Annotated in this window: 64 protein-coding genes and 2 pseudogenes (1 of these 66 only partly in view); 42 read left to right on the top strand and 24 right to left on the bottom strand. The window is 69.9% G+C overall.

Features of this window, described 5'->3' with window-relative positions:
• Together ACWC24_RS36350 and ACWC24_RS36345 are read left to right on the top strand one after the other, a co-directional pair.
• Window positions 1-322, top strand: the 3' portion of a protein-coding gene (locus ACWC24_RS36350; RefSeq protein WP_450667183.1) for a toxin Doc. Its footprint begins 59 nt before the window's first position; the window shows 322 of its 381 coding nt (coding positions 60-381); its start codon lies beyond the left edge, outside the window; its stop codon occupies window positions 320-322.
• A 262-nt stretch (window positions 323-584) separates the two neighbouring features.
• A protein-coding gene (locus ACWC24_RS36345; RefSeq protein WP_450667182.1) for an IS630 family transposase occupies window positions 585-1660 on the top strand; the annotation gives its coding sequence in 2 pieces (ribosomal slippage) (window positions 585-1028 and window positions 1031-1660; 1074 coding nt in all).
• Between the two features lie 10 nt (window positions 1661-1670).
• Here the strand turns inward: ACWC24_RS36345 and ACWC24_RS36340 are convergent.
• Entirely contained in the window at window positions 1671-1868 is a 198-nt protein-coding gene (locus tag ACWC24_RS36340) for a hypothetical protein (RefSeq protein WP_450667181.1), read from the bottom strand.
• A gap of 54 nt (window positions 1869-1922) precedes the next feature.
• The gene (locus ACWC24_RS36335) at window positions 1923-2117 is read right to left on the bottom strand and encodes a hypothetical protein (protein ID WP_450667180.1); all 195 of its coding nucleotides are present in this window, start codon (window positions 2115-2117) and stop codon (window positions 1923-1925) included.
• 120 nt (window positions 2118-2237) lie between these two features.
• On the opposite strand from ACWC24_RS36335, the gene ACWC24_RS36330 reads away from it, so the two are divergent.
• Window positions 2238-4994, top strand: coding sequence for a tetratricopeptide repeat protein (locus ACWC24_RS36330; RefSeq protein WP_450667179.1), 2757 nt, complete (start codon window positions 2238-2240; stop codon window positions 4992-4994).
• Between the two features lie 36 nt (window positions 4995-5030).
• Here ACWC24_RS36330 and ACWC24_RS36325 read toward each other — a convergent pair whose 3' ends face one another.
• Both ACWC24_RS36325 and ACWC24_RS36320 read right to left on the bottom strand, forming a co-directional pair.
• Entirely contained in the window at window positions 5031-5318 is a 288-nt protein-coding gene (locus ACWC24_RS36325; protein WP_450667178.1) for a hypothetical protein, read from the bottom strand.
• Between the two features lie 63 nt (window positions 5319-5381).
• The gene (locus ACWC24_RS36320) at window positions 5382-5597 is read right to left on the bottom strand and encodes a hypothetical protein (RefSeq protein WP_450667177.1); all 216 of its coding nucleotides are present in this window, start codon (window positions 5595-5597) and stop codon (window positions 5382-5384) included.
• A 327-nt stretch (window positions 5598-5924) separates the two neighbouring features.
• On the opposite strand from ACWC24_RS36320, the gene ACWC24_RS36315 reads away from it, so the two are divergent.
• Window positions 5925-6620, top strand: a complete 696-nt coding sequence (locus tag ACWC24_RS36315) for an HNH endonuclease family protein (protein ID WP_450667176.1) — start codon at window positions 5925-5927, stop codon at window positions 6618-6620.
• A gap of 46 nt (window positions 6621-6666) precedes the next feature.
• Here the strand turns inward: ACWC24_RS36315 and ACWC24_RS36310 are convergent, their stop codons facing one another.
• Window positions 6667-7122 (bottom strand): hypothetical protein, encoded by a 456-nt coding sequence (locus ACWC24_RS36310; RefSeq protein ID WP_450667175.1) that lies wholly within the window; start codon window positions 7120-7122, stop codon window positions 6667-6669.
• 31 nt (window positions 7123-7153) lie between these two features.
• Complete coding sequence (locus ACWC24_RS36305) at window positions 7154-8134, bottom strand: DNA polymerase Y family protein (protein WP_450667174.1); 981 nt, start codon at window positions 8132-8134, stop codon at window positions 7154-7156.
• Between the two features lie 89 nt (window positions 8135-8223).
• Between ACWC24_RS36305 and ACWC24_RS36300 the strand changes: the two are divergent.
• Window positions 8224-8520 (top strand): annotated as a pseudogene (locus tag ACWC24_RS36300) (DUF6233 domain-containing protein); the annotation flags it as partial.
• A gap of 98 nt (window positions 8521-8618) precedes the next feature.
• Here ACWC24_RS36300 and ACWC24_RS36295 read toward each other — a convergent pair.
• Window positions 8619-8825 carry a DUF6417 family protein gene (locus tag ACWC24_RS36295; protein WP_450667173.1) on the bottom strand — a complete coding sequence of 69 codons (207 nt, stop codon included), beginning with the start codon at window positions 8823-8825 and terminating at the stop codon, window positions 8619-8621.
• A gap of 337 nt (window positions 8826-9162) precedes the next feature.
• Here ACWC24_RS36295 and ACWC24_RS36290 point away from each other — a divergent pair, with 337 nt between their 5' ends.
• The 3 genes and pseudogenes from ACWC24_RS36290 to ACWC24_RS36280 form a co-directional block, all read left to right on the top strand.
• On the top strand, window positions 9163-9849 hold the full coding sequence (locus tag ACWC24_RS36290; RefSeq protein WP_450667172.1) for a hypothetical protein: 687 nt from the start codon (window positions 9163-9165) through the stop codon (window positions 9847-9849).
• A gap of 97 nt (window positions 9850-9946) precedes the next feature.
• Complete coding sequence (locus tag ACWC24_RS36285; protein ID WP_450667171.1) at window positions 9947-10930, top strand: phosphotransferase family protein; 984 nt, start codon at window positions 9947-9949, stop codon at window positions 10928-10930.
• A 332-nt stretch (window positions 10931-11262) separates the two neighbouring features.
• Window positions 11263-11553 (top strand): annotated as a pseudogene (locus ACWC24_RS36280) (hypothetical protein); the annotation flags it as partial.
• 56 nt (window positions 11554-11609) lie between these two features.
• Here ACWC24_RS36280 and ACWC24_RS36275 read toward each other — a convergent pair.
• The 6 genes from ACWC24_RS36275 to ACWC24_RS36250 form a co-directional block, all read right to left on the bottom strand.
• Window positions 11610-12314, bottom strand: coding sequence for a TIGR02391 family protein (locus ACWC24_RS36275; protein ID WP_450667170.1), 705 nt, complete (start codon window positions 12312-12314; stop codon window positions 11610-11612).
• 235 nt (window positions 12315-12549) lie between these two features.
• A complete protein-coding gene (locus ACWC24_RS36270; protein WP_450667192.1) occupies window positions 12550-13791 on the bottom strand; it encodes an ATP-grasp domain-containing protein in 1242 nt (413 codons plus the stop codon).
• A 2-nt stretch (window positions 13792-13793) separates the two neighbouring features.
• Entirely contained in the window at window positions 13794-14936 is a 1143-nt protein-coding gene (locus ACWC24_RS36265) for a glycine amidinotransferase (RefSeq protein WP_450667169.1), read from the bottom strand.
• Between the two features lie 13 nt (window positions 14937-14949).
• A complete protein-coding gene (locus ACWC24_RS36260) occupies window positions 14950-15927 on the bottom strand; it encodes an aspartyl/asparaginyl beta-hydroxylase domain-containing protein (RefSeq protein WP_450667168.1) in 978 nt (325 codons plus the stop codon).
• A 15-nt stretch (window positions 15928-15942) separates the two neighbouring features.
• Window positions 15943-17313 carry a preATP grasp domain-containing protein gene (locus ACWC24_RS36255; RefSeq protein WP_450667167.1) on the bottom strand — a complete coding sequence of 457 codons (1371 nt, stop codon included), beginning with the start codon at window positions 17311-17313 and terminating at the stop codon, window positions 15943-15945.
• Between the two features lie 31 nt (window positions 17314-17344).
• On the bottom strand, window positions 17345-18514 hold the full coding sequence (locus ACWC24_RS36250; RefSeq protein WP_450667166.1) for a cytochrome P450: 1170 nt from the start codon (window positions 18512-18514) through the stop codon (window positions 17345-17347).
• Between the two features lie 331 nt (window positions 18515-18845).
• Between ACWC24_RS36250 and ACWC24_RS36245 the strand changes: the two genes are divergently transcribed.
• Window positions 18846-20273, top strand: coding sequence for a Twin-arginine translocation pathway signal (locus ACWC24_RS36245; protein ID WP_450667165.1), 1428 nt, complete (start codon window positions 18846-18848; stop codon window positions 20271-20273).
• A 107-nt stretch (window positions 20274-20380) separates the two neighbouring features.
• Here ACWC24_RS36245 and ACWC24_RS36240 read toward each other — a convergent pair whose 3' ends face one another.
• Entirely contained in the window at window positions 20381-20809 is a 429-nt protein-coding gene (locus ACWC24_RS36240) for a hypothetical protein (protein WP_450667164.1), read from the bottom strand.
• Window positions 20810-21215: 406 nt separating this feature from the next.
• On the opposite strand from ACWC24_RS36240, the gene ACWC24_RS36235 reads away from it, so the two are divergent.
• Complete coding sequence (locus ACWC24_RS36235; protein WP_450667163.1) at window positions 21216-21902, top strand: hypothetical protein; 687 nt, start codon at window positions 21216-21218, stop codon at window positions 21900-21902.
• Between the two features lie 325 nt (window positions 21903-22227).
• On the opposite strand, the gene ACWC24_RS36230 is transcribed toward ACWC24_RS36235, so the two are convergent.
• Entirely contained in the window at window positions 22228-23724 is a 1497-nt protein-coding gene (locus tag ACWC24_RS36230) for a hypothetical protein (RefSeq protein ID WP_450667162.1), read from the bottom strand.
• Between the two features lie 676 nt (window positions 23725-24400).
• Between ACWC24_RS36230 and ACWC24_RS36225 the strand changes: the two genes are divergently transcribed.
• Window positions 24401-24688 (top strand): hypothetical protein, encoded by a 288-nt coding sequence (locus tag ACWC24_RS36225; protein WP_450667161.1) that lies wholly within the window; start codon window positions 24401-24403, stop codon window positions 24686-24688.
• 304 nt (window positions 24689-24992) lie between these two features.
• On the opposite strand, the gene ACWC24_RS36220 is transcribed toward ACWC24_RS36225, so the two are convergent.
• From ACWC24_RS36220 to ACWC24_RS36190, 7 genes are all read right to left on the bottom strand, one after another.
• A complete protein-coding gene (locus ACWC24_RS36220) occupies window positions 24993-25139 on the bottom strand; it encodes a hypothetical protein (protein WP_450667160.1) in 147 nt (48 codons plus the stop codon).
• Window positions 25140-25341: 202 nt separating this feature from the next.
• Window positions 25342-26150, bottom strand: a protein-coding gene (locus tag ACWC24_RS36215; RefSeq protein ID WP_450667159.1) for an IS5 family transposase whose coding sequence is annotated in 2 segments (ribosomal slippage) — window positions 25342-25800 and window positions 25803-26150 — 807 coding nt in all. Because the reading frame shifts where the segments join, the coding sequence is not laid out codon by codon here.
• Window positions 26151-26350: 200 nt separating this feature from the next.
• Window positions 26351-27226 (bottom strand): DciA family protein, encoded by an 876-nt coding sequence (locus ACWC24_RS36210; protein WP_450667158.1) that lies wholly within the window; start codon window positions 27224-27226, stop codon window positions 26351-26353.
• A gap of 11 nt (window positions 27227-27237) precedes the next feature.
• The gene (locus tag ACWC24_RS36205) at window positions 27238-28749 is read right to left on the bottom strand and encodes a transcriptional regulator (protein WP_450667157.1); all 1512 of its coding nucleotides are present in this window, start codon (window positions 28747-28749) and stop codon (window positions 27238-27240) included.
• Between the two features lie 913 nt (window positions 28750-29662).
• Complete coding sequence (locus ACWC24_RS36200) at window positions 29663-30466, bottom strand: inositol monophosphatase family protein (protein WP_450667156.1); 804 nt, start codon at window positions 30464-30466, stop codon at window positions 29663-29665.
• Window positions 30463-31317, bottom strand: a complete 855-nt coding sequence (locus ACWC24_RS36195) for a DUF5919 domain-containing protein (RefSeq protein WP_450667155.1) — start codon at window positions 31315-31317, stop codon at window positions 30463-30465. The genes ACWC24_RS36200 and ACWC24_RS36195 overlap by 4 nt, the downstream gene beginning before the upstream one ends.
• Before the next feature lie 17 nt (window positions 31318-31334).
• Window positions 31335-31919, bottom strand: a complete 585-nt coding sequence (locus tag ACWC24_RS36190) for a GntR family transcriptional regulator (protein ID WP_450667154.1) — start codon at window positions 31917-31919, stop codon at window positions 31335-31337.
• Window positions 31920-32035: 116 nt separating this feature from the next.
• Here ACWC24_RS36190 and ACWC24_RS36185 point away from each other — a divergent pair, with 116 nt between their 5' ends.
• The 19 genes from ACWC24_RS36185 (at window position 32036) to ACWC24_RS36095 (ending at window position 45652) form a co-directional block, all read left to right on the top strand.
• Complete coding sequence (locus tag ACWC24_RS36185) at window positions 32036-32344, top strand: hypothetical protein (protein ID WP_450667153.1); 309 nt, start codon at window positions 32036-32038, stop codon at window positions 32342-32344.
• Window positions 32345-32650: 306 nt separating this feature from the next.
• Window positions 32651-33475 carry a hypothetical protein gene (locus tag ACWC24_RS36180; protein ID WP_450667152.1) on the top strand — a complete coding sequence of 275 codons (825 nt, stop codon included), beginning with the start codon at window positions 32651-32653 and terminating at the stop codon, window positions 33473-33475.
• A gap of 164 nt (window positions 33476-33639) precedes the next feature.
• Window positions 33640-33960 carry a hypothetical protein gene (locus ACWC24_RS36175; RefSeq protein ID WP_450667151.1) on the top strand — a complete coding sequence of 107 codons (321 nt, stop codon included), beginning with the start codon at window positions 33640-33642 and terminating at the stop codon, window positions 33958-33960.
• Window positions 33960-34214, top strand: a complete 255-nt coding sequence (locus tag ACWC24_RS36170; RefSeq protein ID WP_450667150.1) for a WhiB family transcriptional regulator — start codon at window positions 33960-33962, stop codon at window positions 34212-34214. The genes ACWC24_RS36175 and ACWC24_RS36170 overlap by 1 nt, the downstream gene beginning before the upstream one ends.
• Window positions 34215-34378: 164 nt before the next feature.
• Window positions 34379-34753, top strand: coding sequence for a hypothetical protein (locus tag ACWC24_RS36165; RefSeq protein WP_450667191.1), 375 nt, complete (start codon window positions 34379-34381; stop codon window positions 34751-34753).
• Window positions 34750-34935, top strand: a complete 186-nt coding sequence (locus ACWC24_RS36160; protein WP_450667149.1) for a hypothetical protein — start codon at window positions 34750-34752, stop codon at window positions 34933-34935. Before ACWC24_RS36165 ends, ACWC24_RS36160 begins: the two co-directional genes overlap by 4 nt.
• Before the next feature lie 68 nt (window positions 34936-35003).
• Complete coding sequence (locus ACWC24_RS36155) at window positions 35004-35135, top strand: hypothetical protein (RefSeq protein ID WP_450667148.1); 132 nt, start codon at window positions 35004-35006, stop codon at window positions 35133-35135.
• A gap of 184 nt (window positions 35136-35319) precedes the next feature.
• A complete protein-coding gene (locus ACWC24_RS36150) occupies window positions 35320-36918 on the top strand; it encodes a DUF2637 domain-containing protein (RefSeq protein WP_450667147.1) in 1599 nt (532 codons plus the stop codon).
• Window positions 36919-36951: 33 nt separating this feature from the next.
• Window positions 36952-37116: a hypothetical protein gene (locus ACWC24_RS36145; protein ID WP_450667146.1), complete on the top strand. Its 165-nt coding sequence runs from the start codon at window positions 36952-36954 to the stop codon at window positions 37114-37116.
• 135 nt (window positions 37117-37251) lie between these two features.
• Window positions 37252-37521, top strand: coding sequence for a hypothetical protein (locus ACWC24_RS36140; RefSeq protein WP_450667145.1), 270 nt, complete (start codon window positions 37252-37254; stop codon window positions 37519-37521).
• A 182-nt stretch (window positions 37522-37703) separates the two neighbouring features.
• Window positions 37704-38171: a hypothetical protein gene (locus ACWC24_RS36135; protein ID WP_450667144.1), complete on the top strand. Its 468-nt coding sequence runs from the start codon at window positions 37704-37706 to the stop codon at window positions 38169-38171.
• Window positions 38172-38190: 19 nt separating this feature from the next.
• Entirely contained in the window at window positions 38191-39486 is a 1296-nt protein-coding gene (locus ACWC24_RS36130) for a hypothetical protein (protein WP_450667143.1), read from the top strand.
• Window positions 39483-40211: a hypothetical protein gene (locus tag ACWC24_RS36125; RefSeq protein ID WP_450667142.1), complete on the top strand. Its 729-nt coding sequence runs from the start codon at window positions 39483-39485 to the stop codon at window positions 40209-40211. Before ACWC24_RS36130 ends, ACWC24_RS36125 begins: the two co-directional genes overlap by 4 nt.
• 176 nt (window positions 40212-40387) lie before the next feature.
• Window positions 40388-42451, top strand: a complete 2064-nt coding sequence (locus tag ACWC24_RS36120) for a hypothetical protein (protein ID WP_450667141.1) — start codon at window positions 40388-40390, stop codon at window positions 42449-42451.
• A gap of 24 nt (window positions 42452-42475) precedes the next feature.
• Window positions 42476-42763, top strand: coding sequence for a hypothetical protein (locus ACWC24_RS36115; protein WP_450667140.1), 288 nt, complete (start codon window positions 42476-42478; stop codon window positions 42761-42763).
• Window positions 42764-42849: 86 nt separating this feature from the next.
• Window positions 42850-43482, top strand: coding sequence for a hypothetical protein (locus ACWC24_RS36110; RefSeq protein WP_450667139.1), 633 nt, complete (start codon window positions 42850-42852; stop codon window positions 43480-43482).
• A gap of 443 nt (window positions 43483-43925) precedes the next feature.
• Complete coding sequence (locus tag ACWC24_RS36105) at window positions 43926-44456, top strand: hypothetical protein (protein ID WP_450667138.1); 531 nt, start codon at window positions 43926-43928, stop codon at window positions 44454-44456.
• Window positions 44449-44802, top strand: coding sequence for a hypothetical protein (locus tag ACWC24_RS36100; protein WP_450667137.1), 354 nt, complete (start codon window positions 44449-44451; stop codon window positions 44800-44802). The genes ACWC24_RS36105 and ACWC24_RS36100 overlap by 8 nt, the downstream gene beginning before the upstream one ends.
• A gap of 124 nt (window positions 44803-44926) precedes the next feature.
• Window positions 44927-45652: a hypothetical protein gene (locus tag ACWC24_RS36095; protein WP_450667136.1), complete on the top strand. Its 726-nt coding sequence runs from the start codon at window positions 44927-44929 to the stop codon at window positions 45650-45652.
• A 131-nt stretch (window positions 45653-45783) separates the two neighbouring features.
• Here the strand turns inward: ACWC24_RS36095 and ACWC24_RS36090 are convergent, their stop codons facing one another.
• Both ACWC24_RS36090 and ACWC24_RS36085 read right to left on the bottom strand, forming a co-directional pair.
• On the bottom strand, window positions 45784-46125 hold the full coding sequence (locus tag ACWC24_RS36090; protein ID WP_450667135.1) for a GIY-YIG nuclease family protein: 342 nt from the start codon (window positions 46123-46125) through the stop codon (window positions 45784-45786).
• Window positions 46126-46162: 37 nt separating this feature from the next.
• Entirely contained in the window at window positions 46163-46393 is a 231-nt protein-coding gene (locus ACWC24_RS36085) for a hypothetical protein (RefSeq protein ID WP_450667134.1), read from the bottom strand.
• Between the two features lie 94 nt (window positions 46394-46487).
• Here ACWC24_RS36085 and ACWC24_RS36080 point away from each other — a divergent pair, with 94 nt between their 5' ends.
• From ACWC24_RS36080 to ACWC24_RS36025, 12 genes are all read left to right on the top strand, one after another.
• The gene (locus tag ACWC24_RS36080; protein ID WP_450667133.1) at window positions 46488-46937 is read left to right on the top strand and encodes an RRQRL motif-containing zinc-binding protein; all 450 of its coding nucleotides are present in this window, start codon (window positions 46488-46490) and stop codon (window positions 46935-46937) included.
• Window positions 46938-46978: 41 nt separating this feature from the next.
• Window positions 46979-48154 (top strand): DUF4097 family beta strand repeat-containing protein, encoded by a 1176-nt coding sequence (locus ACWC24_RS36075; RefSeq protein WP_450667132.1) that lies wholly within the window; start codon window positions 46979-46981, stop codon window positions 48152-48154.
• Window positions 48155-48319: 165 nt separating this feature from the next.
• Window positions 48320-49234: a DUF6919 domain-containing protein gene (locus ACWC24_RS36070; protein ID WP_450667131.1), complete on the top strand. Its 915-nt coding sequence runs from the start codon at window positions 48320-48322 to the stop codon at window positions 49232-49234.
• 17 nt (window positions 49235-49251) lie between these two features.
• Window positions 49252-49647, top strand: a complete 396-nt coding sequence (locus ACWC24_RS36065; RefSeq protein WP_450667130.1) for a RapZ C-terminal domain-containing protein — start codon at window positions 49252-49254, stop codon at window positions 49645-49647.
• 99 nt (window positions 49648-49746) lie between these two features.
• Window positions 49747-50535: a hypothetical protein gene (locus ACWC24_RS36060; protein WP_450667129.1), complete on the top strand. Its 789-nt coding sequence runs from the start codon at window positions 49747-49749 to the stop codon at window positions 50533-50535.
• Window positions 50536-50635: 100 nt separating this feature from the next.
• A complete protein-coding gene (locus ACWC24_RS36055) occupies window positions 50636-51517 on the top strand; it encodes a hypothetical protein (protein ID WP_450667128.1) in 882 nt (293 codons plus the stop codon).
• Between the two features lie 282 nt (window positions 51518-51799).
• Window positions 51800-52375, top strand: coding sequence for a hypothetical protein (locus tag ACWC24_RS36050; RefSeq protein ID WP_450667127.1), 576 nt, complete (start codon window positions 51800-51802; stop codon window positions 52373-52375).
• 103 nt (window positions 52376-52478) lie between these two features.
• A complete protein-coding gene (locus ACWC24_RS36045) occupies window positions 52479-52967 on the top strand; it encodes a hypothetical protein (protein WP_450667126.1) in 489 nt (162 codons plus the stop codon).
• Window positions 52968-53063: 96 nt separating this feature from the next.
• Window positions 53064-53519, top strand: a complete 456-nt coding sequence (locus ACWC24_RS36040; RefSeq protein ID WP_450667125.1) for a transcriptional regulator — start codon at window positions 53064-53066, stop codon at window positions 53517-53519.
• Window positions 53520-53557: 38 nt separating this feature from the next.
• Entirely contained in the window at window positions 53558-54580 is a 1023-nt protein-coding gene (locus tag ACWC24_RS36035) for an AAA family ATPase (protein ID WP_450667124.1), read from the top strand.
• Window positions 54577-54963 carry a hypothetical protein gene (locus ACWC24_RS36030; protein ID WP_450667123.1) on the top strand — a complete coding sequence of 129 codons (387 nt, stop codon included), beginning with the start codon at window positions 54577-54579 and terminating at the stop codon, window positions 54961-54963. The genes ACWC24_RS36035 and ACWC24_RS36030 overlap by 4 nt, the downstream gene beginning before the upstream one ends.
• Window positions 54960-55259: a hypothetical protein gene (locus ACWC24_RS36025; protein ID WP_450667122.1), complete on the top strand. Its 300-nt coding sequence runs from the start codon at window positions 54960-54962 to the stop codon at window positions 55257-55259. The genes ACWC24_RS36030 and ACWC24_RS36025 overlap by 4 nt, the downstream gene beginning before the upstream one ends.
• Window positions 55260-55323 lie beyond the last annotated feature (64 nt).

Raw genomic sequence — 55323 nt, 5'->3', positions numbered from 1 at the left:
GGAACTCGGGGTTCGGGACTACTCGGGCCTGGTGGCCGCCGTCGCCCGGCACCGAGTGAACACACCACAGTTGGACATGGGCGAGCCCGACGCCTACTGGCGGGCTGCCGCCCTGCTCGAGCAGCTGGTCTTGCTGCGCCCGCTGCCGGCCCGCAACGCGTACTTCGCGTATGGCGTGGCGGTGGCCTACCTCCGGGCCTCCGGGGAGGACATCGACGACTCATTCGAGCCGTGGCGAGACCTGATCACTGATATTCGCGCGCTGCGGCTCACGGTTTACGACATCGCCGACCGTCTGCGCTCCTTGCGCAGCAACCGGTGAACCGTACGGGAGGGGTAACCGAGGACGGCTGGCGCCCAATCTCGAGGCACCCGGTGCGATAACGGCCACCGAACCATCGTGAACACAGAGATGCGAGGCCCGGCCTGTACAGCTCAGGCCGGGCCTCGCATGTCTCGCACCGTACGGAGCCGACTCGGGCTGACCTTCTCCTCGGCATCGGGCAGATCGCTTGTCGGTTACTGAGCTTTTCGGGTTGCCTTCGGGTGGTGACGTGGGGTGATCCCTGCGGTATGCCGGTGTCATGCGGTACGCGGATGGTGGGGGCCTGACCGCCGAGCGGCGGGCTGCGCGGGAACGGATCCGGATGGAAGCCGGCCGCAGGTTCGAGCAGGGTGACAGAACATCGGACATTGCCAAGGACCTGCGGGTGAGTGAGCGTTCGGTCGAGCAATGGCGCCGGAACTGGCGTGAGGGCGGTCTGGCAGGTCTGAAGTCGAAGGGGCCCGCGAAGCTGCCGAAGCTGTCGGACGAGCGGTTCGCTCTGCTGGAGGCGGAGCTGGCGAAAGGGCCGGCGGCGCATGGCTGGGAGGACCAGCGATGGACGCTGGAACGCGTCAAAACCCTGATCGGCCGCCGGTTCCATGTCAGTTGCTCGATCGCGGGAGTCTGGCGGCTGCTGCACCGCCACGGCTGGTCGTGGCAGAGCCCGTCCCGTCGCGCGCTCGAACGTGACGAGCAAGCGGTCGGGCTGTGGAAGAAGGACGTGTGGCCGCAGGTGGAAGCACCGCGGCGGCGCTCGGGGCCTGGATCGTCTTCGAGGACGAGGCCGGGTTCGCGATGACGCCGCCACGCGCCCGCACCTGGGGCCGGCGCGGCCACACGCCCGTGGTCCGGGTGCGCGGACGGTCCCGGCGGCGGATCTCGGTCGCCGCACTGTGCTGCTACCGGCCCGGCGAGCGGTCCCGGCTGATCTACCGGCCCCGCTTCCACTCGCTGCTGAAGGGTGCGCGCAAGAGTTTCTCCTGGCAGGACTACCGCGACCTCCTGGTCCGCGCGCACCTGCAGCTCGGCGCCCCGATCATCGTCGTCTGGGACAATTTGAACACCCATCGCACCGCGGGACTGCGTGAGTACGCCGCGGGCCACGACTGGCTCACGATCGTCCAGCTTCCCTCCTACAGCCCGGACCTGAATCCGGTGGAAGGCGTCTGGTCCCTGTTACGGCGAGGACCGATGGCCAACACCGCCTTCGCTGATCCCGACCACCTCACCCGCACGCTCCGCCGAGGCCTCGCCCACATCCAGCGCCACCCCGAACTCATCGACGGCTGCCTCACCGAAACCGGCCTGACCCTCAACCCCAGCAGCCGAAGCTAACCCGACAAGGTCAGTAGTTTGTCGGGCCGGGGCCGGGGCCGAGTTGGCGCCGTCGGCCGAGCGGCGCCTGGTGGTGGTGTTCGGGGGCGACGGGTGGCGCCTGGAGGGCAGCCTGCTCGGCAGCGGTGCCCGGCCGCGGGATGGCCGCCTCCGGCGCGGGGTGGCTGGGCTGGGGACCGGTGGCCAGGGGGCGGCGGATGGTGCTCATCGCGCCATCCTGGCAGGTCGGAGCGGTGATGCGCTGCGGGGGTGCTGTGCGCGTTCAGTGGAGTGCGGCGAGGGCCGCCGTGACGGTGGTGGCAAGGGTGATGACCGTGGCGAAGGCGGTGGCGGCGCGGGTGAGGGCGACGGGGTAGGTGGCGCCGTCCATGCGGGCGAGCGTGCCCGCGCCGGCCGCAGCCAGCAGCGCAATGACGACCACGAGGCCGATGGCGAGGAGAACGACGGCGACAGACACGGCAGGCTCCCGGTACACGAGGGGACGTTGACGTGGTCGAAGGTGGCGGAAGTGGTGTGCGCCGGGGTTCGCCGGGACGAAGATGAACACCGGCGAACACACCACGGCCCGGGGGAGCACGTGCGCGAGGAACGACTGGGCGGCGAACAGCGCGGGGAGCCGGACAGTGATCCGCTTGCGGTGCTGCGCCAGAGGTTGGCCGACGCTCTGGCCCTCTCCCGGCTGGCGGGCAAGAAGCAGCTTGCCGACCTGGCCGGCTTGGGGCGCACGACCGTACATGAAGCTCTCAGCGACGAGGGCCTGGTGCCCTCGGAACATACGGTGGCGGCCCTGGCCCGCGTACTGAAGCTGCCAGCCGGGGAGCTGCTGGAACTGCGCCGGGACGCGGTCAAGCACGGGTCCCACAAGCGTGGACACCTGCAGGGTCCGGGCCGCCCTATCGGGGAGTGGGAACCGCATGATCTGGAGGTTCATCCGGCCGGTCCCGGCAGGCCTGCTCCGGGCTTTGCTCACCCTGCGGCGCAGACGCTACCTGGGTACGTGCGGCGGGAGCATGACCGGGTACTGGACGATGCGGTCCGGGACGCGATGGCCGGCCGCAGCCGGATCCTGGTTCTGGTAGGCGGTTCGTCGACAGGGAAGACCCGGACGTGCTGGGAGGCCGTGCAACCCCTTGCCGAGAAGGGATGGCGGCTGTGGCATCCCTTCGACCCAACCCGCGCCGAGGCCGCACTGGCGGATCTGCACCGTGTCCAGCCGCGCACCGTGGTGTGGCTGAACGAGGCGCAGCACTACCTCGGGAACCGGGCGGCCGGTGAGCGGGTTGCGGCGGCCGTGCACCAACTGCTGGTCAGTCCGGAGCGCGGGCCCGTCCTCGTGCTGGGCACGCTCTGGCCCGAGTACGCCCACCAGTACAAGTCCCTTCCCGACCCGGGTGAGGAAGATCCGCACAGCCGTGTGCGGGAGCTGCTCGCGCGCCACACCCTGACCGTCCCCGACGCCTTCGACGCCGATGCCCTGAGTGCTGCGGCCGCTTTCGCCAAGGGCGGCGACCTGCTGCTGGCCGACGCCCTCACCCGCGCCCGCACCGACGGACGCATCACTCAGGACCTGGCTGGCGCCCCCGAACTCCTCCACCGCTACCAGCAGGCCAGCCCTGCCGCCAAAGCACTGCTGGAAGCCGCGATGGACGCACGCCGTCTCGGCGTCGGCCTCCACCTTCCCCAGGCCTTCCTCACCGACGCCGCCACCGACTACCTCACCGACACCGACTACGACCAGCTCACCGACGACTGGGCGGAGCAGGCATTCGCCCAACTCGCCCAACTGGTCCACGGCAAACAGGCCCCCCTGCGCCGCACAACCCCCCGAGCTCCACGGCGCCCCTCGATCCCCTCCCCCGTTGCCGGAACACCTGTCACACCGCCTTCGGGGCAGGTGTTCCGGCTTGCCGACTACCTCGAACAACACGGCCGCACCACCCGCGCACACCTGTGCCCACCCGCCTCCTTCTGGCACGCCGCCCACACCCACCTCACCCACCCTGACGACCTGGGCAATCTCACCCAAGCAGCCGAGGGACGCCACCGTTGGCAATGGGCCCACCACCTTCGCCAACGCGCCGCCGACCACGGCAACTCCCGTGCTCTGTACGACCTGGCTGTGATGCGGGATAGGGCCGGCGACCGGGAGGGTGCCGACACCTTGCTCCGCCAGGCCGCTGACCACGGCAACACCCGTGCTCTGTACGACCTGGCTGTGATGCGGGAGGAGGCCGGGGACCGGGAGGGTGCCGAAACCTTGGCCCGCCACGCCGCCGACCACGGAGACACCGACGCCCTGCACTACCTCGCCGTGATGCGGGAGGAGGCCGGGGACCGGGAGGGTGCCGAAACGCTGGCCCGCCAGGCCGCCAACCAAGGCCACACCGATGCCCTGAACAACTTGACCGAGATGCGGGAACGAACTGGGGACCGGGAGGGTGCCGAAACCCTGGCCCGCCAGGCCGCTGACCACGGCCACACTGACGCCCTGCACTACCTCGCCGACATGCGGGAGGAGGCCGGGAATCGAGGGGGTGCCGACACCCTGCTCCGCCAGGCCGCTGACCACGGCGACACCCACGCCCTGTATCGCTTGGCCGAGATGCGGGAGGAGGCCGGGGATCAGGAGGGTACCGAAACCCTGCTCCGCGAGGCCGCCGACTACGGCGACACCGACGCCTTGTATCGCTTGGCTGTGATGCGGGATAGGGCCGGGGACCGGGAGGGTGCCGACACCTTGCTCCGCCAGGCCGCTGACCACGGCGACACCCACGCCCTGTATCGCTTGGCCGAGATGCGGGAGGCCGTCGGGGACCGGGAGGGCGCCGAAACGCTGGCCCGCCGCGCCGCCGACCGCGGCCATACTTCTGTCCTGTATCGCTTGGCTGTGGTGCGGGAGGAGGCCGGGGACCGGGAGGGTGCCGAAACCTTGGCCCGCCAGGCCGCTGACTACGGCGACACCCACGCCCTGCACTACCTCGCCGATATGCGGGAGGAGGCCGGGGACCGGGAGGGTGCCGAAACCTTGGCCCGCCACGCCGCTGACCACGGCAACACCCGTGCTCTGTACGACCTGGCTGTGATGCGGGAGGAGGCCGGAGACCGGGAGGGTGCCGAAACCTTGGCCCGGCGGGCCGCCGACCACGGCCACACCGACGCCTTCGTCAACCGCTCCATGATGCGGGCAGTGCTCAACAGGCTCTGGCCGTACGGTCTGGACCCGGACGGCATGCCGACATCCGCATGGCATCCGCCTGGGTCTTCCCTGCCCGACTGGTACCTACTGCCAGACACCTCGGGGACACCGCCGTTTGCATCCGGTAATGGCTTCTGAACGCTGGAGCAGAAGTACCGGCCGGGTGAGACGTGCTTACGCTGCAGCCGGCTCCGGCTGTGGATGCCAGGCCTTGGTCCGTACGGCGGCCTCGATGTCGAAGCGCGGCTTGTCCTGCTCCCGGGCATGGTGGGTGACGGCGGCCTGGACCGTGCCGGCCAGGTCCCGCCAGTGCTGCCAGGCCGTCTGATATTCCTCGGTCTGCTGCGCCGACCAGGGCGTCGCGGTGGGACGGCCGTAGGTGTCTCGCAGTTCCAGGACCCGGCTGTGCGCCTCGTCCGCTGCCTTCTGCATCTCCACCAGTTCATCGAATGTGTGTGCCACGTCGACGGATCCTACGTCGCCTGCAACGCGGAGCACGGGAGCGCCATGGCCGCTGCCCGCGTCCTACAGGGCGGTTTCGCCCTGGGCCGTCCAGCTGCGCAGCACCCGCTCGCGGCTGTCTGTCCTCGCGATGAGGCGGACCGTGACCTGCGGATCTTTGCTGTAGAGCCCGACCCACTCCGTGTACCGGTCCTGAGCCGGCTTCAGCCGAGCCCACTCGCCCTCCACGAGCGGGCCGTCGGTCCGGAACTGCAGTCGGGCGAGGAACCTGGTGCCCATGGTGTGGTGCCCTCCCTGCGGTCCCCAAAGTGGATCGCTGCGTACCCCATTGGCTACGGGCGCCGTGTCCGCCGAGGGGGCATCTGCTTCGGCGTCCACTGGGGCGGGCCACCGCACGCTCTGCCGACCGCAGAGCCACAGGCCATCACGGCTTGCCGGGCCTGGCAACTGCCTGCCGCAGGGTGCTGCCGTCTGTGGCTACCTGATGGAGTCGTTCTGTGTGACTTAAGGCCCGTGGGGGTGAGGGGCGTACGGATCGGGGGTCTGTGTGCGCAGCGGTCCTCTCGAAGATCACAAACCATTCGTGATCTTCGAGAGGACTGCTTCGTGCACGTCGCCCGGATCGCATGCGCGGCAGCCGCCGTGCTGTCCGTGCTCGCCGCTCCGTCCGCCGCCCGCGCTGTCTCCCCCGTCTCGCTTTCCGCACCGCAGCGGCATACTCCGGGTGACACGATCACCCTGCCGGTCCGGGACGCGCTGGCTGCGCTCGTTGTCCAGGAGGAAAGCCGGGCCGGCTACAGCCGCGACAAGTTCAGGCACTGGATCGATGCCGACAAGGACGGGTGCAATACCCGCGCCGAGGTCCTGCTCGACGAGGCCGTCACAGCCCCCGAGCTGGGTGCGGGCTGCGCGCTCACCGGCGGCATCTGGTACTCGCCGTACGACGACCAGTACTTCGATGCTGCCCGCAGACTCGATGTCGACCATGTCGTCCCGCTCGCTGAGGCCTGGGACTCGGGCGCGTCCGCGTGGACGGCGAAGGAACGCGAGTACTACGCCAACGACCTCGACGACGCCCGCGCCCTCATCGCGGTCTCCGCCGCATCGAACCGGTCCAAGGCGGACAAGGACCCGACCGAGTGGCTACCGCCGTACGCCGGCTACTGGTGCCAGTACGTCACCGACTGGGTCGCCGACAAGACCCGCTACCGCCTCACCGTCGACCCCGCCGAGCAGTCTGCGCTCGCCGAACGCCTTGCCGCCTGTCCCGACCAGTCCATCACCGTCACCCTCGCCCGCTGAACCGGAACACCGCGTTGCACTGCACGGCGTCTGCGGGCCGGCAGGGTCAGCGGACGGTGGACCGACGGAAAGCGGTGATTGCCGCCCGGGCTTTCGCCGCGCGGTCCCATTCGGCGCCGTACTCGCCGTGCGGCCGGCGCCAGGCACGCACCAGCCGGTCGGCCGCCTCGGCAATGTCCTCGGGTGCGGCAAAGACCCGGCTCAGCGCGCCGACCTGGCGGGACGGGCCGGCGGCCTGGGCGCCGGCGCGCAGCAGGACGTATGCCCAGCCGGTCTCGTCGCTCCAGTGCAGGCGGATGCCGCCGGGTCCGGCGGTGCGGCTGACGTCCCAGGTGAGCACGATGCACATCCGCTCTCCGTGCTCACGCCCGGTGTAGTAGGCCCGTACCGTGCCGGGGGGAATACCGCGGCAGGTGAGGGCCTCGTCGACAGCCTGGACATAGGGCCAGTGCGGGAGTGCCTGCGCCCATCCCGAAACCAGCCCTGGCGGATCTAGCAGCACAGGTCTCACCTCCACGTGTGAGCCAGAAGGGTCAGGAAGCGCGGCGGACGATGGCGGCGGGGCCAATCGCGCCGGGGCCGAACCGGGCCCGGATACGGTCCATGGCCGCTTCGGCCACCAGCCGTGTCTCCCGGACTGCGTCGAGGCTGATCTGGTCGGCGACCCGGCCGGCGTCGCAGCAGTCCTCGCCCCTGAGGGTGAGTCCGGTCAGGCGGCCGCGCTGCAGGCCGGCCGCGTCCATCAGCTGGTACGCCAGCGCGCGTACGTCGTCGTCATGCCCGGAGGGCGCTGGCAGACGGCGCGTCTTCTCCCACGAAGCGCCACCTGCAAACTTCAGCGTGAGCGTGAGGGCCCGGGCTGCCTGCCCTCGCCGGCGCAGCAGCTGTCCGAGCTCGACGACGAGGCTGAGCAGGGCGGAGCGGACCTCGCTGCCGTCCAGGACGTGGCGGGGGAAGCTGCAGCTGACGCTGATGGAGGCGGGCAGGGCGCGGGGGGCGACGGGGCGCGGGTCGATACCGCGGGCCCTGTCGGTGGCCAGGCGTCCGGCGCGGCCGCCCAGCAGCCGCTGGATGGTGGCCGGCGCGGCGGCGGCCAGCAGGCCGACCCGGTCGATGCCGTAGTCGCGCAGGGCTGCGGTCTGCCGGGGGCCGATGCCGTGCAGGGCCTCGACCGGCAGCGGGTCCAGCCATGCGGCGACCTGGTCGGGCGCGATAGCCAGGACGCCGCCGGGCTCAGGGATCTGGGCGGATGCGGTGGCTGCGACGGTGATCGACGGGCCGATTCCGACCCTGACGTCAACTCCGAACCGTGAGAGGGCGCGCACCCTGAGGATCTCGCCCAGCCGGCGCACGCCGGCACCGTGGTAGCGGACGGCCCCCTTCAGCTCCACCAGAGCTGCGGACGGCGGCAGTGCCTGCACCACCGGCGACAGCTGCGCGAGCTGCTCCAGCACCTGCCGGTAGGTCTCCTCCGGCAGCCGGTCCGGGCAGCGTACATGCATCACCGTCGACATCCCGGCCTCCCCTCTTGCTCCCGCAGTCATCACCGGCCACCTCCACTCTCACGGTATCGAACAAAAAATCGAACACGCGAGAGCGCGGCATGTTGATCACTGTGCATAGAATCAAAAATATGTTCGATGACCTGCCGCCTGACCTGGAACGCCTGCAGACCTTGCGGATCTGGCACGTCCTGTGGCTTCAGCGCATCGACGCGAAAATCCTGGCGCTCCAGCAGCGCCAGGCCGAAGAAGAGCACGGCCGCCGCACCCGACCCCGGCCACCGGAATGGATCGTCGAACTCGGCATCGGAACCGGCCGCCCGCCCGTCCAGGTCCACGCCGGTGACTGCCACATGGTCGGCAAGCGCCAACGCCCCATCGGCCGCGACGAAGCCCGCCGACTGCTCAGCGCCGGGCTGCCCGCCTGCGGCCACTGCCAGCCCGACATAGCGCTGGGCATCATCGGCTTATCCGCCGGGCCGGCGCACAGAGTGCGTCAGTTCTGCGACGGGATGCGCGCGGCGATCTCCCGCGCCAGCCGGTCGGCTTCCGCCGACATGGTCCCGCTCTCCTGCGCAACCACCAGCAGCAGTGCGAGCAGGTCGTGCGCCTCCTCCAGCGTCAGCAGCGCCAGGCGTTCGGCCGTGTACGCGACCGGCGCGAAGGCGTCGGCGTCCAGGTCGAGGTGCTCGTAGTCGTCCACGGTCTGGGCAACGCACTCCCCAATCTCAAGGTCACGGGCCAGGACCGGCTGCGTATGCCCCTGAGCCGGCGGGGCGCCGCCCAGTGATCCGGGTCCAAGCCGGGGAGCGCACCGCGCAGCCGACCGCGCGGCGCGAGGCTCCGTGAGGGCGGGCCTCCGTGTCGGCTCGGGGACACGGCGCGAAGGCCCGCTTGCTGATTGTCGGCTCTGGCGCCCGGGGCCGCTTCCCCACTTGCCGCGTACGAGCGGCAGGACAGAGCGGCGACGGTGCTTCTACTGGGTGCCCAGGCGACAAGTAAACTTGTCACTGAAGGCAGCGACAAGTATTGTTGTCGCTATGGAATCCAACCTGAACGACTTCTGGCGCGACGTCATGACCCTGCATGAGCCGCCGTATCGGGAGCCTGTCGACGACGAGGTTGTGCACCTCCAAGACCAGGTGGCAGAAGCCGCCCGCGATCTGGCCCGTGCGATCTCCACGCGGGAGTCCGCGTACCGGGCCGACGGCCAGGAAGTCCCCAACGGCATCGCGCTCGCGCCGGACTGGCAACTTGCGTACCTGTACGCCCTTCACGAGATCGAGGGCATCGCCAGACGGCTCGCCGACAATGCGGCACGCACGGCTGGCGGCACCGGAGCAAACTACGCCCAGCTGGGGACGGCCTGGGGGATCACCAAGCAGGCAGCGAGGCTGCGCTGGCCCGGCGCCGTGCGCAAGCACGACGACACCAGCGGCGAAGGCGAACCGTTCGAGTTGCAGCTCGGCGGGGGCCTCGCCGAGATCATCCAACTCCCCAACGAGGGAGGGTTCACATGGGAGGCCACCGCAGGCAACGGCACCAGCGGTCAGTCGCAGGAACCGTACGGAAGCCGGACCGAGGCCGCAGCCCACGCCGGAGCCTTCCTCGCCCGGCACGCGGCCCCGGGCGACGAGACGGAAGATCCCGACGCGATGCACGCCGACTGCATCGAACCCCACCCCGGCCCCGAGGACTACGTCGACTGCGACGGCACACCCCTCTGAATCCGCGCGGCACGACACTCGCGGAAACCACTGCCGACCTGGCGCAAAGCGCGCATGCGGACCGAACCGGCCCCCGACAGGCCGTATAAGGAGCGTCATGGACTTCCGCCCTATCCCCCGCGCCCCCGAAGCCTTCCAGCAGCCCGTCACAGCCGAGGACATCGAAGCGATCGCCCTGCGAGCATTCGGTCGCGGCGTCCGCGTCACCTCGGCTGTCGAGCTGGGAGGAGGCATGTACAACAACACCTACCGGCTTGCCGCGGACGGCCTCGCCGGGCCGGTCATCCTGCGTATCGCCCCTGCTCCGCAGCGGCAGTTCGCCAGCGAGCACGAGCTGATGCGCAACGAGTACGCCACCGTCCCTTTCCTCGCTCCCCTCGCCGACCTCGTGCCGCGGGTCCTGGCCGCCGACTGGTCGCACGAGATCACCGGCCGGGACTGGATGCTGCAGAGCCACCTCGACGGTGCGCCCGCCCCCGACCGCCTCGGCGACTACCCCCGCGACCTCTGGCCGGGTTTCTTCGCCCAGCTCGGTCAGATCACGGCGCGTGTTCACGCCGTCCGCGGCCCGCACTTCGGTTCCATCGCAGGCCCAGGACACCACACCTGGGGTGCGGCCGTGATCGCCTCCCTCAAGGCCATCGCTGACGACCTGGGCCGCCTCGGCCTGGACGCGGCGGATGTAAGCAAGGTCGCCGATCTCGCTGACGAACACCGCAACGTCCTGGACGAGGTCACCGAGCCCCGGCTACTCACCGGCGACTTGTGGACGGTCAACACGATGCTCGCTCCCGCCCCCACTCCAGTAATCAGCGGAATCCTCGACCTGGACCGCACCCTGTGGGGTGATCCAGCCGCGGACTGGACGATCCGCATGGCCAGCGCGAAGTCCGATGAGCGCACCGCGTTCTGGGACACCTACGGTCCCCGCGACACCACCCCGGCCGCCACCTGGCGCTCCCTGGTCTACGAAGCCCGCCACCTGGGGGCCATCCGCCTGGAGCGGCACCGCCTGCACAAGGACGAGGGCGTACGCGACACCTACACCTCCATGGCCGGCGTCCTGGCTCAACTGACCTGACCACCCTGCCGAGGTCCGGTCCCGGCAGAACAAAATCGTCATTCCGTGACGGCGCCGCAGCTGTACAGACGATCATGTGAGTGGTTGCGAGGAAAACAGTGTCGCAAGGGGCCCCTTGGAACGCCAAAGAGGCGAGCGTGAACCCGCTGGAGCGGAAGCGGACGCTGTCGTAGGCACGGCGGAGGCGCTGACGGCGACCGTCAGCTTCAGTGTGACGGCAGAGGTGGCCAAAGCGGTTGCGGAAGCCCCGAGGAGCCCGGAAACCTCACCAAACTTGCGCTGAGCCCCTTGGGACGCCGGCCCCACAAGGCCACCGAGGTTATGCCTGCCTGGTGGCGGCTGAAGAGCACCCACGACAGCGTCACCGGGCTGCTCGACACTCTCCACCTGGTCCGGCACACGCGCGCAGCACAGAACAAGAAGTCAACGCGAGGGCGCCTGCCCCGCCACCGCCTGGCCCGCTGGATCTTCTTCGGCCAGCGCGGCGAGCTGCGGCAGAACTACTGCGAGGGCATGGAGAACCCCAACTCGGCGCCCTCGGTCTGGCCCTCAACTCAGTGGTGCTGTGGAACAGCCTCTACCTGGACCGCGCCGCCAAGCAGTTGGCCGCCGACGGGTTCCCCGTCACCGACGACCTGCTGGCCCGCCTGTCCCCGCTGCAGTTCGAGCACATCAACTTTTATCTGGACACTTGGCAGCTGTCGATGAGGCGGGCAAGGACGCTGAGGGTGGCCAGTTGTTCCAGTGACTCTTGCTCCGTCCACTCGCCCGTCTCGTGTGCGGCGGGGTTGCGGATCGCGAAGAACGATCCGAGCCCGAGTTGCAGGGCACCACGTTGCCGGCTCTGGACGGTAGGACTTGTCGTGTCTCCGGGGACCCGGAGTCGAGGCTTGCCGGGCTCGGCTGGTTTATCGCTGAACGCCTCTTGCACGAGCTTGTCGTCGGCAACGTCTCGGCGCCCGAGCTTCGCTTGGAGGTGAGCGTTGATCGCGCTGGCGGCTGCGTGCACGGCTGCGCGGAAGTGCTGAGAGTCCCAGAAGGTGCGGGCTGCGTCCCAGACCCAGGGGTGGAACTGGTCGGCCGGAAGGGACGGAGCGTCGGGCGCCAGCCTGACTGCCCATTCATCCATGTCAGTGAGGATGCCCAGCCCTCGCTGCACCTGGCTCCGGGCGTGTGACTCTCCCGCCATCGCGTCGACGTTGATCTCTTGCGCGAGTTGAGGGTCAAGGCGTCGCAGAATCTGCTTGACCGTGGGTTCAGCCCGATGCAGTTGCTCCAGGAGGACCTCGTCCCCGATGTAGTCGCCGGGCCTGGCGCTGTTTTCGTAGCGCATGGCCAGATTATCGAACGCTTCGAGCTGTTGCCGCATCCAGTCACGATCCACTGCCGCATGGTAGGTGACCTGCCGCGCTATCCGGAGTGGTTTCTGCGTCCTGAGATTCGCCGAGGTCAGTGAGAGGCTGCCCGATCCGGGAGGCGATGGCGTTATGTCGTTCGACCTCGCGCGGCCAGCCGCGCGTCACCGGTCTGTCCTTCGCTGCCGAAGAGGCGGTCGAACGACGCAGCGCTGGTGGTCTGGTGGCCGGACGTGTCGGCCGTACGACTGTCCGGTGGTGTGCTCACGTCCCGCTCCCCGGGTCGACGGTGACGGTGATCTGGCGCAGGATCTGGTCGGCCTGGTCGTCGACCGTGCGCGGATCGCGGCCAGTGACGATGACATGGCCGAGGCGGCCGCGGTTGGACGTCGCCGGACCCACGTCCGTACCCGCAGCCGCCCGCACGCGTACAGCGGGGATGGTGGCGGTCACCTCCGGCAGGCCCGTGACGGTGACCAGCCGGCCCGCGTGGGGCGTGGTCAGGAACCGGACGGTGGCGTAACCGCTGCGCGCTGGGGTGAGGGTGGCCGGGTGGCCGAGGGCGATGTCCCACAGGGCGCGCCACGGGTCGATGCCGAGCGCGTGCTGGATCAGGACGCCGATGTGTCCGGCGCCGAGTCGGGCGCCGATCTCCAGAACGGTGCACCGGCCGTCGGGGCCGAGCACGAGTTCGGTGTGGGTGGCGCCGTTGCGGACGCCGACCGCAGCGATCGCCCGGTCGGCCTGTTCGAGCAGGGCCCGCTCGGCGGCCGCGGGCAGACGGGCGGGCAGTGCGTGGCCCAGCTCGACGCGGTGGATGCCGCCGGTGGTGTGCTTGCTGGTGATGCACAGATGGGTGGTGACCTCGTGCTGGGTGACGGATTCGACGCTGAACTCGCGTCCACAGACGTGCTCTTGGATCAGGACGCGCTCGTCGCTCGGCATCCTGTACATCGCCTTGGCCGCGCGGGCGGCGTGCCAGGCCGGCTCCAGGCCTTCGTGGCCGGTGACCACCGTGACCCCGGCCGATCCGGCGCCGTCGGCCGGTTTGACGACACACGGGAAGTTGACCGCCCTGGCCGCGTACAGGGCCCGCAACTCATCCAGGTCCGAGACGATCGTGGTGCGGGGCGCGCTGACGTTCCCGGCTTCGAACGCGGCCGCCATGACCGCCTTGTTGCGTGCGGCGGGCGCGTGTTCGGGGGCGTTGCCGGGCAGGCCGAGGTCCGCGCACGCCCGGGCGGCCAGGTCGGTGAGGTACTCGTTGACGGTGAGCAGAGCCTTCACGCCGATCCGGCGCCCGTAGCCCGTGATGTCCTCGAGGGCTTGGTCGGGCCGGGAGAAGTCGGTGACCAGGCAGCCCGCCAGAAGTTGGTGCAGCTCGACGGAGTAGGTGGTGAGGGTGGCAGTGTCGGTGACGGCGTGAACGGGGTGGCCGGAGGCGGCCGCGACCCGGGCCAGTTGCTCGGAGTCGGGGCCGGCCGCCTCCAGCAGCAGCACCGGCATGCTCACCGGTAGTCCTCGGGTCCGCCGGTGCGGCGCATGTCGAGGGTGAAGCAGTGGAAGCCGCCGCCGAACAGGCGGCGGTGGCGGTGGCGGACCGGGATCACGGTGAAGCCTTCGCCTTCCAGGGTTTTGATCAGGCCGGTGCAGTCGGCGTTGACCAGCACTCGCTGCTCGTCCAGGGACAGCACGTTGATGTCGATGTAGGGGCTGGTGAGGACCAGGTCGGTGTCGTCGTAGGTGGGGAAGCTGCCGGGGTCGGGCTCGGGCGGCACGATGAACTTCCAGCTTTGGAAGGCGTCCGGGAGCATGCCGCGCAGCCGGGCGTGCCGGGCGAGGAACACTCCGGGCTTGAGGGCCAGCAGCATGGAGTCGATGTGGTTGTCCGCCATGCGGTGCACGGGGTGGAGGCGGAAGCGGCCGGCCACCTGCCGCTGGAGCCAGTCGGCGCCGAGCCGGTGGTTGTCCTGCGCGATGTTGACGATCAGGTCCTGGCCCAGGCGCAGGACCTGGGCGCCGTCCAGCATCATTTCGATGCCGACGTCGTACGGGCCGGGCTGCGGGTCGGTGATCGGTTCGGTCGGTCCGCCGAGGGTGGTGAGGCTGTCGCGGGCGTAGGCGAGGTCGAAGCTGGCGTCGGTGAGGGTGGGCCGGGGCATCGTCGACCAGCGGGCGCCGGCGTCGGCGTAGCGGCGGAAGACGGGGGTCAGCAGCCGGGTTTCCAGGTAGCGGCTGCGGATTGCGGGCGCTGTTTCGATGATCTCGTCGCCGAGGATGAGGGTGTTGTCCCGGATGTTCAGGGCGGGGGTCGGGGCGGCCTGCCAGCCCAGCCCGGCGATCGGTAAGGCGTCTTCGGGCAGTGGTAGCGGCCGGTGCACGGTGATGCCGAGCGAGGCGAGCGTGGCGGCGAGGTTCTCGACATCTTCGTGGAGTTCCTCGGTGTACCGCTTGCTGATCTTCCACGTCTCGGTCTGGCCGTCGCTGTCGCGGGCGGCCAGGCGCGGGTAGGCCCAGTCGGAGCGGTAGCCGCCGAGGGCCTCGTGGAAGAACAACTCGAACGTGAGATCACGGTCGTGGCCCACGTAGTTTTCCGCGGACCCCACAACGATCTCGCTCAGGGGGGTGAAGTCGTCGTAGCTGTTCAGCATGGGTGCGTCCTCGTCAGGCGTCGGCCCGGCTGCCGTGGGCGGCCGGGAGGGGGAAGTGCTGGCTGGTCTGGGCGCGGCCGTGCCGGGCGTGCAGCACGACGTGCTCGCTGCGCAGTTGGAGGGTGCGCTGCTCGCTCCAGCCGGCGTAGCGGTACTCGCCGTCGGCGACGTGCACGAGGGCGTAGCGGTGCTCCCCGGCCTGAAGGACGAGCCCGTCACCGCGCTCGGTGAGCCGGACGGCCGTGGTGGGGCCCTGCAGCGGGGTGTCGTGGCCGAAGTCCATGAACCCCGACGGCAGGTCCAGCACGGACGGCAGCACGGCGGCCGACAGCGGTGCGGGGGCGGGCTGCCGGTTGAACAGCACGTCGGCGTCGGCGAGCTGCTCCTGCCACGGTTCGGGGAAGAGTGCGGCGAGCTCGCGGGTGAGCAGCGTGTCGATGACCGCGTGGACGCGCCGGACGGGCCCGGTGTTGCGCACCAGGTGCTCGCGGGAGAAGTCGCCGTACCAGAAGGTGCCGGGCTGCCAGCGGTGTTCGGTGCCGTCGAGGACGAGGACCGCGCCGGGGTGGGTGACGATCGGGATGTGCAGGCGCACCATGCCCCGCTCCAGGGCGTACTTGGGGTCGCAGTGCGGCTGGGAGGCGGCGGCGGGGCCGAGGGCGAGCAGCCGTACGGCGTTCAGCGGGGCCGGGATGGCGTCGAGGATTCCTTGCAGGTAGGGCATTTGCTGAAGCCAGCAGGTGGCGGCGTAGTTGTCGGGTCCGGGGCCGCCAGGGTCGGTGCGGGTGGGGTCGCCGCCGGGGCTGCGCAGCGGTAGGACGCGCCAGTCGGTCGGCGTGTCCGGGCCGATGCGGTCGGCGGCGTAGTGGGTGCGCTGGCGCTCCCACTCGTGGTCGGTGACGGCAGCGAGTTCGCGGGCGAGGCGGGATGGGTCGAAGTCGGGGGTGAGGCGGGCCGCCGGTGCGGGCCGCGCGGGTGTTGTGCTGGGCATCGGGTGTGCCTTTCGTCAGGCCGCCGCGCGGCAGCGAGCGGAGAAGCGGGTGTCCAGGGCGGTCCAGATCGCGTCGTGGCCGGCGGGGGTGTCGTAGACGGTGGAGAAGGTGAACTGGGCGCCACTGCCGGTGCCGGAGGGTGGGTCGACGATGGGCATCGACACGATCACTCCGGCGCGGGTGGCGGGGTCGTAGGCGAGGCTGAGCTCGGTCAGCGTGCGGTGGAAGGTGGCGCCGTCCGGGACCGTCCAGTGGGCGGGAACGTGGGATTCGGTGACGGTGCGCTCGGGTGCGGCGTTCGCGTCCACGATGTGGTGGGCGAAGACCTCGTAGATGTGCCAGGACCCGGTGACCTGGGCGTTGACCTCGGTGAACAGCACCTGCCCGTCGGGGGTGACGATGGCGTCGGTGCTGAGGCGGCCGCGGTAGCCGACGTCGAGGTAGGTGGCGGCGAGGCGGGCGGAGCCGTCGAGCAGCTGCTGCCGCACGGGCGGGGTGAGGTCGCGCAGGGGGACGCTCTCGTGACTCAGGCGCCGCCTCGTGTAGCGCAGCTCGCCCATTTCGGTCAGCTGGATGTGAGTGTCGGTGAGGTGCTGCTCGCAGTACACGGTCCGTGCGTCGGGGATGAACTCCTCGAGGACGACGGGGAAGCGTCCGTCGGCGGATGCCCACGTCCAGCGCTCGGACCAGTACGCGGTGATGTCCCCGGTCAGGTCCGTGCCGTCCAACTGGTGCAGGTGGCGGGCGCCGGCGTGGCCGGTGGCCAGCAAGGGGTCGGCCAAGAGCAGCTCGTTGCCCACCCCGGCCCCGTTGTGGGCCTGCTTGACCACGACCGCCCCGGCGTCCTCCAGCAGCTGCTGGGTCGCGGCGGTGGCCTCGCCCGGGCCGCGGACGACGGTACCCGCGGCGACGGGCGTTCCGGCCGCGGCCGCGAACATCCGGAAAGTGGACTTGTTGTTGACGAGTTCGCCGCCGCCCTGGGCGAGGAAACCGGCACCGGGCAGCCTCTCCGAAAGCCCGAGGGCCGCGGCGAAGCGGGCGACGGACGCGGACGGCCACAGCGCCCACACCTCCTGAACGGCCTGGGCGCCGCCGTGCTCGGCGAGCACGGTACGCACCTGATCGAGGAGGCCGGGATGAGTGAGCGTCTGCGGGTCGAGCAGGCGGTGGCCGTACTGGCCGGGCGGCGCCGTCACCAGGTGCAGCCGACCGGGGTCGGTGCCGGTCAGAGCGGTCGCGTAGCGCAGGAAGCCCGGGTCGGGCGGGGCGCACAGGACGACGAGGTCGCCGTTGCGGGCACCCCACAGTGCGCGCTGCGTCCACGCCCACAGGTCGGTGCGGTCACGGATGGACGGGTCGATGTGGTTGGCGATGATGATCCTCAACGCAGTCTCCAGGGAGAGCAGGACACAGGAGTCAGGGCTGGAGGGACAGCGGCAGGCGGGCGAAGGTGCGCATCGTCGCCGTCGGCCTGCGCAGTGCCGGGCCAGCCGGGCACGGCCAGGTCTGGGTGCCGAGCAGGCTGTCGATGAGCGCGGCCAGGACACGCTGCGCCATGACCGTGCCGAGGCAGGCGTGGGTGCCCCAGCCGTAGCCGAGGTGCCGGTTGGGCGTACGGTCCAGCACCAGCCGGTCCGGCTGGGCAAACGTCTGGGGGTCGCGGTTGGCCGCGGCGAACAGCACGGTCACCTTGTCGCCGCGGCGCACACGTACGTCGCCGATCGTGACGTCGGTGGTGGCCAGGCGGGTGGTGCCCTGCACGGGGCCGTCGAAGCGGACCAGTTCGTCGACCGCCGTGGGCACCAGGCCGGGGCGTTCGCGCAGGACGGGCAGGATCTCGGGGTGGTGGGCCAGAGTGTGCAGCAGGTTGCCCAGCGCGGCGGTAAGGGTGGAGTAGCCGCCCTGGAACATCACGCGGGCCGTGTGCCGCACGTAAGCCGCCGGCTCCGGGCCGGCGTCCGCGGTGCGGGCGCGGACATGGCCCAGCAGCCCGGCGGCCCGACCGGTGGTGGTGAACCAGGAGTCCACCAGGTCGCTCAGCTGTGCGCGGGCGCGTCGGCCGGGCTCGAGCAGCTCCGGGTCCAGGCCGGCGTCCATGCTCCGCATAATCGTGTCGGAGATCTCCGCCCACTCTTCCAGCGGCGGGGGCGTGACGCCGAGCAGGTCGGCGATGGCGGCCAGGGCGACGGGCTGCGCGAGCTCGCGCATCGCCTCTACCACCGGCCGGGCAGCGGACCGGAGGAGCTGCGTACGGATTATCTGCCGGAGGCGGTCCTGGAGGGCGTCCAGGTTCTGGGCGTGCAGGGCGGTCATGAACAGGCTGCGCACGCCCGCCTGCTGGGGCGGGTCGAGGACCTGCACGCTCAGGTGCGCGTCCGGGACCTGGAGGCCCAGGCGGCGCGGATCCCGCGCGAACGTCTCGTGCGCGCGCAGCACACGTATACAGCCCGCGTACCGGGTGATCAGCCAGCACTCCATCCCCTCGTGCCAGGCCACCGGAGTCCGTTCGCGCAAGGCGGCGAGCTGCGGGTACGGGTCGGCGAGTGTCGCCTCGTGAAGCGGGTCGTAGCCCGTCGGGGATGTCATCGGCCCTATGGCCATCGCGGGAGTTCTCCTTCACGGCGGAGGGTGATGCGGTCCCGGCCGCCGACGATGCCGGCGGCCGGGATGCGGACAACGGTCCTCGGGACGTGCGAGGCGATCAGTGGTCGTAGCCCATGACGGCCCCTCCTCTCATCCGGAGGTCTCCCGGCCCGAACCGGCCGGATGCACACAGCCTCGCCCGCACCTCACGGCAAGGTCATTGCGCCTGTTCAGAGCCCGGATTGCGGCTTGCCGCAATGTTGGTTTCCGCCCTGCCGGGGCAGCGGTGCCTGGGATAGCGTGAAGGCTCAGGCTTGGTTGGACGGGGGCGCCCATGACCGCCGCAATCACCCGCTCGCGACGTGCCGCCATCGCGCGGGAAGCCGCGTCGATCCGCAGACGCTGCCAGCGGGCCGGCTTCACCATCGAGCACATCGCCGCGGCGATCCGCGAAGAACTCGCGGAGGTCACCGAACTGGAGGCGTGGCGCCTCGCTTTGGGCTGGTCGCGAGCCGACACCATCACGCAGATCGGCGAGCTGTACATCACGGACGGGCTGCTGCCGCCGGGCTTATCGGAGTCCATGCTGTGCCGCTGGGAACACGACCCCGACGACTGGCCCGGGCAGGATTACGCCGTGATGCTCTGCCGCGCCTACCGGACCACACCCGAGCACCTGGGACTGCCGGTTGCGCGTGTACGGCAATTGTCGCAGTGGACAGCGGAGCTGATCGGATACGGTCCCAACGACGCCGGCGTCGCCGCATCCGGCCGGCAGGAAAGGGCGGATCCGATGACCACCGATGCGGGACTCCCCTCGATCAGAGAGTCCCTCCAGCTCGCGCTCCTGGTGGAACGCGAAGGCAGCCCGCTGGTGGCCGAACTCGCCGAAGCCGCCGCCGACCACTACCACCTGAACTACAGCAAGCACCCCGTACCCGTGCTGTTCCGGGAAGTCCGCGCGGCCCGCACCCTGCTGGCCGCAGTGCTGCCCGCCGGTACGGACGGCACCGAACTGCACCGCCAGCTCGGCCGGCTCTCAGGGCTGCTCGGCAACCTGGCCTTCCACCTCGACGACCCGGCCGGCGCGCGCATCCACCTGGGCACCGCCGTCTCCTACGCCGACCGGTGCGGTGACACGGCGCTGGCAGCGTGGGCGTACGGGGCGCAGAGCATGGTCGCCCGCCACACCGGCAACCTGACCGCCGCCTACACGTACGCCGAGCGCGGCGCGGCCGCGGCCCCCGCCGGCCTGGTCCGTGCCCAGCTCCACGCCTGGGCGCTGCTGCCCACCCTCGCCCAGCAGGGCCGCGACCGGGAGGCGAACACCGCACTCGAGGTGGCCCTGGCCGAACTCGAAGCCGATCCGGCCGGCCAAGCACCCGGTCGTTTCGGCTTCGACGAACCCGAGCTCGCCCTGCATCAGGCCGAGGCGCACCTCACGCTGGGCCGCACCGAGCAGGCCCGCACCCGCGCCGAGGCCTCCGCGGCGGCCTGCACCACCGGCACCCCCGGATGGGCCGCTGCCACCCTCGTCCTGGCCCAGGCCGAAGCCTGCGACCAGCCATCCGATGCTGCTCAGCGCGCCCTGGACGTCCTGGACCGGGTACCGCCCAGCCGCCTGCGCGCCACCGCCCGCACCAGACTGCAGCGACTGAACGGTCTGCTCGTCGCCCGACCCGCCGAATACGTGGCCGATCTGCGTGAACGCATGCGAACCTTGTCGCCTCCCGTGGACGCGTCCGGTGCCCCGTCGGCGTGACGCACGCCGGGTATGTGAGGGCTGACTGTCCTCAGGGGTGGCGAAAGCCGCGTTCGGGGGCGCAGCTTCGGCGCCGCCGCCCAGAACCAAGGCACTCTATTCCCAGGTCAGTAGGGCAAGGCGACCTGAAACAAAGGGGTTTCACGGTAGACGGGATTGTAGATCGCATCCTCGGAGGTGTCGTAGAAGGTGGCGGTGCCGCCCCTCTCTCCCACGTCGAGGATGACGTTTCCCGTGGCTGACTGGCCGGGCTTGTACGCCGCGTCGAGGTGCGCCAGGCCGTTGGAGCTGCCGTAGGCGCTTGCTTCTACCGGGGCTACCCCCTTGGTTTCCCACGTCACCTCGTCGGCGGAGAACTCCCCCGTGGCGGTGCCCGTGTTCGTCACCGTGAGGCGGATCACCGCGTACTGCCCGATTGCTTCCTTGCTTGTGCCGACTTCGGCCGGCGTGGGGTACTTCACGCTGATGACTGTGGCTTTCCACTCCGTGCCGCAGGTCTTGAATGCGCCGCTCTGCCCGGGCTTCAGCATCGGCACGCGGACCGCGGCCGTGCCGGCCCCGGAGCCCTCAGGACTTGCCGAGGCAGCAGCCGGTGAGCCAGGCGCGGGGCACCTGGGTTTGTCGACGGCCGCGTGCTCTTGCGAACAGCCGCTCATGAGGGCGCAGAGAAGTACGGCGGACGCAGGTGGCATCACGGTACTGCGGACGTAGTTGCGCATGGCCCCCACACGGACAACAGACTTCACGGCATGAAGGTGTAAGCGTAGGACACGGGCAGATCCCAAGGTGTCCGTTGGTGTTGTGCAGCCGGTGCCCCGCAAGGTCGACGTCGGCGAGCAGAGCCACCACGGCCGAATCCAGTAGTAGACAACCGGCTTGAAGCGGGCCCCGATGCCAACCATCAGCCCCGTCGGATAGTGGGGGTCTGCTTGGATTCGGGGCGTGCCTGATCCTGTCGTGTTTCCTGCCGAGCCCCTGCCTGAACTAGAAGTCGTGATCGACCTGGGGGACAACCCCACACTCGCCGACTTCGTCAGCTGCGCGGTCGCCCTTCGCGCAACATGCGAAGTGGGCATGATGATCGCTGACGTCGGCCACATTCCGGGTTCCTGGTGGCCGTCTGTCGTGGGGGACCTCAACCGCCAGCAGTGGACAGGTGAGAGCTTTCCCAGCGACATTCTGCGGGTCCGCCGCACTGTGCTGGCCAGTCCCTGGGAGACGGTACTGGTAGTCGCGGCTGGCAGGTCGTACGTCGTCCTATACGGAGGGGTGGCACTCATCGCTGTTGAGCGCATCCTCAAGATGATCATGGATTGGCAAACGCATCGTCTAGAACTGGAGATGCGCCGCCGTGAGATTCAGACCGCGCCCAGTGAGGGTGAAGCACGGGTGGGCGATGTCGAGCCGGGAACGCCAGTAGACAACGGAGAACCCGAGACTGCTCCCGATATCAACGAGGCTGTTCAACGGTTTGTATACGGTAACGACCTCGCCGAGGGATTCCGCCCGGAGGTTGCTGATCAGTACGTGACGCACGCCATCACCCTGTCAAACCATCGAATCCTTCGAGTCGATCTTCAGTTCGGCCGACGTGGGGCTGAATCATCCGATGAGAATCAAGCCCCCTAGTCCATCTCGGCATCTCTGAAAACCCATCTTGAGCCCTTGTTGATCTCGTGCAGGCGCCACGGGAGCGGGCTCCAATGACTCTGCCGTCCCACCAGTCGCGCGCTCGGGTTCAAAGATGGGTTCTCAGTCGCTGTCTGGGTCGGTGCAGCCGGTGTCGAGCTGGAGGTAGGCGCGCTGGCCGCCGTTGTATTTTCGGGCGGTGGTCGTGCGGAACGTTTGCTCCAGGGCGTCACTTTCACGGTCGCCTGGTCTCCGCAGATCCGGACGTCCGCGATGCCCGGCAGGTACGTACGCTCGGTCCGCTCGTGGCGGGACCGGGCCGCCATCAGTGGAAACTCACACGCGCGACCACTGCCAGGAGCTCGCCCGCGTCACCTGCACCTTGGAGGGCTCCGTGGGTGTCGGCGTGCTTGACCGGTCCGGCGACCAGCATGTGCTGAGCCTGGTCGAGCAGGTCCCACGCTGCCGTCGGCAGGCTGACGGACTCGGCGGGCCGCCACAGCTCGATGTCGTCCTTGCCGTCCGGACCGACGTGCACCAAGCCTTGCAGGGACCGGTCAGAGATCCGGGCGCGCACGCGCCAGTGCGGGTCCACCTGCGGCATGCCGTGCAGGCCCCAATGCTCCCAGTCGGTGCGCCGTTCCAGGTCCTCGATCCCGGCGTCCTCGGTCTCCGGGTAGAGCACGAGCATCGGCAGGGGCCGTCCGTCGGGCGCGGCCGTCTTCATTAGGACCACGCCGTAGTTCGGGGCCAGGTAGTAGGCGTCGACGTCCTCGGGCAGGTCCAGGTCGTCCAGGGTGACGACCTTGATCCCGGTCTGACGGAAGGCGGCCATCGGGTCGTCCGGCCGCTGGCGCGGGGGTGCTTCCATGAGGCTGCCGAGCTCGATGACGGCGGTCCGCGCCCCGGAGTCGGCCCAGACATCGAGCGCCTCGCGCAGCAGCTCCTCGGCGTCGTCCTCGTTCAACTCGTCGACGGCCTGGAGGAGGGCCGGGGCGTCGTCGGCGAGGAACTTGCCGTGCGCCTGCTGGATCCATGCCCGGACGGCCTGCCCGGCCGCGGGCCTTTCCCGGACGGGCTCACCCTTCGGCGTCAGAAAGACCGCCCCGGCCAGTCCGGCGAGGGTGGCCCGGCTGGCCACGACCTGGGGAGCGAGCTTCGTGCGGCACGAGCCGCATCCGGCCCAGACCGCGCTGACCACCGTGGTCGCCAATTCGTGGTCGATCTCCCAGCCCAGCACGTACGGCAGCATCCCCTCCATGAACCCGACGTCGGGCTGGGTGTGGAAGTGCGCGGGCCCGTCCGACCCGACAGCCGTGACGATGTTGGCAATCTGCTCCGGCGTGGCCCCGCCTGCGGCCCAGTGGTCGAGCGCGTCCTGCAGAAGCTCGGCGGCGGCCGCATCGTCCATCCCCATGACCGCGGCAAGCGCCTCGATCCCCGCGTCCCGATCGGTCTTGGCCGCCTTCGCGAGCGGTTCCCACGACCTGGTCGTGGCCGAGGCGCCGGGGCCGGGCGGCAGGGGCAGCACGCCGTAGACGGCGGTGGCCAGGGCGGCGAGGGTCGGCCGGTGGCCCTTGACGACCTTGGCCGTCATGGTCTTCTGGCACGGCTGGCAGCCGGTGCGGCAGGCGGCCACGAGCCGGGCGGCGAGGTCGGTGTCGATGTCCTCCCCGGCCAGGAACGGGAATCCGGTGAGGATCGCCATGTCCGGCAGCGGGGTGTGCGTGTGTGTGGTGTTTGCGGCTGCCGACGCGTGCGCGGCCCCGGTACGGCGCGACCTGTTCTTCGCGCGCTGCTTCTTCCCATGTCGCTTGACCACGGCAGTTCTCTCCTCGGAGGCGTGCAGCGGTTACCCATGACCCGGTACACGCGCGGAGAACGTGGCGGACTGCGCGGGCATACGGACGTGTGTTGGTGAAGACCAACTCGGTGACGCTCTCGCACTGATGCGCTGGGACTGTCCGGTCCTGGCACCTTCGCCTCAGATCGCTCCCAGTCATGGGCTGAGGCTGGCTTGGGCCTGTGCGTGGCCGTGCACCTCACACGGTAGCTGCTGCTGTCGACAGCGGGGATAAGAACGCAGCCACGTCACTCGAAGAGGGTCCCCTTGCGACCGCCGACGAGCAGACGACCACACCCTGACGAGGCCCTATCGCCCCCGGGCGCATCAAAAGGGGCTCGTCGAGCTGTTTGAGCCATCCTCACCGAAAACCATGGGTTGCCGTACGCGGTCGTGGCGGTGCGTCAAGATCACGGCTGAACACATAAGTAGGGGGCTGACGAGGCTGTCGCGCTCCATCACCAACGGAGCGTCTGCGCCCTACCGCCGACCCTCCAAGTAACGCGGAAGACAGGGACTTGCGCCTCTAGCCCCTCACTCCTCCATCTTCGGCACTGTGCGATCCGCTGCCCGAGACGCAAGGGCTGGGACTGCTGCACGCTTCGCCCCTCACGCGCACCCCGCGTGCTAGCCCTTCGAGCCCAAGGAAACCGACATGACCACTCGCTCGCCCAAGCAACGCCGCATCCCCCGGGCCGTCCTGCCCTTCGGCGCCGGCGGAGCCGCTTTCGCATCCGCGCTGTACGTAGGCACCCCTGTGTGGGTTGCCGGCATCTCCGCGCTCGCCAGTGCTCTCATCGGGGTTGTGCCACACCTCCTGCCGCAGGAGTCCGAACACCGACTCGCCCTGTGGCGCGCCCTGTTCCGCCACCTGGAAACCATGAAGGGGCTGCGCCTCGACGCTGCACGAGCCGAAGACCTGCACGACAGGAGTCCGGGATGACGGCGCTCGACCGCTGGCAGGTCCGGCCAGGTCGCCCGGCCCTCGACCTGCTCCGCTGATTCAGGCTTGGGCGGCGACCGGCGCGGCACCACGTGCGTCAGCAAGACCCAGCTCGCCGCCGACGAGGTGTACCGATTCACGACCTCCTGGGAGACCGCGGCGTACAGCGCTGCAACACCCGCTTGACTGACCGCGAGACCTTCGCCGGCCCTGGAAGCCCTGGCGCCTGCTCGACGCCGCCGTGGGTTGCAGCGATCAGCGCTCTCGGTCACACCACGGACCCTCGTCCGGCTGGCCGGTGACATCAGGTCGCCAGTTCCTCGACCTCGCCCTCGACGGTCCACCGCTCGCTGATCACCGTCGTTGCCGACACGTGTCGCGCCGCACTTCCCCCTAAGACACCGTTTCTGATGGTGTGCTTTGCGCGATTGTGGCGGCTGTCGCGAAGCATGATGGAAGGGTGAAGATACTCGAGAGGCTCCGGCGGGACCGTTGGGCTTGGCCGACCAGTCCTCCTCCGACCGTTCCTCCCACCGGACCGCCGTCGTTTCACTGCCCGCAGTGCAAAGAGACTGCACCCGCCGGGCTTACTGTCTGCGGCTCGTGCGGCTTCCGCTTGACCGAGGAGGACAGGTGAAGGCGTGCCGAGAGCCTCACTTGGTGAGTCGGCGGTAGCTGATGAGGGCTGCGGCGATACCGACGAAGGCGAGGAAGTGCTCGGGTTTGCGTTCGTAGCGGCGGTGCAGGCGTCGGCAGCCGGCGAGCCAGGACACCGTTCTCTCCACGACCCAACGGTGGCGGCCCAGCCGGGTGGAGGACTCGATGCCCTTGCGGGCGATGCGGTGCCGGATGCCTCGCTTGCGGAGCCATCGGCGCAGGTGGGCGTAGTCGTAGCCCTTGTCGGCATGGAGCTTGGCTGGACGCCGACGGCGCGGACCACTCCGGGAGCGGATGGGCGGGATCCCGCGCACCAGCGGTTCCAGGCCGAGGCTGTCGTGCATATTGGCGCCGGAGATGCCCAGGGACAGAGGTAGTCCATTGCGGTCGGTGATCAGGTGGATTTTCGATCCCGGCTTGCCGCGGTCGGTCGGATTCGGTCCTGTCAGTGGCCCCCTTTTGCGGCCCGGACGCTGACGGAGTCGATCGCGCACCGCGACCAGTCCAGCTCACCGCAAGCGCCGAGTTCATCAAGGACGACGCGGTGCAGCCTGGCCCACACCCGGTCCCGGCTCCACTGGGCGAAACGCCGGTAGACCGTGGGCCAGGCTGGGCCGAACACCGGTGGCAACTGCCGCCAGGTGCAGCCCGAGGTGGCCACAAAGATGACCGCTGCCAGGCATTCACGGTCCCCGGCCCGCCGTCGGCCGCCGCCCTGCGAGCGTATGACCTCCGTCGGCGGGACCACCCGTCGAAACAGCGTCCATAGCTCGTCGGGCACCAACCGCTCCACCAGATCCGCCATGCACGGGTCAACGAGCGATCACGCCATTAGAAACGGTGTCTAAATAGGGACACGGCCAGCTGCAGAAAGCCACTGCCGACCGCGGTTTCCGGCGGCTGGCCAGGCCGACCTGCGTTCCAAGTCCATCCGCCTGACCTCCAATTGATCCCGATGGCTGCCGATATGCGGAACCGCAAAGGCTCTTTCGAGTCGGGACTCGTTCACGCCGTACGCCGGACCACCGTGATCTTCGGTGTCTCCGCTGAAGTGTTTGCCCGATCGGCTCGATCCTTTCGTGCCCGGCGCAGCGCCAGGGCATGGGCGGCTGCTGCTTCGCGTCGGCGCTGGATGTGGGCCACCTCGATAGCGGCCGGCTGGTCGTCCGAGGCGGCCGCCTCCGGGAACGCCCTGGCGCTGAGCTCACGCAGGGCGCGGGTCTGCCTTTCAGCTGCTTGGGCGATGGCCGCGTCGACGTACTGCTCGGGTCGGGCCGCTTGATGCGCAGCGAGCGCGTGGCGGAATCCCTCGGACGCCATCTCCTGGGTCGTCACCGGCACCTTGGGCGTGGCCGTGACCGTGGCCTCGGGGGCGTTCTGCATCGCACGAGGCTCGGTCACGGCGCCGACGGGCAGGACCCGGATCACGCGTACAGCGTCGGTTCCGGCCGCCTGATTCACCGTGGCGACGATGCGGGTGCTGATCAGCCGGAGCTGTGTGGCGTAGGCAGGCGAGTCCGGGCAGAGGTCCAACTGCCCGGTCTCCGGGTGGAAAGCGACCGCCTGCACGTGGTCGGGCAGACGTGGGGAGATGGCGGCCGCGATGTCCGGCCACTGATTCAGCACGCTTCCGCCAGCGGCTGCAAGTTCCCAGGCCCGGTCGGCCATCAGGCCCTGCAGCACGGCGGCGAATCCGGCCGGTTCGCGCCCCTCACGCCGTACGCCTTGCTGTCGGCGGCGGCGAGGAGCGCGATCCGCGATGTCGCCGCGTCTCGTCGCGGCCGCACGGGCTTGATGCAGTGCGATGCGTGCGAGGTCGACGCCGGACAGCTCCGGGGCGTCGTCGGCGGGCTGCCCGCCGGGGGTAGTTGTCTCGGTCATCTGGGGGCCTCCTACCGGCGTCCGATCGTCATGAGCGAGCTACGGGTAGCGCTGGCTAGCTGGCGGGCGCGGCGCACCAGGTCCGTGCCGTAGAGGCGCTCGGCAGCTTCGAGGCCCATGGAATCGACAGCCAGGTCGATCAGGTCTGTCTGGCCCCGCATGAGCTCGTACCGTGCCCGATCCTGCATCTCTTCGACCTGTGGGTCAGCCAGCGCAAGGTCTTCGCAGTGAGCTTGCATTTCGGCGGGTTGGTGCTGGTGGCGGCCGCCGCTCGTCGCCGCGCGAACCTCGGCAAATGCCTGCTCCACGTCGCGCAGCACGGCCAGGTTGGTGGGGGCCTGCCAGTCGCCGTCGAACCGCTCCGTGCGGGCGCGGACCTGCTGGATGTGGTGGTGGCGGGCTGCCTCCTGGGCACAGCGCCACTGTTCGACGGCATAGGCCCGCTTCTCGGGGGTATCCAGGGTCGTCACCGCGTTCGCCAGCAGCACGGCGAGCAAACCGGAGGCCCGACGGACCCGGGCCGCCTCGCCGCGTAGGTGCAGCCAGCCCTTGACCTCGGTGACCGTCCATCCGGCATCAGCCACATCCCGGACCACCCACGCGACCCGAGGCACCGAGCAGCCACGTAGCCAGTCCAGCTCCTGGGTCAGCTCCCGGGCCAGCTGGAACCTGCGTCCGACCTTGTTCATCTTCCGGCGGCCACCGGCCTTGGCCTCGGACTTCTTCAGGATGGACGACTTGCTGGCCCCGCTTGCGAGCTTGCTCTCAGGGGGGAAGGAAGTACCAGCCGCAGAAGACCCAGTAGAGGAACCACCCCCCATTGGGGTGCAACGCGACCCGTCTGAAACAGCCGTCACAGACGTCCCGGATGACTCTTTCCCGGAAGCCTTCACCGAGGCCCTTGAGGACGTCTTCGAGCGCGGCCTGCGCACTTTGCGGCTGGCATTCTTCGCGAGCTTCGCCATCAGCTTCCGGCTCGCATCCGCGATTCCGACCATCACCCGCGTGTACGCCGGCGCGTCCTGATCGGGCTGCCTGGTACGGATCCCCAGCGCCTCGTCGAACTCCACGGGGATCATCCGCGCGAACTCGGACGCCTGCGGCGCTTCGCCCCGTTTCCGCGTGCCCTTCATGATGTAGGCCAGCAGCCCCGTCTCCCGCAGCGCCGCCAGGTGGTACTCCACCATCCGCTCCGACAGACCCGTACGCCGCTGCAGGTAGCTCAGACCCGGGAAGCAGGGGGAAAGCTCGGCCAGCAACTGAGCGACGTACACCGTCGTCGCATTGAACGAGCGCAGCCCAGTGGAGCGGTGCCGCCGCGGCTGGTACAGCCCCGACCCTGCCACCCAGTGCACCGCCTGCATCCAGCTGTACCCGTCCGGCGCGACCCGGCCCGCCGACGACGACAGCCACTGCTCCGTCTCCGGCACCCACAGCTCTGGCAGCACGACGACGTCGACTAGGGGCGATACAGACACGCGTCGGGAAGAGGCCACGGCGGCCTGCGCCGCCACCAAAGTCATCGGGCCACTCCGGCCAGCGCGCGTCGCGCGCTGATGTGCGATCGCGGCGATCCCTGTCCAAGCGGCGAATCGGTGCGGTCAGGGGGAGGCTGTGACGTGATAGACGGCGCAAAGTGCGCCAATCGGGCATGGCTGAGCTGACAAAGGGCAGCACGATGCTGCAACATGTGGCTAGCGCTCCTGTCTCTTTGGGAGGGCACAACGAAGCCCCGTGTGGCGCTTCGTGGTTCTGGCGAACCGAGGATCGAACCGCTCGCAGCCGGCTGGCACCGGGGCGAGCAGCTCCTCCGGCGAGGCCCTGGCAGGCCGAAACCGGAGAGCAGATGGGGCACCGCGCCTAGGTGACTGGCATCACCGGGAGGCCGGGCCCCGGGCGGCTTGAAGTCCCGCTAAGCGGGCGCCGCCAATCGCGACTACGCCATCTCGCCCCCTTCCGGGGCTGAGGTGCGCCCGTGCGCGGATCGGCACGGGAAGACAAAAAGGACACCTTGCCGGAGCGACGTGAGGGTCGCTACTACGGCGGGTGCCGTGGTGCGTGCATGCGGGTGGGTACGGGTACCCTGCTGCATGTCGATCACCTTGCTCGCTGAAGGGAAGGGTGGTCGGCTGGCCACGGGACTCCCATCACAAAGTCCCCGGCCTGCCCCCTCGACTTGCCTAAGGTCCTGGGGGCCTTCTTTTTCTTTTGGATCAAGCTCGGGGACACGATACTCCCCTGGCTCCACCTGGGTTACGGCTGGGGAAGACGTGTCGTCAGGGCCACCCGGCCCTCCGGTCATCGAAGCTCGTACACCTGAGTTCACTCGAAAAGGGGCAGGTGGTAGGGAGGCCGTTGACACCAGGCCTTCCGAGACGGCCACCTGCGGTCGATGACGCGCAATCGAGTGCCTCTTACGCTGCAGCAAAGGAGATGTCACGCCGCCACCTGTTTCCGTGCATCGGCCATCAGTTGGAGAAGCGGCTTGCGCAGTCCTGGTGCCACGGCGATGGTCGCTGCGGACAGCAGGTCGTGGTTCCGGCCGTATGCATCCAAAACGAGTGCTCCCGCCTCGCGGGCGATGGCCGTGCCGGCAGCCATGTCCCAAGGGTGGTTGCTGAGCGCGATGCTGCCGTCCAACCGTCCAGAGGCGACCCATGCCAGGTCGATCGCGGCAGAGCCGAGCATCCGGACTCGCAAGGCACGTCCAGCAAGGAGCTGGGTGATTGCGAAGCGGAGCTCGTTGCGCTTCTGAGCGTGCGCACCCACGGCGTAGTCTCCGATCGCGATCACCGCCTGGGACAACTCTTCGCGTCGACTTGGGGTGAGGCGCTGTTTGTCAGCATGTGCGCCGAGCCCTCGCGCCGCCTTGAACCGCTGGCCCAGAAACGGCAGGTCGATCACGCCGAGCACAGACGACTCGCCCGACACAAGCCCTAGAGAAACCGCGCACAGAGGGATGCCGTTCACAAGGTTGGCTGTGCCATCCACCGGATCCAGGGCCCACGTGAGCTGTCGAGGCGGTGTAACAGAGCCCCGCTCTTCACCGAGAAAGCCCAGTTCAGGCGTTTCGCGGGACAGGAAGTCGCGAAGATCCTGCTCCACCGCCAAGTCGATGTCCGAAACCATGTCTCGGTCCCCCTTGGGCCTGACCTCCCCGATGGCCATCCGGGTGACCAGGGAAGAGGCCCGGTCCACCGCGGCCGAGGCGATCTCAAGAAGGGCACCCAGGTCGCTCACGCAGGCTCACGCCTTTCCCACATGGCAGAGAACACCTGCTCGAACGAGGAGTACAGACCGCCGGTAGGACGGCGCCTGCGGATCACGAATGTTGGCGAATCAACACCGCGGGCCTGCGGCAGGTACGTCTGAGCCACACACAACTCGGCATCGATGAGTAGCAGGTTGAAGCGGATTGGCTCGTCATAGACGCCAATTTCAATACGCCCTTGAGCTTCCGGCGATAGGCGTGCTGCAACGTGCTCGCGCAGAATCATGAGGTTCATCGCCGTCAGATCGGACAGCCTGTTCTCTGAATACCCCTCCTCCTGTTCCCGCTCTCGTATGAAGTGACCGTACGGCTTGAGGAATAGGCAGCGCAGTGTGGTTCCTTGCTCAATGAGCTCTCGAAGCCGAACGTCTGAGTAGGTCTGGCACAGCATGTTGAGAGAGAGCCCACACGCGCGAATCTCCTTGGCACCCTCAAGGAGATCGGAAACTGGCAACTTTGCCTGGAACTCCGACCGGGTCGAGTACACAGCTTCCAGGTCGACGAACCGGTCTCCCATAACCTGTGCCGCAGCATCGAATGCCTGACGGTTACTGAGATCGGGCGGGCTCTGGCGGACGATCAGTTCGCATGCAACGAGCACGTCTCCCGGGGGTGTCGCGTTCTGTTCCCAGGCCCTTACCAGCCCAGCACCGACCGGCCAGCCGAGGAGGCTCTCAAGGAGCGCTGCGAACTCCTCCTCAGTCATGCTGCGGGCAGATCGCGCGGCAGCTACCTGGTTTCTTGCGACTTCTCCCAGGTCTAAGCGATTGGGACCAGAGCCGAACATGGAGATGACGGTCGCCTCTTGACCAGTTGTCATTGGAATTCCTCCTAGCCTCAGGCGCCGTTGGTCTTCCGGGTACGACCAGCCTCGTTCGGCGGCTCCACGTCTCGCGGGTAGGGCTGGCCCAGCCGGCCGTACAAGTCCATGAGGCGTGACTGAAGGAGATCGACCGAACGCTGGAGGGCGCCAACTTCACTCCGCAGCGCCTCGAGGGCACGGGTATCCGGCGCCTGCAGGCTATCGATCTGGGACCGAACCTCCGCCAGGCCTTGAGCCAACCCCTCCAGCGTGAACTGTTCTTCGCGGACCTCATCGGGTTTGGCAAGCACGAACACGGCCTTGCCTGGCTGTCCCACCAGCACACCCTCTTGAGTCAACTCCCTGACCGCGCGACGGATCACAGTGCTCGATACGCCGTACTGGGCCGAGAGCGTGGCTGTGGAAGGGATCGGCTGACCTACCTCGAGCCGCTCGCTGGAGATCTGCTCAAGGAGATCATCCATGACTCTCCGGTACTCCGGCCGCCCGACTTTCTCTGCCACAGACTCTCCCATGCCCTTGTGCACCATGTTGTACAAGCCGCCCCTAGTCCAGCACATCGGTGGCAGGGGGAGAAGCAGGGCGTCGGATCCAGTCATGTGGGGCCACCTCCTTGACAACCATATACACATGGCTCAGCTTTGTGTATATGGTTGCAGTCATGCAGCCGAGCGTCATCCAGCAGACAACCGGTCATGCCGAGAGGACCGAAACCATGCAGACCCCCGACGCCTTCCGAGCCGCGCACGGTGACGTCACCACCTGGTCCAGCGCCGACATCGAGAGCTACGAGCACGCACTGGAGGCCGCGAGCCCGGCCTACGCCGAGGCCATCTCCTCCGGCCGCTTCGTCCTTGGCCGCAACGTCGCCGGTGGCGAGGTGGTCATCGAGCTCGGCACTGCGGAGGACCTGGCCCAGCACTTCAACGCCGGCCCGATGCAGCCGCTCCTCGGGGGCACGACGCGTAGCGGCAAGACCAGCTACGCCGCGGTCCTGCAGCAGATGCAGCGCACCGCCGGCTGACTCCGCGTCCCTTCGATCAGGACCGCCCCCTGGGTGGTTGCGGTCCTGGTGGTGGGGAGCCGGTGACGGCATCCCAGTTTGTACGACCAGCAGTCGCCACCTTCGGTGGTACCCGGAGTTTGTGAGAGGCAGCTTCAACTCCTCTCCGAGGCACTTTCAACTCCTCCGGGCCCGTGGCTGCTGTGTGCATGTCGCAGCGCAGATGCGCTGTCCGTCCGTCGGGGCGCCGGTTCGCCGTGCGGCCTGACGGGCGGAGAGAGCACCCGCGACGCACTCCCTTGTCACTCCGTACTGAAGGAGTCCCCCATGCCTCCCACGTCTGAAATGCCCTTGGCTCGCAAGCGGGCCAAGCGGATCCGCACGCGGCGCGTCAACGACCAGACCGTTCTCAAGATTTCGACTCTGCACGCCAACGACATCGACCTGTTCCCCGGTGCGGAGAGCCTGATCTGCCCGGATTGTGACACCTGGGTTCCCATCACGGGCGTCGGGTGCCGCCGCCCGAAACTGGTTCCGCATCACACCGAGCGCGCTAGTACCCCCAACGCGCGGCGCTGCGAGAACGGCAGTCTCCGGTTAGTGGAGTTGGACTTGACGCTGGGCGAGTGGCAGCACCGCCTGGGAGAAGGCATTACGGACGCCGCGTCCCGGCGCCGTACCCCGGTGCGGCGCAAGCCGACGACGCCGCCGGTTCCGGCGACCACGCAGGTGGTGCCGACGCCGATCAGTGCGGACATGGTTCGCCGGGCCTTCCGCGCCCACCAAGCCGCGTGCAACGCCTGCCAGGGCACGGCCACTGACTGCGACGGCAACGTCCTGGCCTGCCGCGACGGGCTGCGCTTGGCCAGCACCTACCTGCGGCTGCTGCGGCAGGAGCCCGAACGCCGCGCGCTGCGGGCGTTCTTCGAGCAGGAGCGGGAGCGGTTCGACCGCGACTACGAGAAGCGGTCCGCGCGTGGCCGGGTCGCCGACTGGGCGGCACAGCAGAAGGCCACCACCGGTTCCGAGCAACTCGCCAAGCGCTCCGGCACGGCGGTTGAAGAGCAGAACAACCAGGCTAGGCGGTGCCGGCCGGGAACGGTGTCCGACGTCCGCGGCCCCGATCTTCCGCTGAAGAAGCCGGCCGCCTGAACCTGCAACCTCGCGACGAACGACCACGGCCGCCGCCCTCCCGGCAAGGAGGGCGGTGGCCGTGGCTGCTCGTACGACAGCCGACCGAAAAAGCGAACGCCCCCGGTGGCCGCCGGGGGCGTTTCGAACGGACCTACCTGGAGGCCCTGTTGCTCACCATCAGCATGCCACACCAGCCCACCGCGCCCGCCTCCGCGGGCGACCCGAAGATCCTCGAAGGCCTCCGCAGGGTTGTCGAGGACCAGATCGGCCCCCGCGCCAAGGGCACGATCTACCAGAACATCGACGGCGCCTTCGAAGTGCTCGCCGTGATCCGCGACCCGCAGCAGGCCCGTGAGCTGCTGAAGCGCCGCTGCGCCCAGTGGGCGGTGATCATTCGCGACGTGCTGCGCCCGGACGGTGAGCCGTTCCCGGTCGGCAGTGTCTGGACGGACTCGGACCACCTGGTCCTCCGAGAGGCTGGCGCGGACGGAGGCACGAAGTAATGGACTGGCGATTCGGCGCACAGTGCGCCAACGAGGACCCGGAACTGTTCTTCCCCATCGGCAACGCCGGCCCGGCCCTGCTGCAGATCGAGGAGGCCAAGGCCGTCTGCCGCCGCTGCCCGGTCATGGACCAATGCCTGCAGTGGGCGCTGGAGTCCGGCCAGGACTCGGGTGTATGGGGCGGCCTCTCGGAGGACGAGCGCCGTGCGATGAAGCGGCGAGCCGCCCGTAACCGCGCCCGCAAGGCCTCCTGACTCGTTCTGCCCGCCACGACGATCGCCCGCGGTCGCCCCCACCCGCGAACTCCGCTGGGTGGGGACGGCCGCGGCTGCTCGTACTGGCAGCCGATAAGGCGACAGCCCCAGGGATTGCGCCCCCGGGGCTGTCCAAGGACCTGTTGGGAGGCCCTGTGATCACCATGATGGCATCCGCGCGGTTATTCGGCGGACTGATCGACGACTTGGACCGCGAGGACAACGAACGCGGTCCCGAGCCTGACAAGACGGAAGGATTGCACCTTCGCGTCGTCATCCCGCTGGTAGCCCCGGCTCACCGGCTCTCGCCCCACGGCAGCGGCGGGATGCAGTGCGACACCTGCGGCGGCTGGTTCGGCGTCACCTTCTGGACGTGCCAGGCCTGCGCGGCGACCAGCGCATTGGCGAGGCTGGTTCACGCGCAAGACCGCCCGCCGCTGCCGATGCGGCCGACGCCGCATGAGCGGGATGGCCGGCAGCAGCCCGCAGCGCCGGCCCGCCCGCACACACGTCGCACGGCACTGACCACGTGCCAGTGACCGGCAAGGACGACCTGTACGAGCGGTACATGGCCGCCGACCGGGCGCTTCGCGAACACGCCGCCACCTGTACCGCCTGCACCCCCGCCTCCCGCTGTACGGCCGGGGCCGCGCTGTTCGAGACGTTCAGCCAGCAGCAGGACGCCTACCTGCGGCAGCAGCGCTCGAAGCGCTCCGGCTGACGCCGCACCTTCCGCGGGCCTGAAGCCCGTCAACTCCCTTCCACCCCCTCGACGTGAGGAGATTCGTTATGTCCGAAAACTTCCAGGACCGCATGTTCATGGGCAGTGAGTCCGTCTACGCCGCCATCGAGCGAGGCGAGGTCCAGGACGTGGAGGCAGCCCTGATGGAGGTGCAGGCCCAGGCCTCCGACGAGGACTGAGCTGCCGAGTCGCAACTCCGCCTGGTCTTCCCCGAGTTGCCTGTCGCCCCCGCCCAGTTGGCGGGGACGGCGGGGAGCGCCGGGGCCTCCCCCTGCCCCTGCCTCCACCCAGGCCCGGCGCGACCACTCCCCCCGCGCCGGGCCCGGACCCCGCCCTCCCGTTCCGACGACGAAGGAGTTGTTCATGACCGAGCCCAGTCCCCCGGACGACAACCACGACCAGGAGCAAGAGCGGCTGCCCGTTCAGGCCGACGACAGCACCACGGTGGACCACGACAGCGCCGACGCCGCCGACAAGAAGTCCCTGCCGCTCGGCACGGGCGAGAAGTGGCTGATGGGCCTGGGCATTCTGCTCGCCACCGGCGTCTCCGGGCTTGGCTTGGTCTCCTCCTACAGCGCCGTGGAGGACAAGGCAGCCACCCCGATCGCCGAGGGCGGCTGGCAGTTCGAGTTCCCGTGGATGCTGCCCATCGGCATCGACCTGTCCATCCTCGGCTTCTCTCTGGCGAACCTGCTGCTGATCCGGTTCGACAAGCCGCTCGGCTGGGTCAAGTGGGTGCCGCGCCTGGGCACCGCCGCCACCATCTACCTCAACTGGGAGTCAGCGGTCTCGCTGCCGGCCCAGCTCGGCCACGCCGTGCTCGCCTCGCTGTGGGTGGTCTTCTCCGAGATCTTCGCCCACCTGTACGCGGCGCACATCGGTGAGGCCAAGGGCCGCCCGGCGATGGACGGTGTCCGTCTGTCCCGCTGGTTCCTCTCCCCATACGCGACCGCCCGCATCTCTCGGCAGATGAAGCTGTGGGAGATCACCTCCTACGAGGACGCCCTCCGGCTCGACAAGGAGCGGATGGTCTACCGGCAGATGCTCCGCAAGCGCTACGGCCGCAAATGGCGGCGGACCGCCTCTTCGGATGAACTTCTGCCGATCAAGCTCGCCGACTTCGGGCTTTCGGTCGAGGAGGCCCTCGAAGTCCCCGAAGCCGAGACCGAGAAGGAACGCCTTCGGGCCGAGCGGGCCCGCTTTCGGGAAGCCGAAAGCGCCCTTCGCCAAGTCGAAACGGAAGCTCGAATCCGCGCCGCGAAGCTGGACGCGGAGGCCGAGGCAATCCGCGCCGAAGGCCGCCTGGAGATCGCCCGCACCGAGGCCAAGAACGCCGCCACGATCGAGCTTCGCAAGGCCGAAGAAGAGCTTCGGCTGCGCTCCGCGCGCGCCGAGGCAGAGGTCGTCAAGCTCCAGGCGGACACCGACGCGGAGATCCACCGCACTCGCCGCGAGCAGGAAGAGGCCCAGCTCAGCTGGGACGCGGAGCGGCGGCGGATGGAACTGACCACGCAGGCCGAGGAGACCGCGGAGATCGCCGAAGCCCGCGCCCGCCAGGCGCAGGCCGACCAGGTGACCCAGGAGGCGGAAGCCGCCACCGAGAAGGCCGCCGCCGAAGCCGCCGAAAGCAGGCGCGCGGCTGCCGAAAGCAACCGACTACGCCTCGAAGAAGAGGCGAAGGAGATGGAAGCGGAAGCCGCCCAGGCCGCTGCCGGGCGCCGCATCGCCGAGGACCGAGAGGCGACGGCTCAAGCCGAGGCGAAAGCCGCGGAGCTCGAAGCCGAAGCCCGCATGACGCCGGTCGAAAGGGACGCCCGCAAGGTCGCGGAGCTGATCCGCGAGCACGGCGACGACAACCTGACGCTGGAGCAGATCGGCGAGTACCTCGGGGTTTCGGTGACCACCGCCCATGACCGCCGCAAGCGCGCCCGCCGGATCCTCGGCATCGCCGACGCGGCCTAACCCGGTACCTCCACCGATCGAGAGGAGCCGACGGTGAACACCGTCCTGTACGTGGTCAGCACGCTGGCCGTGGCCGCAGCCCTCCTGGGCATCCCGGCCACCCTCGCATTCCTCGCCCACGCCCGGACCGCACACGACCACGGGCCGGGCTGCTGGTGGTGCCACCCGCACTTCCCGCACCGGCGGAACGCCCGCTGACCTGCGAAGACGATCCGCTTCGACGGTTCCACCGGCCCCCGAGCTGCTGTTGACAACTCGGGGACGCGGTGAAGGCGCCGAAGCGCCTGCACCAACCCTGCCACGAACCCGCCCCGGAAGGAGACAAAACCGCAGGTGAGCGACATCAAACCCGCCCCCTGGAACAACCCCCCGCAGCGCAAGAAACCGCTGCGGCGCAAGCGGGCCGAGAAGCAGGCCAGGCAGGCCGAGCGCTGGGGCCGGCGCTTGGAGGAAGCCCGCCAGGAGGGGCCGGACGCGGTCGCCGCGGTCACCTTCGACCGCCTCCGCAGCGTCCTCGACAAGCTCCCCCAGGAGCCACGGGACCGCGCGTACGAGGCCGTCGCGGCCGCCCTCGAGAACATCCGCGAGACGCACGCACAGTGACCGACCGGCTGTGACACGAGCTGTTACAGGCCCTGTGACAAGCCGCTGTAACAGCGGAAACAAACCCCACCCGTGCGGCCGCGCGCACTCGCGCGCACAGGCGCGCCTATGCGCGCGCGAGAGTACGACGCTCCGTAATACCCCGTCAAATCCCCACCGAGTCCCGGAAGGACGACCTTTCCATGATCGACGCCGCTGTGAGCTCCGCCGCCGGCGGGGCCTGCGCCGGGTCCGCCGCTCTCCTGTACTACGCGGAGAAGCTGCCCGGCCTCAACAAGATCACCAACAAGCTGCACACCGACCGCGCCCAGGCGCTCCTGATCGCCACCGCTTCGGCGGCCATGGTCGCCACCCCGGCCGGCCACTGGTGGAACGAGACCGTCAACAGCGTCAACACTTGGGCGACCAGCTCGATCGGCGAGTGGACCGGCCTGATCGTCACGGGCTTCCCCGCCCTGGCCGTGACCTTCGTGTTCGTCAACGACCTGGTCACCCGCAAGGTGGAGATGCGCACCCGGATCCTGGGCGCCATCCTGCCGGTGCTCGCCTCCACGATCCCCGGCCCCATCGGCGAGTTCATCCAGTCCTCCCTGGCCTGGGTCGTCACGACCGTCGGCCGCCTGGTCGCCGGCGCCTTCGGCCTGGCCTGAACAGGGAGGTAACTGAGTCGTGTTCGAACTGCTGCTGCTGGTCGCCATCGCCTACGCCGGAGCCCGCGGCGTGGAGAAGGTGACCGGCACCGAAAACCGCCGCTACGACACCCCCGAGTCTCGCAAGACCGTCGAGAAGGTCGCCGCCAGCGGCTCGACGGACGGCAAGACCACCACGGTGGTCAAGTCGCCCAGCCCGACCGAGCCGGGCGGCACCTTCAGTTCCCGGGCGCCGCGCAGCGCCAAGGTCGGCGGCAAGGCGGCCTACCCGCTCGCGGTCATCACCGAGACCGGCTCCACCATGTGGAAGGCCGTCGGCGAGGGCTACCGCGAGCGGTGGCCGGAGATCCGCGAGGAGCACCGCCGCAAGATGCAGGTGAAGGCGGAGGAGCGCCGGCGGAAGAAGGAAGAGCTCGAGGCGAAGAAGAAGGCGGAGGAGGCGAAGGCGAAGGCCGGCCCCCCGCCGCCGTACCCGCCGAAGCCAGCCGAGCCGCCGAAGACCGTCGACCCGGGCGCGAAAGCTGACGATCCGGACGCGAAGGAAGAGCCGGAGGAGGCCAAAGACGCCCCAGCGACTGGCGAAGACGGCACCGGCATCCCGAACCTGCCCGGCGGCCCCTACATCGACCTCAACGCCGCTCTCGAAGAAGCGATCAAGGAGCGGAAGGAGGCGGAGGCGAAGGCCGAAGCGGCGAAGAAGGAAGCCGAGCAAGCCCGCGACCAGGCCGCCAGGGACAAGGTCCTCGCCGCGCAGAAAGAAGCCCGCGAGGCGAAGGAGCGCGAGGAGAAGGCCGAGGAGCGCGCCCGCGCCGCCGAAGCCAAGGCCTCCGAGCCCAAGCCCGCCGACACCGAACCCGATTCCCCCGCTGGTCGCCGCCACCTGAGCGTGGTGCCCGACCCCGCACAGAACGGAGACTTCATGTCCTCACCCGCCTCGGTCATCCCGGAGATCCGCACCCTGGACGGGCTGATGAACGCGCTCACCCTCACGAAGGCGATGTGCGAGATGCGCTCGGAGGAGGCCATCGCGATCGCCGCCGACGACAAGGCCCTCTCCGATCGGCTGGACCAGATCGAAGCGGAGCTGGCCGAGCTGGAGGTCGACGACAAGACCCGCGCCGAGATCGACGAGCTGCGCGACTCCATCCACGCGCAGTCCCAGGCTGCCGCCGCGTACGGGGTCGCAGCCAAGGACGCCGGCGACTTCGCCGTGGCCGCCGCGGCCGCCGCCTACAAGTCCCACGGCGGCATCGCCGAGGCCGTCCAGTCCTCCCCGGTTGAGCAGGCCGCCCAGGCCGGCTACTACGACCGGTGACAGAGCCCCGGCGGGTCGAACCGTACGTGTGGGAGTACAAGGACGAGCACGGCATCCGCCGGCAGGTCAACGTCCACTACACGCGGATCGGCACCACCGTCATCTACGACCCCCGCCACCCCGGCGACCAACTGCCGTGGTTCGACGCGGACTACGAGCGTGAGAGCGACCGGGGCCGCTGGGAGGACAGCGACATCGTCACTCTCGGCTCCCCCGACGACCCCGGCTACGGGCTGATCGAACCGGACGAAGACATCGACGCCCCCGAGGACTTCTCCGGCGTCGACGAGGACGTCGCCCCGGGCCTCAGCCCCGAACAGGAAGGAACCCGCCCTATGGCGATCACGACGATCGGTGACGTTGTCAACCACCGCGCCCTGCTCAACGCCCTCAACACCATCCGAGCCGAGGTCGAGTCGCGGCAGGAGGACGTCAACAACCTCGCCGCCTGGTCCGCCGAGATGACCGAGCGGATGGCTGGCATCGCGGAGGAACTCAAGGCGCTCAAGGTCGACAACTTTACCGTCGGCAACATCAACATGCTCAGCGACCTGATCGCCGGGCAGAAGACGGCCGCCGACGCGTACAAGAACGCCACCGACATCTCCGTCAACCAGGCCGAGACCGCCGCGCGCACCGCGCACCGCAACCACGGCCGCATCCAGGACGCCGTCGACGATGCCGACGTCCCGATGGCGCAGAACACCTTCTACAACGCCGACTAAGGCGCGCCTCCTTCACCTTGCAACCCCCTGGCACCGGGCCCGCAACTGGCGGGCCCGGCCCCTGTGTTGCCCAGACGCCCCCGACCCGCACGCTTCACCGGCGCGGTTCGGAGGCGGTGGGGAGCACCGGGCCCCGCCCCCGTCCTTAACGCCCCGAGCATGAAGGGAAACCCGCCGTGCGCGCCCCGAAGAACCCCACCCCCCAGTACGTCGACCTCGCCGCCTTCGTCGCCGCGCAGACCAACCAGAACCTGGCCAAGGCGGCGACCGGCAAGAAGCAGTCCCGCACCCTCCAGCAGTGGGCGCTCGACAACCGTGGCCGCCTCACCCTCGCCTCCCTGGCCGCCAACATGGGTCCGGCCGGCGAAGTGCTGTCCGCCACCCCTGACGGCTGGAAGACCGCCCTCACCCTCGGCTTCGCCGGGGCCGCGGCGGCCGGCGCCTGGGGCTGGGTGCCCGGCCTGGTCAAGTGGAAGGGCGAGTGGCGGCCCGCCCGCACCCTGCCCTGCGACACCGACCGCTACATCGGGCTGTCCATGCCGGTCACCGGCTCCACCCTGCTCACCATCATGGCGAGCGTCGGCGGACCCGAGTGGGGAGAGAACCCCTGGTGGGGTGCCTCGCTGGCCTGGTCGCTTGGCTACGGTGCCTGGGCCTGGCGCCGCTGGGGACGACGCCCTGCGGCGAAGGCCCCCGAGCTCACCCGGCAGATGCTGGACTGGATGGAGTACGCCGCCGTCACCGACGGCCCGTACCCCAAGAGCAAGCTCATCTCACCGCTCGCCCTGCCGAAGGGCGGCTGGTCGTCGGAGATCCTCCTGCCGAGGAACAAGACGTTCGAGATCCGGCTGGTGGAGACCGCGTCCGCGCTCGACATCGACGACCTCGACCTGATCGCGATGGAGCGGCTCGGCCCCCGCCGCGGCCGCATCAGCGTGTTCACCGAGAACCCGCTCAAGAAGGGCACCCTCTTCGGCCCCCAGCACGTCCTGGACCCGGAGACCGGACTCGCCCCGATCGGCATCTACTACGACGGCGAAGAGGCCCACTACCGGTTCTTCCTGCCGGGCTCCGGCGCCGTGCACTCCTTCGTCACCGGCACCACCGGCTCCGGCAAGTCCCGCCTGCTGGACGGTCTGCTCGGCATCGAACGGCGCAGCCCGCTGGTGTGCTCGATCGTCATCGACCCGCAGGCCGGCCTGTCCCTGCCGGACTGGCCCGACGGCGTCGCCGTGTTCGCCCCCGGCAATGCGTTCGGCACCGTCGTCCTGCGCGCCGTCCACGCCCTGATGAAGGAGCGCGGCCAGCGCTACAACCGCATGAAGTGGGTCGACGAAAAGGGCCGCACCCGCGTCGGCCGTGCCTTCTTCGTGCCCGGCGACCCGGACCCGCTCATCTCCATCACCCTCGACGAGGCGCACGACCTGCTCAACGACCCCGAGTACGGAGAGGAAGCCGTAAAGATCATCGGTGACCTCGCGAAGGAAGCCCGGAAGGTCGGCATCAAGTTCCGCCTCGCCAACCAGTCGCCCAACGCCTCGGAGTTGGGCGGCGAGACCCTGATCCGCGACCTGCTGCAGGGCGGCAACAACGCCGTCCTGCGCTCCGGTTCGTCCGCGACCGGCAAGCGGGCCGTCGGCACCGCCCTCGCCGGCGTCGACCCGGGCGCCATCCCGAAGGAGTTCAACGACGGCACCGGCACCGGCGGCCTCGGCTACCTCGCCGGACCCGACAACCGGGCCGCGATGTGGCGAGCCCCGTACGTCGAGGACCCCTTCGGCCTGGCCCACGAGGGCGAAACCACCGGCATCGAGCAGGCCAGCATCGACGCCCTGCCGATCATCCAGCACATCCTCGACGAGCACGCCCTGATGCTCGCCCTGCGCAACGCCGGCGAGCAGTACACCTACGACCCCGAGCGGTTCACCGGCACCGCGCCGTCCCCGGCGAAGAAGCCCGCCAGGACGCCGGTGCCCGCCGTGGCCATGGAGAAGGTGCCGGACGCCGTCGAGCCCGACGGGCCGACGATGTCCGACACCACCCGGCAGATCGTCGCCTTCCTCCACAAGCACGGCAAGCCCGCAGCCCCGGCGATCATCTCCAAGTCGCTGGGCGTGCCCGGCCCCCGGGTGCGTACCGCGCTGAACCGCATGAAGGACGACCCGAATGTGCCCGTCACCAACCTCGGGCATGGCGCCTGGGTCCACACCGACCACGCCGACTACATGGCCGTCGCCTGATCCCTCTCGTGAAGGAGGAACCACGTGTCCAGTACCGACCTCAGCCCGCTCCCGCTCCTGGCCGCGGCCACCGATCTGGTCCGCCGACGGGCCGCCCACCTGGGCACAGAGGCCGCCCCGGCCGGGCCGGTCACCGTCGTCCTGGACGAGGCCGCCGACCTCGTCCAGGACCCGGCCGCCCGCGACCTGCTGACCGAACTCCTGACCGTCGGCCGAGCCGTCGGCGTCCACGTCCAGGCCCGCTCCCGGCTCCCCCGCCAGTACGCCACGCTCACGGAGCTGGAGGGCGCCGTAAGCCGCGGCGAGCGGTAGTCACCACCCGCCCCCAGTCACCGAGGCCGGCCCCTTCTCCCCCGAGGGGCCGGCCTCGGCCGTGCCCGACTCCCCTGGAGCGCCCGATGAACACCGAGCAGTACCTGGTCGACCAGGAAGTCGGCCCTAACTCCCCCACCGTGCCCACCGCCATATGGCAGCCCGCCCCGCAGCACTACTCCGTCGTGGAGACCGTCCCACCGCACTGGCAGGCAGTGCAGCAGGCCCCGGAGCTGACCCTCTACAAGGTGCCCGTTCCCGGCGCCGTCCAGGTCCAGCTGCCCGATGGCCGGATCGCCTGGGGCCGCCCCGTCGAACACCGCTTGGACCCCATCCCCGTCGACATCACCCCGCGCCAGCCGATGCCGTCCTGGGCCAAGGGAATAGGCCTCACCTCCGGCAGCCTCACCATCCTCGCCCTCGGAGGGGCCCTCGCCCTGCGCATCGCCAACCCGGCCATGGGAGGCCTCGTGGACCTGCTCGACACCCTGTGGAAGGTCGGCCTCACCCTCGTCGTGATCGTGTTCGGCGCCGCCGTCATCGCCCGCGCCCTGTTCGCCAAGGCCACCGCCCACATGGGAGGCGACACCGGCTCCGGAACGGACAGCGGACAGACGGTGATCTTCGCCCCGCAGATCGACACCGGCGGCAACCGGCTCATCGGTCGCAGCGGCGACGTGAACATCCAGGTCGGCGACCGCAACCGCAACAAGCAGTAACCGGCGCTCAGTTCGTCCTGCCGACCTGTCTGGTCCTCGGCCCGCCCGCACCGGCGTCCCCGAGGTCCGGCCAGGCCGACCGGCCTGCCCGCACTCCCTTCCCACTTCGTCCTCGCCAAGAAGCGATCCCTCATAACCAAGCAGCAGACCGGCCCCGTCTTCACCCTCCAGCTGGCCGCCCCCGCCAAGCCCAGCTGGTGGCAGGCCAACCGTCACAAGGCTTTCGCTGTCGCCGCGCTGATCATCGGCTTTCTGATCGGCCAGCACAGCACCAACGCCCCGGCCGCCACCAAGACGCCGCCCGCGCACACGGCCGTCAGCACCACCCCGTCCGCACGGTGATCCGGACCACCCGTCCGGCCCTCGACCCGACCACCGCACGCGGCGGGGCGAGGACCGGTCAGGCCGCCCGGCCCCCTCAACCCGCCCGCAAGGAGCCCTCGTTGACCACCGCGTCCGCCCCCGCCGAGATCCGGTACTGCCAGCACGCGGCCAGAGTCGTCCGCGTCGAAGCCCCCGTCGTCACCGAGATGGTTGCCGCCATGGCCCACCTGGACCAGGCACTCGAAGCCGACCCTCACGACAGCACCACGTACTACGCGCCCCGCGGCCAGGAGCACCTCGTGGGTGACTGGATCCGCGCCAACGCCGAGCGGATCCGCACGCAGCTGGACGCCCTCGTCACCCGGTACACCGACCCCGGCAGCGGCCTGATCAGCCAGGTCTCGGACCAGGCTGGCACGTGGACCAACTCGGCCACCGGCCGCACCTACGACCTGGCCGCCGACTACGTGCCCGCCGACGACGCCCGCCGCCGCCCCGGCATCGTGTGGCGTTACCGCGGCATGCACGCCGCCAGCGGTGCCCCGATCCTCCACCCCCACCAGTTGCCCGACCGCACCCCGTGCGCTGGCCCCTGCTGGCCCGTCGATACCGTGACTACCCTCCCCACCGGGCAGGCACTTGATGGCTGAGGCCACCGCGCGTCTGCCCCGCTGCCCCGACTGCGGCGTCGCCGCCGGCGAACTCCACGGCGACGGCTGCGACACCGCGCACTGTCCCGACACCGGCCGCCAACGCCTGATGTGCGAGCACGACGGGGCATGCGAGAGCCGCTGGAGCGGCACCTTCGTCGGCGCTGCCGAATGCCGCGCGTGGGACTGGTGGCTCACCGAACAGCCCGGCCTCGGCCTGGTGCCGTGCTCGCCCGGCACCGAGGGCGCCATCGGGGACTACAACCGGCTGCTCACCCACGCCTGTTGGGACGCCGACGAACAGCGCTACCTCCGCACCGACACGGCCAACCCGACCATCCCCTGACCCCGGCCCGCCCGCCTGGCCCCCGGCGCCCCGCGCCTTCGCGGTGGCTCCGGGGACCGGCCAGGCCGACCGGCCCTGCCAGCACTCACCGAAGCGACCCCGCCGACCCGAGAGGCGACACGACATGAGCGTCACCCCGTTCCCCGACACCCACGCCGAGCGCGAGCAGGAGCCCTCCGCCCGCGCCCGGGCCTCCACCTGGTGGAGGCAGTTCAGCGGCACACACGGCTGGCTCGGCCTGCGCCTGCACGAACTGCGGATGGCCCCCACCCACGGCTGGAAGCTCATGGCCGGATGGATCAAGACCAGCATCATTATGGCCGCCGTCCTCGCCGCACTCTTCTCGATGTACGGCATCGGCACCACCGTGATCGACATGGCGCGCGCTCTGCCCTGGTCCACCCCGACCAGCGACGACCACACCGGCCTGCTCGCCACCATCGACCAGCCGGTCCGCTCCTACCTCGCCACCCACACCCAGACGCTGCCGATCACCGCCACCACCGCGTACGGCACCTGGCAGGCCGTCGGCGTCGTTGCCTTCCTCCTCGGGTACCTCCGCAACATCCCGGCCCGCCTCACCTGGACCGCATGGGGCGCGGCCACCGTGACCATGGTGTGGATCGCCACCCCCGAGCCGGGGCGCCAGGTCGCCGCCGGCATCGCCGTCCTCACCTGGACCGCCCTGTCCCTCCTCGCCCTGCGGGGCATCAGCTTCACCCGGCGCGTGGTGGTCGACGTCCACGTCGACGTAGAGGCTCCCGAGGTGCGCGCCGAGATCCACGTGCCGCCGACCCTCACCCCGTACAAGCCGTACGACCCCACCCAGCAGCCGCCGTCGCTGAACTGACCCTGACCGCTGCCCGTCCGGCCCGCGCTCCCGCGCGCGGACCGGGTCGAGAACGGCCAGGTGGGCAACGCCCGGACATGGCGGTGCGCCGCACGGATTGTCACCATGCGGCGCACCTCGTACGTGTCGCCCTAGTGCTGCTCAGCAGAGGCGGACTCGAGCGCGGGCGGCGGGATCGGGGCGGTGTCATACCCCTCGGCCGCCAGCTTGGCCAGGAACGGGCGGCCGAACGCAGGTTGATCCTTGCCGTAGCGCGGGGTGCCAGCGCGCTCGTCCTGCTGCTCGACTACGGCTGCTGCGAAGCGGTCCTTGTACCAAGTGATGACCGTCTGTGCTGCATCAACCTCGCCCCACCACGGCTTCTTCTTGGAGTGCTCTTCGAACCTCCGCTCGGGGCTGACAGACATGCCCACGTAGAGCAGCGTCCCCTCGGAGTCGAATAAGCGATAGACGGCTGTTGCCCTGCTGCCCATGACTTCCTCTCCCGGATGTTTCGTCGGTCGACACTGCCTACTTGCTGCTCTTGGGGCCGGGCCTCGCGGGCTCGATGCCGTTCTCTCGGGCGATCCGTCGAACGTAGGCCGCGGTGAACGGAGATCGCTCCGTCACATCGGTTGGCCGCATCCCGCCCTTCAGTGCCGCAACTACAGCTACGACGGCGGCCTTTCGTGCCTCGTCGTGGGCTTCCTCGGTCTCTCTGTACCGCCGAGTGGCCTGATCCAGTGCCTGCTCAACATCCATACGCAACAGAGTATCGCTACACGGTTGCGCATCGCTCTTCTGTATCGCTACTTTGTATCGCAACAGAGGATCGGTAATCCGGCGAGGGGGACTCGTGCGCGCAGCCGACTTCGACCCACACACCAACGACGACCTGGTCGACGTCGACCCGTACGCCCCCACCGGGCCTGAGACCACCATCCCGGTCTACAAGCGCAACCAAGCACCTGAAGGACTCGCCACCAAACGACAGTTACGCGCGATGGGTCTCAGCATCCGCGGACTGGAAGTCGTCGCCGAAGTCGAAACCCTCGGCCCGAAGAACGGCTACCTGTACGAGATCGCCAAGGCGCAGCCGGTCCGGCCGATGACCCTCGCCCAGGAGTATGCGCTCGACCGGGCCATGGCCGCCCGCCAGACCTGCCCCGACTGCGGCCGCCGCTTCTACGGCTGCCTCAAGACCTCTCTCGGGGTCTGCCTGGAGTGCCACGAGGGCACCCCCGCGCACCCCAGCTCCTACGTGAACACGCCCGTCGGTGCGGACCGCCTGACCGGCTCCCGCTGAACGACCACACCCATTTCCGACCGCCACTTGGGGGGATCCCTGTGCAGTTCACCGACGACATGCGCAACGAACTGGTCCGCGACTTCGCGACCGAGTACGGCCTCAGCGAGCACGCGGCCGTCATGGCGACCGGCCTTTTCATCACCATCGCCTCTTCCATGCCCGAGGCGCAGGCGCAGGACGAGTTCCAGAAGGCCGTCCTGCAGATGGTCGCGCAGGGCGAGACCTGGGCGAGCGAGTTCGTCCGAGCGATGTTCGACAAGCAACTGCCGGGCTACCGCGACACCTACCAGCGCGCCATCACCAGCGGCCAGGACCCCAAGGGTGAACTGGTGCGCGCACACGGGCTGCCCGCCGCCGCGGCCGCCGAGGTCGTCACCCTGCTCACCAGCCAGGCCAGCGTCAACACCACGAAGTCCGAGACCGGCACTGGCCAGGAGCAGGAGGCGCCCGCCGCGCGGCCGTACCTCGCCGATATCACCTGCCCGGATGGCGTCGTCACCGTCACCGTCGACCCGGCCGCCACCGTCGCCAGCGCCACCGTACGGACCAAGGACACCAGCGGCCCGTCGGCCTACGCCGCCCGCAAGGCCACCATCAGGCTGAACGGGGACGTCCTGACCGTCGTTGTCCCGAAGACGGAGGCCACCGTCGTCAACAACATGCGCGTGAGGGGCGGCACGGTCTACCAGAACGTCTCCTACGTCGGCCCGGGCACCACGTTGACCGGAGTGACCATCGACGGCAACGGCAACATGACCATCGGCGGGATCAGCGGCGGCGGGCACAACCCCGTCGAGGTCGATGTCATCCTCCCGCCCGGATCCGGCGTGAAGATGGACTCCTACAACGCGCCGCTGACCGTCCGCGGCGCCCTCGCCGCCCTCGACTTCAAGACCCAAAACGGCAACCTGAACGCCGGCGTCCTCGGCCGGGTCAAGGTCCGCGGCTACAACGGCAACAACGTCATCGACGCCGTCCAGGAATGGGCCGACCTGGAGACCTACAACGGCGACAACGAGATCGACAGCTACTCCGGCGGCGAAGCGAAACTCGTCACCTACAACGGCGACATCCGCCTGACCGTCTCCCGCACCGCCAACGGCCGCGTCGAGGCGCGCACTTACAACGGCGACATCCGCCTGCGCGGCGTATCCGGCCGCAGCGACCTCGCCGTGTCGACCAAGACCCGCAACGGCGACGTCCGCAAGAGCTGACCGGACGGCTTCTGTCGGCCCCGACCGCCACCCCGCTGTGGTGGGTCGGGGTCGGTGGTGGCCGCTCGGCCCACACAGCCCGGCCCGGGCGTGCCCGTGACCACGTCCGGGCCGGGTCACCCACCGATTCACCGCTGCTTGGAGGACCACATGAGGCGCTTATGGATGAGCCGCGCCGACCGCGCCCGCTGGCATGCCGCCCGCTCCTTCGGCGACCTCGCCCAGGCAACTGCCGACTGGTGGGAGGGCACCGTACACAGCCTTCCCGGCCATCGCATCAACCACCGCCCGCACCCCACCGTGACCGAGCACATCGCCGTCCTCGCGGCCGCCAACCGCGGCGGATACCTCATCACCGCCGCTCAGGCGGGCTTCCTCGACGTGCAGTTGCAGCAGCGGGCCGCAGTGCAGGGCTTCGTCTCCGACCCGGCCCTCATCCGCCGGCTGGTCGACGCCGGCGAAAAGGCCGGCCTCCACATGGTCCTCAACGACTGGTACGACGCCTTCTACGACGGGCCCGGCAAGGGCATCACCGTCACCACCGGCGACGGCCCCGACGGCGTCTTCGGCCAGGCCCTCGGCCTGGAGGACCTCAAAGCGCTCTGGCGGAAGCTCCCCCACGCCGTGGACGCCGTCGCACCCACCCTCCAAATCACCCTCGTCGGTCCGGAGTTCGGCCCCAGCACCCTCCTTTGGGACACGCTTGCCGCCGCGACCGGGCCTGCCGTTCCCGCCCCCGCCCCCGCGATCGTGTGCCGGGAGTGCGGCTGCACCGCGATCGACGGGCAGGTCTGCGGCGACGGCTGTTCCGGCGTCCTGGACCAGGCCGACGGGCGCTGCCAGGCCTGCATCGACCCCAGCGTGATCATCGACTGGTCGAAGAACTGCGACGGCGAAGAGAAGGAATGCGCGCTGTGCGGCGCCCCCTTCTTCCACGCCGGGTCGTACTGCTCTCTGGGCTGTGAGGCAGCCGACGGCTACGGCGACGAGGACGAGGAAGCGGCCGAACAGCCGTCCCCCGCGGCCGCCCGCCCGTTCGGCAGCGAGTTCGACGACCCGTGGGCCACCGGCCCGTCCTGAGTCCGGAGGCCTCCCCCATGGATATCCGCATCACCTCGTTCGGGCACCTCCACGGTCCCCGGCCTGCCGACGCGCACATCGTGCTCGACCTGCGCCAGCACTTCCGTGACCCGCACTTCGACCCGAGCCTGCGCACCCTGACCGCCCGGCACCGCAAGGTCATCCGGGCCGTGAAGCGCACCCCGGGCATCGAGCAGCTGCTCGCCGCCACCGTCGCCCAGGCCCAGGCCTACGCCCGGGGCCCCGCGGCCGGACAGCATCCGCTGTATATCGCGGTCGGCTGTGCGGGAGGCAGGCATCGCGCCGCCGTCACGGCCTACCTGCTCGCTCGGCGCCTGCGCCGCCGCGGCCACCAGGTCGCTCTCCACCACCGCGACCTGCACCAGCCCGTCGTCGACCGCGCCACAGCCTGACGGCTCCCCGTGCCGCCCCAACCCGCCCACAGGGGTGGGGCGTTGCGGAGGACCGGACAGTCCGGCCCCACATCGCAGACACTCTCTCGGAGGCCATCCGTGACCAAGGCGCCGATCCACTACATGGTGACCATGCCCGACGGCACCGTCCCGCCCACCGCCGGGCCCAGCAGCCAGTACGCGACCGTCAACCTCGCCGAGCACGTGGGCCAGGTCGTCGACCACCCCACCCCGGGCCGCCCCTGGTACGACGACAGCGCGTTCTCCTACTTCCGCACCTACACCCAGCGCGGCATCGGGCAGATCCTCGAGCGCCGCTGTGAGTGGCCGGTCGAATGGCCGGTCCGGCTCTGGATCGTCGAACCGCTCGGGGAGACGGGCAACTGGGGCGGTACGTACTACCCGTACTGGGTCCTGTGCCACCAGCTGAAGGTCGTGGAAGAGACCCAGATCTGGAGGGCCTTCGGGCACCGCGGCCAGCAGGTCTTCGACCTCATCGACCGCCAGCTCCCCGACCTGGCCCGACAGTGGGCCGACGAGTGGCAGACCGACCCCGACGGCACCCGCCAGCGCTACGAGGCCTGGAACGAGCGCCTGAACGACACCCACGCGCTGTGCTGCTGGGTGCGCAACAAGGCGGACTACTCCCGGCGGGAGGCGGCCAAGGAAGTGGCGCAGGAACTCGCCCGGGCCGCTGCCGAGAAGGCCGCGACCGCCGTCGGCGCCGCCGAGGACGCCGTCGCCGCGATCAGCCGCCGCGCCTCGTGCCTCACGGCCGGCCAGCTGCTGCACGACCGCATCTGCCGAGGCGACTACCAGAAGAGCATCCGCACGCTCCTGCTCGGCGCCGCTCTCGACACGAACGTCCCCGCCCTCGCGAACGCCTGAGCCCTTGACGGCCCCCTGCGCCGCCCCAACCCCGCCCACAGGGCTGGGACGGCGCGGAGGACCGGACAAGACCCGGCCCCCTACCCGGCAAGGAGTGTTCGTGAATCCCTCCTCCTCCACCGCGCGTACCTTCGGCGCGAACCTGCTCGACGGCATGGGAGTGATCGGCGGCGTGGCCGTCGGCGCCACGGTCGGGCGCATCGCACACGCCCGCACCACCGACCGGCACGGCCCCGCAAGCCGCCTCGCCGCCGGCGTGGCCGCCGGCCTGGCGGCCGCGATCGTCACCGACAGCGTGCTGAACACCGCCACCGGCACCTGGCGCAGCACCTTGAACGGCACCGCCCCCGAAGCCCCGGCCGCAAGCTACGACCAGGCCCGGCCCCGCATCGCGGCGCAGGCCGCCACCGACGCCGCGCGCAAGGCCAAGTCCCGCTGGTACTGGAGCGACCTGCGCAACCCTGCCCGGCACGACGCCCTCTGGCACGGCTACGAGGACGGCACCGCCGCCTACTACCTGTCCCCCGGCCAGTACCTGCGATACCAGCCCGACCACAGCGATCTCGGCACCACGCTGTCGGCGGGCTGGACCGAGCAGTACACGCTGGAGACCGGCGACGGCACCACCGTCCTGACCGGACCGGCCCACCTCCTGCAGCTGCTCGACTCCCGCCACACCATGCCCATCCCGGCCGACGAGCGCGCCGAGCAGCTCGCCCGCATCGTCGACCGGGCTCTCGCCGGCCAGCTCGAGGACGACCTGACGTGCGCGAGCATCACCAGCGACGTCATCCAGCGGCGGGCGGCCGCTCAAGGCATCGTCGACGTCACGCACACCGAGGCCGTCGACGTCATCAACGAGCGCCTCTACCAGCACAGGCTCCGTCTCGCGCCCGACGCCGCCGCCCCCGAAGACCAGGAGACGAGCGGGGACGCGTCGCCGACGGACGCCCACCCGAGCCCCGCCACGACGGCGGCCTGAGACCACGCCCTCCCCACCGCGTGGTCGGCCCGACCACAGCCCCAACCACAGCCCCGACCAGCCAACGCGTTGCCTGATCGTGACCCACGGTCGGGGCTGGTGGACGCCGGTCTGGTCGGGGGCACGGGGTGAGCTGCCCGAAGGACACCTGAGGCTTCCACACCCTCAGCCCGCCCCCGGCACGGCGCACCCCCGCAGACCGCTCAACCCTCCCCACAGCTGCCACCAACTCCGGCCCCACCACGAGGTGTTCACCTCACCCGACACCCGAAGGACCACTCCATGGCCCCCACCGCACACAGCCAGACCACACGCCGCCGCACCAAGGTCGTGACGTTCTTAGCCAACAGCTGCAGCGTGCTCTTCACCCTGACTGCTGCTGCTGCCGGCGGCTGGGTCACCTACGCCGCCACCGTCGGCGCCGACACCACCTGGCGTGCGGCCGCCGCCGGAATCGGCGGCCTCGTCGCAGGCGCCGGACACGCCGTGACCACTGCCGCCACCCACCACGAGGACGAAGCCCCCACCCCGCTCAGCCCGGCGGACGTCTTCGACCGTCTTGCCGACGCCATCTGCGCGGACGCCGCACAGCGGGCAGCCACCGACTCATGGACCCTCGACCACGGCAGCGAACTGCTGGGCTCCGCCGTCGAGTGGGAGGGGGAGAAGGACGGCACCGCCCGCTACGAACTCGCCTTCGACGCGTACGTCCTCTACCAGCCCGGCCCTGTCCCCGAGACCGCGTTCCGGTTCGTGGCCCCGGACTCCGACGAGCCGATCGTGCTCACGTCCCTCCTCCAGCTCCAGGAGCTCCTCCAGCAGCTCGCCGATGGCGATGCGGTTCAGACGGCGGCCTGACGCTGCCCCATCTCCGTGCTGCCCCAACCCCACCCACTGGGCTGGGGCGGTGCGGAGGACCGGGCAGATGGGCCCGATCCCCGAAACGCACCAAGGAGACCCTGTGACCGACATTCTCGAATCGCCCGTCACCTCCGCGCTGGACGACGACTCCCCGCTGGCCCGCCTGTTCGCGATGGTCGGCGACGACTACACCGACGCCGAGCAGCGCGACGACGCCCAGACTGCCGCCGCTCACCACGTCTACAACGTCTACGGCTCCACCATCGGCCAGGTCCTGGAGGACATGGACTGGGCCGGCCAGACCTCGGTGAAAGACAACCGGCTGGAGGCCAGCGCCATCGCCTGGCTGGAGGGCGGCCTGTGGCTGCACCACACCCTCCACATCAGCGAGGCCGACGGCGCCCGCGACGTCCTCACGCTGATCGTGCCCTGCGCCTGCGGCCGCGGCTACGTCGACTTCCAGCTGGAGGGCGAGGAGGACCTGATGGAGATCCTCGCCGACCTGCGCCGCACCGGCGGCCGCGCCGCGCACCAGCACGACGAGGACTGCGCCAGCGTCCCGGACCCGCACGCCCCCACCACGAAGTAACTGCCCGGGGGCGGCCGCCGCATCCGACCAAGAACGCCCGCGGCCGCCCCCTGGCAACTCCCGCAGCCCACACTGGAGAAGAGGAGCACCTCCAGCATGACCGAGAACAGCACCCAAGCCACCCGTTTCGCCGCCGCCTACGCCCTGCTGCGTATGGCCGGGGACCTCGGCGACCACTGGATCCAGTCCGACCACCAGGCCGTCACCAAGGGCCAGCACGACCGCAACGAAGGACAGACCAGCCGCGCCGGACGCATCGCGTGCACCGCGCACGTCGCCACCTACACCGCCACGCAGGCCGCCGTCCTGTACGCCGGATCCCGCGTCTTCGGCCTGCGCCTGAAGCCGGGCCGGGTCGCCGCCGCGCTCGCCCTGTCCGCAGGCACCCACTGGTGGGCCGACCGGCGTATCCACCTCAAGGCCATCGCAGACGCCACCGGCAAGGGCAACTTCTACACCCTGGGCGGCCCGCTGGGCGGCGCCTACGCCCTTGACCAGGCGTTCCACCACGCCGTGGAGACGGTCGCGGCCACCATCGCGGCCTCCAAGTGAGTCCCTCAGCAGCCTTTCGTCCCGCAGGGAGCCCCACCGTGACAGCGTTCCTCGACACCGACTTCCCCGACCCGGCCGTCATCGTCCTGATCGGCCCGGCCGGCTCGGGCAAGTCCACCCTGGCCAGCACCTGGGAACCCACCCAGGTCCTCAACCTCGACCACTACCGGGCCCTGGTCTCGGACTCGCCCGGTGACCAGTCCGCCACTGGCGACGCCGTCTTCGCCCTCCTCCGCGTCCTCGAGGCACGCCTGCGCCGCGGGCTGACCTCCGTCATCGACGCCACCTCCACCGACACCGAAGACCGGGCCACGCTCCTGGCAACGGCCCGCCGCTACGGCATCCCCACCGTCGCCCTGATCGTGCCCACTCCCCTGGAGGTGTGCCTGGCCCGCAACGCCACCCGCACCGGCGACCGCCACGTCCCCGAGGACACCGTCCGCGCCCAGCACCAGGACATGGCCGCCGCCTCCCCCGCCCACCTGCGCCACGAAGGCTTCGACTACGTCGAGTTCACCCCCGCCATCCAGCGGCTGGGCCGGCTCGGCGCGCTGCTGCAGCGGGCCAGCGACACCCGGCGCCGCGAGCTGGGCCTGGACGGCGGCGACGGCCTGGGCGACGAAGCCCTCCTGCGCCGCTTCTTCGGCCCCGAGATCGCCCGCCTGGCGACCTGGAAGGACCACTCCGACCTCGTCACCGGTGAGGACCGCATCGTCGTCCTCGAAGTCGCCGGCGACTACCGCACCCTGGCTTTCCGGCGCGACGCCGACGGCGAAGGCAACTACGGCTTCGACGTCCTGGTGCCCTGCCCCACCGAAGCCGGCCGCGACGATGACGAGAAGTGCGGCCCGGCCTGGCTGCCCGCATACAGCGCCACCGACCTGCTACGCGCCTACCAGGGCCAGCACGAGATCGGCGACGGCCTGATCTGCCAGGGCTGCGGCTACGAGAGCGAGATCGACCACGAGGTGGCCGACTGGGAGGCAGGAGCCGACCCGGACGGCGACCCCGAGGGCCACGACCAGGTGCCCACGCCGTACGCGGAGGCGGCCCGGTCGTGAACGCATCTCTCATCGAACCGATCCGGGACCCGGTCGAACGGCTCGGCGACGCGCTGCGCGCGGGGCTCGGGGAGGCATGGGAGCCGACCATGGGCCCCAGCGCTCCGGCCGCGATCCTCACCAACGCCGACGCGGGCCGGTCGGTCGGCGCCGACCCCGACCCCGAGACCTGCCGGATCACTCTTCAGGCGTGGATCGACGGCGGTGACGGGCGCACGCCGACCGCGATCTACACCGCGGACATCACCGGGCACCGCGACCTCGCCCACTGGCTGTCCTGCGGCGACCTCACCGAGCCCGCCGTGGTGAGGGCCCGGACCCTGCGCCTGCTGCTCGCCCAACTCCCCTCCCCCCTCGACTCGCAGGACGGGGGCGACCGGTGAGCGCGGCCTCCAGCACAGCACCACAGGGATGGGACCAGGCGACCTTCAGCTGCGGCCGTTGCGGCGCCAAACGCACGGCCACCACCGAGACCGACTACCTGAAGGCGCTCTGCGCCCACCGCGACGCCCACGCGCTCTGGGACCGCCTCAACCCGATCGAACGCGACGGCCTCGCCTCGATCCTGCGGGTGCTGCTGGCCGATGTCGGCCTCGGCCGGGAGTTCCTCGCCCTCATGGACAGCCAGCAGCAGCCCACCCGCCCGAACCCCACCACACCGAAAGGAGCCACCCCGTGAGCCTGATCGGCCAGGAAGAAGGCATCGAGCACGGGACCCTGCGCGGCCACCGCCAGCACACCCG

The organism is Streptomyces sp. NPDC001443 (assembly GCF_053597355.1).
Note: the sequence above shows the minus strand (reverse complement) of the source record. Positions and strands in the feature narration are given on the sequence as shown.

Coding starts and splice junctions, on each gene's coding strand:
- ACWC24_RS36290 (WP_450667172.1), top strand. CDS start 9,163: ATGGAATCCAACCTGAACGACTTCTGGCGCGACGTCATGACCCTGCAT.
- ACWC24_RS36135 (WP_450667144.1), top strand. CDS start 37,704: ATGATCGACGCCGCTGTGAGCTCCGCCGCCGGCGGGGCCTGCGCCGGG.
- ACWC24_RS36270 (WP_450667192.1), bottom strand. CDS start 13,791: ATGCCGGTGCTGCTGCTGGAGGCGGCCGGCCCCGACTCCGAGCAACTG.
- ACWC24_RS36320 (WP_450667177.1), bottom strand. CDS start 5,597: ATGGGCACCAGGTTCCTCGCCCGACTGCAGTTCCGGACCGACGGCCCG.
- ACWC24_RS36185 (WP_450667153.1), top strand. CDS start 32,036: ATGCAGACCCCCGACGCCTTCCGAGCCGCGCACGGTGACGTCACCACC.
- ACWC24_RS36070 (WP_450667131.1), top strand. CDS start 48,320: ATGAGCCGCGCCGACCGCGCCCGCTGGCATGCCGCCCGCTCCTTCGGC.
- ACWC24_RS36285 (WP_450667171.1), top strand. CDS start 9,947: ATGGACTTCCGCCCTATCCCCCGCGCCCCCGAAGCCTTCCAGCAGCCC.
- ACWC24_RS36165 (WP_450667191.1), top strand. CDS start 34,379: ATGATGGCATCCGCGCGGTTATTCGGCGGACTGATCGACGACTTGGAC.
- ACWC24_RS36040 (WP_450667125.1), top strand. CDS start 53,064: ATGACCGAGAACAGCACCCAAGCCACCCGTTTCGCCGCCGCCTACGCC.
- ACWC24_RS36245 (WP_450667165.1), top strand. CDS start 18,846: ATGACCGCCGCAATCACCCGCTCGCGACGTGCCGCCATCGCGCGGGAA.
- ACWC24_RS36155 (WP_450667148.1), top strand. CDS start 35,004: ATGTCCGAAAACTTCCAGGACCGCATGTTCATGGGCAGTGAGTCCGTC.
- ACWC24_RS36170 (WP_450667150.1), top strand. CDS start 33,960: ATGGACTGGCGATTCGGCGCACAGTGCGCCAACGAGGACCCGGAACTG.
- ACWC24_RS36340 (WP_450667181.1), bottom strand. CDS start 1,868: ATGAGCACCATCCGCCGCCCCCTGGCCACCGGTCCCCAGCCCAGCCAC.
- ACWC24_RS36250 (WP_450667166.1), bottom strand. CDS start 18,514: ATGACATCCCCGACGGGCTACGACCCGCTTCACGAGGCGACACTCGCC.
- ACWC24_RS36195 (WP_450667155.1), bottom strand. CDS start 31,317: ATGACAACTGGTCAAGAGGCGACCGTCATCTCCATGTTCGGCTCTGGT.
- ACWC24_RS36150 (WP_450667147.1), top strand. CDS start 35,320: ATGACCGAGCCCAGTCCCCCGGACGACAACCACGACCAGGAGCAAGAG.
- ACWC24_RS36210 (WP_450667158.1), bottom strand. CDS start 27,226: ATGACCGAGACAACTACCCCCGGCGGGCAGCCCGCCGACGACGCCCCG.
- ACWC24_RS36305 (WP_450667174.1), bottom strand. CDS start 8,134: ATGTCGACGGTGATGCATGTACGCTGCCCGGACCGGCTGCCGGAGGAG.
- ACWC24_RS36095 (WP_450667136.1), top strand. CDS start 44,927: ATGAGCGTCACCCCGTTCCCCGACACCCACGCCGAGCGCGAGCAGGAG.
- ACWC24_RS36065 (WP_450667130.1), top strand. CDS start 49,252: ATGGATATCCGCATCACCTCGTTCGGGCACCTCCACGGTCCCCGGCCT.
- ACWC24_RS36050 (WP_450667127.1), top strand. CDS start 51,800: ATGGCCCCCACCGCACACAGCCAGACCACACGCCGCCGCACCAAGGTC.
- ACWC24_RS36265 (WP_450667169.1), bottom strand. CDS start 14,936: ATGCTGAACAGCTACGACGACTTCACCCCCCTGAGCGAGATCGTTGTG.
- ACWC24_RS36175 (WP_450667151.1), top strand. CDS start 33,640: ATGCCACACCAGCCCACCGCGCCCGCCTCCGCGGGCGACCCGAAGATC.
- ACWC24_RS36260 (WP_450667168.1), bottom strand. CDS start 15,927: ATGCCCAGCACAACACCCGCGCGGCCCGCACCGGCGGCCCGCCTCACC.
- ACWC24_RS36085 (WP_450667134.1), bottom strand. CDS start 46,393: ATGGATGTTGAGCAGGCACTGGATCAGGCCACTCGGCGGTACAGAGAG.
- ACWC24_RS36110 (WP_450667139.1), top strand. CDS start 42,850: ATGAACACCGAGCAGTACCTGGTCGACCAGGAAGTCGGCCCTAACTCC.
- ACWC24_RS36190 (WP_450667154.1), bottom strand. CDS start 31,919: ATGACTGGATCCGACGCCCTGCTTCTCCCCCTGCCACCGATGTGCTGG.
- ACWC24_RS36225 (WP_450667161.1), top strand. CDS start 24,401: ATGACCACTCGCTCGCCCAAGCAACGCCGCATCCCCCGGGCCGTCCTG.
- ACWC24_RS36220 (WP_450667160.1), bottom strand. CDS start 25,139: ATGCTTCGCGACAGCCGCCACAATCGCGCAAAGCACACCATCAGAAAC.
- ACWC24_RS36180 (WP_450667152.1), top strand. CDS start 32,651: ATGCCTCCCACGTCTGAAATGCCCTTGGCTCGCAAGCGGGCCAAGCGG.
- ACWC24_RS36205 (WP_450667157.1), bottom strand. CDS start 28,749: ATGACTTTGGTGGCGGCGCAGGCCGCCGTGGCCTCTTCCCGACGCGTG.
- ACWC24_RS36090 (WP_450667135.1), bottom strand. CDS start 46,125: ATGGGCAGCAGGGCAACAGCCGTCTATCGCTTATTCGACTCCGAGGGG.
- ACWC24_RS36100 (WP_450667137.1), top strand. CDS start 44,449: ATGGCTGAGGCCACCGCGCGTCTGCCCCGCTGCCCCGACTGCGGCGTC.